The organism is Pseudanabaena sp. lw0831 (genome assembly GCF_016584665.1).
Lineage (GTDB): Bacteria > Cyanobacteriota > Cyanobacteriia > Pseudanabaenales > Pseudanabaenaceae > Pseudanabaena.
Genome location: NZ_BBJB01000002.1, coordinates 1 through 57,671 on the forward strand (window position 1 = coordinate 1; position 57,671 = coordinate 57,671).

Sequence of the window (57,671 nt, forward strand, 5' to 3'; positions counted from 1 at the left end):
CCCGCCGCAACATTTTTGGTTTTTATATCGTGGTGAAGTTGGATTAGATGAAGATTTGTATCGTATTCAATCAATTCACACAGAGCATCACACAACTACCTGTCATGTTAGGACTAAGGCTAATAGCTTTAGTCCTAACAAAAAAATCAATGGTTTAAAAATGAACGACAATCAACGGGATGAAAACAATCTTGAAAGACGGCAAGATCTAAGACAAGACGAAGAGACTTTTCGTCTTAGACAAGAGGAAGATCGTCTAGGAAAGGCGCAGCGCAGTGGTATTTATTATTGGATAGTTAATACTATTTATTGGCTGGGAGGAATAATAGAACTATTACTGATGTTAAGGTTTGTATTGCGTTTGTCTGGGGCTAATACTCAAAATGAATTTGCTAGATTCATTAATAACTTATCCGCACCATTTATTGCTCCATTTTCTACTTTATTTATTAGCCCTACTTCAGATGGTGGCGCGAACATATTTGATTTGAATATTATAATTGCAATTATCGCCTATGCAATTTTGAGCTATCTGCTGATTTCCTTAGTCAGATTTATTTTTTATAATAGAGTATAAGCACAACGTTTCGCGATTTACAGCAATTTACGATCAACCGAACCACAATAATTTTTTTAAAAGTGTTGCTTTACAACACTTTTAAAAAAATTATTGGTTCGGGTTTGAGCGCAAAGCGCTATAGGAAAATCCTAATAACTTTATTGAAAATATTGCTTAGCAATATTTTCAATAAAGTTATTAGGATTTGTTTAACAGAAAAATTTTGTGGAGGAGTGTGAATGCAAGATATAAAGATAGGGAGGCTAAATTGCTAGATCACTCATTTTGGTTTTATGGTGTTGCTTTTTTTGGAATTATTCTCGGCAGATATTTTCTGGTGGCGGGGGGAACGTATTTGTGCTTTTATTGGCTCTTGCGTCAGTCTTTAGAGGAACAAAAGCTACAACAGAATCCTTCTTGGCAATCGATTAAACGGGACATTGAACTTTCTGTACTTTCGGCAGCCGTGTTTGCGATCGCCTCAGCATTGATCGTATCGGGATATGGTTGGAACCTCACACTCATCTACAGCGATCCACAACAGTATGGACTTTGGTATCTAGGTATAAGTTATGGTCTAGTGTTGATTCTGCAAGATGCCTATTTCTATTTCACTCATCGCTTATTTCACCACCCATCACTTTTTCATTGGTTACATCAGGGGCATCACCGATCTCGCTATCCCACTCCTTGGACATCCTTTGCATTTGATCCTTTAGAGGCGATCATTAGCTCTCTTTTTTTAGTCGGTATTGTCTTGATCATTCCACTACATTTCATTACTCTAATTGCAGTGCTGACTACAATGACGATCTGGGCAGTGTTAAATCATCTAGGAATTGATCGATTTCCTCTATCATTTCCTCACCATTGGCTAGGTAAGTGGTTCATTGGTCCAGCCCATCATTCGATCCATCATCTCAAGTACACTTTCCATTATGGTCTTTATTTCACCTTCTGGGATAGGTTCTTAAATACTCAAGACGCTAGTTATGAGAGGAGATTTAATGAACAATCTTCTAAGAAATAATATGTAGCTAAGCAAAATTAAATCAAAAACCAAGACCAATAACTGTACCGCCCACTGCGCGGGCGGTACAGTTATTGGTCTTGGTTTTTGATTTTGCCAATGTACTTAAAGAGTGATGTGCATAACACATCACTCTTTATTTAGTGATTACGATTTGTATCGTATTCAATCAATTCATTCAGAAAATCAAACGGTCGGCTGTCACAGTGGTCTTAGAACTCCAGAGTTATTAATTTGACTCTGGCAAATAGTTCTCAAACCAAATTAAGGAGTCAATCATGAGTTTAGAAGATAGAGCTAAAGCAACAGCTAAAAATGTTGAAGGCAAAGTGCAAGAAGCAGTCGGGGATCTGACTGGTGACACTAAAAATCAGGTAGAAGGCAAGGCAAAGCAAGCTGAGGCAAAAGTTCGCCATGCTGCTGAAGATGTCAAAGACGAAGTCAAGAAAGTTATTGACTAGTAGTTTTTTGCTATAGCATCTTGCGGTTCAAGATTGTGTCCCCGACTTTGACGTGGACACAATCTTGAATATCTCGATCGCAATACTAATTCCCGAAAGTATGATTGTCTTTCAATAAATTAAAACCCTTGCTGGGCTTGGGTTTTAATTTATTGAAAATAGGATTGTCATTTTGAGAATTGGTATAAAACCATCCCATCATAATTATTTTTTATGACTAAACAGAAGTTGACGGACAAAGAAATTACCACAGCGATCGCAAAACTACCTGAGTGGAAAGTTGTTGATGGAAAGCTAAATAGAGCTTTCAAGTTTGATAGCTTTGTCGCTGCTTTTGCCTTTATGACCAAAGTGGCTTTTGCTGCCGACAAAATGGATCACCACCCCGAATTGTTTAATGTCTATAACCGTGTAGTAATTGATTTAGCTACCCATGATGTAGATGGCATCAGTAATCTAGATATTGATTTAGCTCAAAAAATCAATGATTTGTAGATGAGATGGGTGGCGCTTTGCGCCACCCATCTCATCTACAGGATATTAAATTTCTATCAATTCACTCTAACTAGTAAAGAGAAAATTATGTTAAATCTAATCTGGACTGGCGTTGGTGTACTTCTTATTCTCTGGGTTTTAGGATTCTCAATCAACATTGGTGGCGGCTTAATCCATATACTTTTGGTTTTAGCCGTGATTGGAGTTGTCTACAACTTATTGATAGGGCGAACAATCTAATCAGCGGGTATTCAACTAGAGGTTAGGATAGGCAGCGCAAAGCGCTGCCTATCCTAACCTCTAGTTGCTGCCATATTAAGTAATACTAGGAAATCATGAAGACTAATACACAAAAAGCATTTGAGTTGGATGGAAAAGTAGTTGGAAAGATACTTAGAGGATCTGAATTTCCTCAGTCTCCCGATCGTCCAGATCCAATTGGAACCCTATCCACCGATATTTCTTTTGAGGGAATAGTGATCGAAAAGGCTGAGAAAGTAGTTTTTAGAATTACTGAGGTCAATGATCATGGAAATAAGCAGATTGATCAGGTTCGAGAGCGAGGAACACAAGCTATTAACATTGGTCAAATCTTTTCTGTAGATGAGTTGACTGGATGGGATATTCGAGCTGTTTAATATAAATAAATCAAAACCAAAAAAATAATGGCGGCGCTTCGCGCCGCCATTATTTTTTTGGTTTTATATCCTAGACAAAATTTGCATTGATATAACAAACCCAGTAAGTTTTTTGAAAATTGGTAATATTTATTATTTCTCGCGAACGAATAGTAAAGGAATAACAGCTACTAAACGCAGAATTGCGGAGAGAAAAAATACACCAAAGATTCCTTCATAATGAGCGTTCTGCGCTAAGATTCCACCTACTGTCGTTCCTAGAGCACTACCTATACCTGCGATCGCAGAGGCGATCGCAAAGAACGTTGCATGATGTTGAATCGGGGCGATCGCAATCTGGATGTTATTACTTCCTAAATCAATTGCCGCCCAAGCTCCACCCAAAAAGAGATGAAATATTAGTAAATAGATCCATAACTGTGATTGGACTTGGGGTATTCCTGTGAACAACCAAAATAACGGCGTAATCGCGATCGCTAGCCCAGCAAATATTAATAAAGGTCGATTGCCAACGCGATCGCTTAGTCTTCCCCATACTAATAACATCAGCATATTTGCACCACTGCCTAGACTGCTAAACAGAGTTACCCAAGTTATATCAACACCAAGATTTTCTAACATATAGAGATTAAAAAATGGTGTGCTGAGGTTAACCGCAAATCCCCAGAATGCGAAATAGATTAGAAAAACAATCAGATTGCGATCTTTAAATGGAGAGATTAAATTATTAATCAAACCATTGAATAGATCTGCTAGATAATTCGTTTGATCACTTTCAGGCTCGTATTCTACTTGACAGGGAGTTTGATATTTTTGAGGATTAATATCGATCATAAATTGCTGACAGGCTAAACTCGCTAAACCTGCGAGGATGCTAATACTTAAGACAATTCCATAACCTGCGATCGCACCACCTTGCCAATAGGAAACAACAAAACTCGCGATCGGTAGACAAAGCAAACTCACGATATTACTGACAACATTACGAATGCTGTAATATCGCCCACGCAGTTTTGACGGAACTAATGCCGCCAGCCAACTCATCCAAGAAGCGCTACCTAGCGCTGCAAAAATGCTGGAAGCAACAACCAAAGTTAAGGTCAAATACACAAGTTGTTCGGAGACCCCGGCATTTGCACCTTTAAAGATAAGACATACAAGTAGAACTAGCCAAAGTAGTCGAGATGGTAAAAATGTCCAAATTCCATAATCATGACGACTATAAGAGCGATTAGATAATAATGCTCCTAGCGGCTGTAAGAGATTTGCTAGCATTGGCAGAGACGAGACCATCCCAATTTCAAATGGACTCGCGCCCAAATCCAGCAAAAAGCTACTCAGTAAGACACCCCCAGTAATATTACTAAAAATTGTTGATAAACCACCATCAATAGTCGATGCTCTGAGGCTAGTGCGAACTGATACTTTATGGTCTTTGTCTACTTCTTTAGTGTGCGTTTCAATTGTCAAAACAAACCTACAATTGCTCTTATCTAGTTTAGGACTTACGCAAAAATGGCTTAAAATCAGCATTTCATCGTAGGGGCAATTCATGAATTGCCCCTACATTTCGTTCTTTTGCGTAAGTCCTATAGTTGCTTCGACAGAATCAATTCTAATTCTAATTTTTGGATTATTGATAAAGATTTACAACATTCTCATACAAATCAAGCAGTTCCATCGTTCTTAAACATCTGGATATACATTATGTCAAACATCTATCTGTAACGATACGTTTGAGTACGTAAATTTTATGTGTCATTATTTAGGAGATCTTAATATATGAACAGTAGGCAACTACCTTCAACATCACGGCGTTCCCTAATCAAATGGGGGATTTATGGACTTGGTGCTCTAACGATCGCGGTTATGCCTAGAGCAATTAATGCCCAAACAAGCAGCCGTGGCAAGACTCTTACATTTAATGCTAATGACATTGGTATTCTCAACTTTGCCTTGTTATTGGAAGAACTAGAAGCTGCTTTTTATGCAGCCGTTGTCAGTTCGGGCAAAATTACCAGCAGCAAAGAAATGGAGTATATGCGATATTTGGGTGGTCAAGAAGCCGCTCATGTCACATTTTTACGCAGCGTTCTAGCTGACCAAGTTCTATTTACTACTCAAGATTTAAGTTTTAACCAATCCACCCTCAATAATCTTCTGGCTAGCCGCGATAGTATTTTAAATACTGCCGTTACATTAGAAGATGTTGGTGTTCATGCTTATAACGGTGCAGGGCCAAGCCTAACCAACCCCGTATTTCTTCTCGCTGCTGGTTCGATCGTTTCTGTAGAAGCCCGACACGCGGCTGGTGTGCGCGCTTTACTCAGTAAACCAACCACAGAACCTGATAGCGATCGCCTTGTTAAGGATGCAGACTTAAATTCTACACTCAATCCATTTAAAGGACGAGCTTATGACGAACTATATACGCCGAAACAAATTGTCGCCATTGTTGGTTCGCTAAATATACTCAACAATTCTATTGGTGGGTCTCTAGTTGCTTAACTAAAGCGCTAACCATGGGTTCACCCTCAAATTATTCACTTCCAAATACAGTTGCAAATATATTCATACAGAAGGTCGCAGACGATATGACATCTTACTACGTCACTTTGAGAATGAGCCTCAAGAACCTAGCTTGTAGAGCCATACGCCCTATCAAGTTCAGCTTGGCACTTATTCCTTTACTATTTTTGTTCTTGTTCTTCAGTCCACCTGCTCCAGCCTATGCTCAGGATGCAGTGCTAAGCCCTAAAGAAGTAGCAGAATATGCGCTCACCTTAGAAAAGCTTGAAGCAGACTTTTACCGCCGTGCTGCTGATGCGTCTGTAAATGGAGGTTTAGTCTCGGCACCTCAAATTGCCAAAGATGCGATCGCTTCTTATGGCGAAGATGAAGCTAAACATGTAACTGATCTTTCGGCTGCATTACGCTCTATTGGTGGTCAACCTGAAGCAATTAAAATTCCTGCAAATCCCAACTATAGTGCGATCTTAGGTCGCGATCCTTTTGCTAATCCTACCGATTTTCTATTGGCAGGTCAATATGTGGAAGATCTTGGCGTGGCGGCTTATAAAGGACAGGTTCAGAATTTGCTTGCCGCAGGTGATGCAGGTAAACCGATTTTAGCGGCTGCCTTGGAAATCCATAGCGTAGAAGCTCGTCATGCTGCTGGCATCAGATTTTTACGCCAGATGCTGTTAGGAGCAGATGTACGTCCTTGGATTGCGACTAATGCAAGTCCTAGTGAAGTGATCTATAACGAGAATCGCTCTGGTTCTCCAATTCCATTTAATCTGGATGCTTTTGATGGTTATGCGACTAGAGATGAGGTACTTGCTTTAGTCGGCCCCATTTTAAATGTCGCTACTAATCAACCAAGTGAAGTACCCACCACTCCAACTACAAATGAACCTCCAGCACCAGTTCGGGGTTTATGGTAAGCAATAGCCGTAGGTGCTATTCATGAATAGCACCTACGGCAAAACTCTTATATAACATGGGAAACATTAACTATGCCTAATCCAGTTAAAGAAAAGATTACAACCAATCTCACCAAGGCAAAGGGAGAAGGTAAGATTCGGGCTGAACACATTCGCGAAATTGTCAAAGATGCGGTCGGACAGACAGTAGCTGAGCTAAGAGAAGGCAGTGGTGAGATCGGTTTGATTGTCAAAGATGCTATTTCTACGATAATTGCTGACTTGAAAGGAAGTGGAAAGGACACCACCGAGAAAATCACGGCTTCTATTGAAGGAGCCATCGAAGGAAGCACTTATCATCGACAGCAAGCACTCAATCAACGCCGAGCGAAACTGTTAGAGATTCAAACTCAATTGGATTGGCAGCAGGAACAATTGGATCGCGAAAGTAGTGAAATCCTGATTGATATCAAAGATTCAGAATCGAATAATCTGATTGATGACGATTCAGCAGCGATTAATCTTGCAGTCGATACTGTCCAAGAACATCAAGAGTCGGGAATTTTGCAAGAGCAATATCTCAAGCTCAAAGCTCAACTTGCCAATTTAGATATAAAACTTGCCATTCGTTATGGCGATCGCTACAACGAGATTAAGCAACAATGGGAAAACGCTAAAACTTGGTATGGCAAGCAAAAGACCGAAGCAGAAGCAAGCGATACAACGCCTTTGCAGCAAAAAGTTACCGATATTGAAACTAATATCGGTGAGCTTGGTACAGCCGCAGCCCGTAAAGAGCAAGAAGTTAAACAGCATTTACAAGACCTTTGGGAAAGTAAGGGTGTTGGCATTAAGCATTGATTTAGTAGGGGTAATTCATGAATTACCCCTACTAAATCAATTAGCCGACAACTAATATTTTTGTTAAAAGTACGGCTTCGCAGTACTTTTAACAAAAATATTAGTTCTGCTTTTAGCGCAAAGCATTGTAATCGATCAATCAGATTAATTCCATTTCATTGCAAAGAGTACTCAACTATGAAACTAATCCAAATTGTTTTCGCAATTCTACTTCCACCCCTTGGGGTTTTCCTAACTTACGGCTTCAGTACTACTTTTTTAATCAATATTGGGCTAACTCTATTGGGTTGGGTTCCAGGCATTATTCACGCTATTTGGGCAATTACTAAACAGCAAGACCAATAGATCGTGCAGCATGAAGCGCAGCATGATCTTCACCTTACCAACAAACATCGGGAGAAAAAATATGGTTGGATACTTTGTAACGATACTGGCAACGGCTCTAGGACTTCTAGTTGTCGATATGGTTGTGCCAGGTGTAGATATTGCGAATTTCCCAGCGGCTTTAATCGCAGCGGTCGTGATTGGATTTGTCAATGCTTTTATTGGACCAGTTGTTAAACTTCTGTCTCTACCAATCACCTTTATTACTTTAGGATTATTTTCGTTTATTGTAAATGGAATATTACTCTGGTTGGCTTCGATTATCGTTCCTGGGTTTACGATGAATGGACTATTAGCCTTGATTTTAGCTCCAATTGTTCTATCTTTTGTTAGTACTTTCTTGAACAAGTACTTTGTTGAGAAAGGAGTCGGCTAGTATGAACATTTTTTATTATGTTCGGAAAACATTATTAGTCTTAGCTTTAATGCTGATTTTGACCTTCACAAGTGCTTGTGGATCTTCTCAAACTAAAACTTCTAATCCAGTAATGACGAATCAGAATTCGGAGTATAGTCAATTAGAGCGCGGCAATTCTGCCGCAGGTCAGGATTTTGGCGATTGGGTGATTAAGACTGGTCAAGGCTTGATTAAGGATGCTTATGTGCGCGATCGCAACAAGCTAGGAGTCGTGATTTCGCCTAAAGTTTTACCAACTGAAGTAAAAGCTTTAACCAAATCATTAGTCCAAGGTTTCCGACACAATTCCCCTAATCAAGACCTAACTATTTTAATCTATGCTCCTGATAAGAAGCTAATTTTAACTGCTCGATATGATACTCAGTCCCAGCAAATTGATTATCAGCAAGCAAGTTAAGAGTAAGTAATGTGAGGCGCAAAGCGCCTCACATTACTCAATTTTGATTGATATTTTACTTGAGATAAATTATGGATAATCAAAACACAACTTCCATTAATCCCAATGATTCCTATGATGCTTATTGGCGAGAGAATCATGGTACTCGTCCTTACATTGACAAAAAGACTCCCTATGCAGACTATCAACCTGCTTATCAAACTGGGCATGAAGGCTACGATCGCTATCTTGGCAAGAGCTTTGATGAAGCTGAAGCAGAACTCAAACTAGACTATGAAGCAATTTTAGCCCAAAAAGCTGAGACGGGATTAGCTTGGGTCAAGGTTATAGATGCAGTTCGAGATGCTTGGGACAAAGCAGGAACTACTTAAGAAAGCATTTGAGAATTACTTTCTGGCGCTAAAAACTCTAAGAGATCCCCCTCAAACCCCCTTAAAAAGGGGGATTGAGGGGGATCTAGACAATTCTTAAATGGTCTCTAAAGACCCAGCAAGGTTTTTGAATCCTCAAAATGGCAACGCCATTTTGAGGATTGGTATTAGCTCTTTTGAATCATTTATTAACATAATAACTATGCCAAACACTAGCGATGAATATAAAAACCAAGTCATGAAAGATTTGGCAGAGGGAAACAAAGAAATTCTCCCTGAAGAGTCAGAAAATTATCAAAACTTTGATGATTTTGCCCAAAGATCTTCCCGCGAAGAACGCCGCAATCTATTTAGCGATCTCTTTCAGAAAGATCGTATTACTCCAGCAGAAATGGAGCCAGAATTACAAAAGGCGGTCGCAGGGATTCACCCCAACCAACGAGATGACGTAGCCAGAGAATTCTTCAAACATCTAAAAAAGCGTGGTCTGAATGAGCGTGCTATTGAACAGCAATTAGGATTGTCTAGCCATAATCCTAGCCGCATGACATCAGATGATGTTGCTAAGTTGGCTAGTTTTACTTACCACTCGCATCCTGATATTTTCCAAGAAGTTTTGGCAATTCAACCTGCACTTGTAAAATTCCTGAGTAATCCTCTTGTGGGAGCTGCGTTAGGTGCGATCGCGGCTAAATGGTTTGGTCGGAAATAACCCCAATCTTCAAAATGGCAACTCCATTTTGAGAATCCAAAAACCTTACTGAATTTGATTTTTGATCCTCGAAACTGTGGCCACACCTTCGAGGATTGGTATAACCACTAGTGACAGAAAATGCGTTTTCCCTCATTCAATTTTGTCAATCTATTCAGAGGCTCAAGGAATACAATTCCTTCGGAAAATGGAAGTGCTGACATTAGCAATCACCGTATTGATGCTTTAGTCGATGCTTTTTTCGCGATCGCATTAACTCTGCTAGTACTAGATATCAAAACATTTCATGTAAATTCAGATGCCGAATTGACTCAGGAGCTGATTGCACTTATCCCGAAGTTTTTCACTTACTTTCTTAGTTTTATGATCTTGGGGCTACTGTGGTTTGAGCATCAAATGGTATCGCACTATATTTCACGATCTGATCGTGCTCATATTTGGCTCAACCTATTATTTTTGATGTCAATTTCATTAATTCCTTTTTCAGCATCATTGTTAGGAGAAAACCTTTCTCATCGTTCAGCAACTACTTTTTATGGCATAAATCTCTTCGTTACTGGAGTAATTCAATATTTAGATTGGGAATATGTAACTCGAAAAAATCGTTTGATTGATGAAGGTCTAAATCGAAGGCTAGTCCGCTCTGTCCAAAAAACATTTTTATTGGTTCCACTCAGCTATGCGATCGGGATTGAAGCTTCATTCTTTAGTATTTCAGTGAGTATAGCCCTTTACGGTTTAGCCACACTTGCAGGAGCATTAAGAATGAATGCAATTTTTCATCAATCCCACAAGTTCGATCAACAAAACCAAAAAGAATGAAAGTGCGGCTTTGCGGCACTTTCATTCTTTTTGGTTTTGAGCACCTAAGCTTCGATGATTACGCGGACATTGCCGCGTTTTTTGCTGACTCGACATGCCGTAGTATCTCCAGAACGCTCAAACTCTAGATCTAGCAAGGTCTGTCCAATCCGTAAATTGTGAATCGATAGATGGCTAATAGAACTTAGCAAACAGGGATCGATAATGTGAAGTTTATTATTGGGAGCATCAGGTGCAAAATTGACCATGATCGAAATCAATTGAAATATTGTTCCCGTTGCCCAAGCTTGGGGTGAACAAGCGACAGGATACTGCACTGGCAAACTAAAACCATCATGCTCATAGCCACATAATAGCTCAGGGGGACGGTTATAGGGTTGGGCAATCGTCATATCAATTAAGCCTTGCGTAATCCGCAGTGATTGCTTCACCAAATTATGCGATCGCATACCAAGGGCAATCAGACTATTATCATGGGGCCAGACAGAACCAATATGATACCCCATCGGATTATAGGCAGGAGAGAGACTACTAAGAGTACGAATTCCCCAACCATTAAACATATCAGGCGCATTTAAACGCGCCGCTACAGAGATCGCTTTTTCGTGATCGAAGATGCCTAAATTTAAGCAATGTCCGGGGTTAGAAGTAATACTATCAACTGGTTTACCTCGTCCATCAAGAGCCAGAGCGCAATAATCTTGATCGAGCATCCAAAAATCTTGATTGAACCGCAATTTTAAATCTCTTGCTTGCGATCGCCAGAGTTCAGCTAAATCAAATAATTGCCTTTTCTCGGCCACCTCACTCATGCGGATCTTTGCCGCATAAACATAGCCCTGCACCTCACAAAGGGCGATCGCCCCTTCAGCAAGTTCTCCCTTGCTATTGACAATACAATTCTCAGAATCTTTCCAGCCTTGATTGAGTAAACCTTTTTTAGAGGCGCGATGGTAAATGAGATAGCCCGTTTCTTGACAGTTGCGATCGATCCACGCCATCGCTGAAAGCGCATTTGGCCATAGCCGATCTAACGTTGTCTGGTCAGTAGTCCAAGCAAAATATTCGGCATAGAGCATTAACCAAAGAGGAGTAGCATCAACAGTACCATAGTAAGGAGTATGGGGGATTTCGTGACAACGAGCCATCTCTCCAAGCCTGATTTCATGGAGTATTTTCCCTTTCTGTTCATCGCGCCATTCATTATCAACTTTGCCTTGGAAGTGAGCTAAAATCGAGAGTGTATCACGGGCGATCGTGGGGTCTAAAATTAAGGTTTGAGATGCCGAAATGATCGAATCTCTTCCAAATAAAGTCGAGAACCAAGGAACTCCCGCCGAGAGAAAATTATTCTTTTCTGATGTTTGTCTTAGCAAATAAATATCCTGTACAGCGCGATCAATCACTTGATTCAGAGATTTATTATCAGTTTGAATTTTGGTGATTTGCTCCGTCCAGAGTTTCTCTTCTAATAACTCCTCCGTTTTTGCCTGTGCAAATGTTTCAGGGATATTGACAATTGAAGTCGGGCGATTATTAGTAAATAAATGAATCCGATATCCCAAAGTTCTAGATTCATGAGCCGCCAAATCTAAATGCCAGATAGCCGTATAGCTTTGAATTTCTTGAGGCTGAAAAGAACTAAATTGAATCCGCGATTCCATCAAAGAACCATCTAATCCTTCATAGGCGAGAACTATTTCTTTAGGTAATGCTTCAGAAGATTTCTGATCTAGATTTGGCAAATAGTGTAGGAAACTGCCCCTTTTCTCACGCTTAGATCCTCGCACTTCAAATAAATCTAAGAAATCAGCATCAAAGCTTAGACTAAGGGTAAAACTAACTGGATGTGTATTGTAGTTAGTTATTGTGGTCTCCTCAAAAAAACCACCTTTGATCACAATTTCTCGATGGATGTCTATGGTTTCTGCTTTAATTTGACCATCTTTTTTATTGTCAATCTCCGGATTTGAGCACAAAACTGTCATCGCAAAGCCTTTGCGAGCCGTGCTGCTAAAAGCAATAGGCGATCGCCCATCAATTTGTAGTTCTAAACGACTAAGAAACCTTGTATCGCGACAAAATAAGCCCATGCTGTCTTCAAGCCCACCGATGCGACAGCTAAGGTCAGAAATATTTCCCAATGTATCAGTAATCAAGAATAAATCATCATCTTTCAAGGTCAGCGTAGAAATAGGATGTTCACCAATTACACAAATCCATGGTGTAATTAGCGTTTTATCGATAGGAATATATTTTCTCCCATCAACTTCAATTGTAGCGATTTCAATGGTTTCAGGCATTATGTTGTGGGGATATTAATTTCTTGATTTTAGAACTCATATAAGAATTGTCTAGATCCCCCCAGCCCCCTTAAAAAGGGGGGAGAATTTAATTCTTCCCCCTTTTTAAGGGGGATTGAGGGAGATCTCTTAGGGCTTTTGACCACAGAAAGTAATTCTTAAATGGTTTCTTAAGAATTAAGATTGTCGGCGCAAAGCGCCGCCAATCCAGTTCAGGCTGACTTATTCATGATTGGCATTTTGTAACTCCAAGCCTGCTCATGCATAATCGATCGCGCCAAAACATGACGATAAAGTTCACTCAACTGAATGGTTACTCCAGTCCAACTAAATCGCTGATTGACATTTGCTGATGCTTGCTTCCGCATTTTTCTGACCCATAACTCATCAAAAAGAATCCGATGAATACCGTTAGCAAAAGCTTCGACATCTTTCGGCTCAACTAAAAGCCCAGTTTCTTCAGGAATGATCGTGAATTTCAAACCACCCACATTTGAAGCGACCACAGGTACACCGCAAGCCATTGCCTCGATCGCCACTAGCCCAAAGGGTTCATAGTGGCTAGGAATCACACAAACATCAGCGGCAGTATAGTAAAGCGGCAAAATATCATGCCCAATCCTACCTGTAAAAATCGTGGAATCCGTCAATCCTAATTCATCTACAATATTTTCAATCCTTTTTCTCTCATCACCATCAGGCATATCTATGGAACTTCCACCGACAATGATCAGCTTGAGATTTTGGATATCCTGTTCTTTTAATAGCGCAAAAGCTCTCACCAAAGTCTCAATACCTTTCCGTTCATCAAATCTACCAACATAGAGAACTACTTTCTCAAGGCTCCCTAATTTCAATTTTGCCCGTGCATGAGTTTTAGATGTCAACCGAAAGTTATCAGTATCAGTTCCGCAAGGAATAATCTCAATTTGACCAAGGGTCGAAACAAGCGATCGCAAAGTTTCTTGCTCTTGAGGACTAGTTGCCACAACACAATTAGCCCGTTCTAGAATCTCGCGCTCAATCCTCAAACGAATACTCGCAACTTGCGGGATTTTAACCTGAGATTGATATTTCACGGCTCCTAAAGAATGATAAGTATGTACCAACTGGATACCACTAGTTTTTTGCAACTCCATTCCAGCCCAAGCAGACAGCCAGTAATTAGTATGAACCAATGGATAATTTAAACCTTGAGTCCTTTGAAATGATTGAAATGAACTCACAAACTCTGGCATATGTTCAAACAATTTATCTCTAGGAATATATGCTTCGGCTCCAGCTTTGAGTCGGATCGTTCGGCAATAAGGCGAATGCTGAACAATATCTTGATCGTCAGCACAGACTTTGCGAGTAAACATATCCACCTGCCAACCCAGTGCGGCAAGAGTCTCGCCAATATGGCGCACATATACATTTTGTCCGCCCGCTTCTTCCCGACCAACATCTGCCGCAGGGTCAGCATGATCGGAAATGAGTGCGATCGCCTGTCTATTTAAACTAAGCATAATATTTCTCTCCTTTTTTTATTTAGAGACTGGTCAGCGCAACGTGCCGACCAGTCTCTAATGAGTTCCTATTGCATTACTAGATCTCGCTTTTGACCGTTTCGAGAGTATTTTGCTCCCAAAATCTTCTGATAGACAGCTTCATATCCATCTGTCATCCGTTTTACGGTGAAATTAATCAGGACATGTTCTCGACAGTTATAGCGATCTAACTTGGCTACCTTCGCGATCGCATCTATACACTCAACAACGGTATGGCAAAGAAATCCACTCACTCCATCGGCAATCACTTCAGGTGCTGAACCCAAACTCATCGCAATTACAGGTGTCCCAGTGACCATCGACTCAATCATCACTAGTCCAAATGGCTCTTTCCATGTAATCGGAAAGAGCGTTGCTACGGCTCCACCCATGAGAACGTTTTTTTGCTGATGATTAGCCTCGCCTAGAAATTCGATCTGTTTTCCATCAATATGGGGTCGAATTTTTTGTTCAAAATATTCTAAATCTATGGGGTTAGGATCGATTTTTCCAGCCATCTTCAGATGCCATCCAGATCGTTTCGCAATTTCAATTGCTAAATGCGCTCCCTTTTCAGGTGACATTCTACCCAAAAAAGCCAGATACGGTGGATGCTCTGGCTGGGGATAAAAGCTAAAAGTGTTCGTGTCAATACCGTTATAAATGGTAGATACATAGTTTAGCCCTAAACTCATATCCCTCTGTGAATTAGAAATACTGATGAAGGGTTGTTTACGCACATGAGTAAATAGCTTCTCATTATCGGCAGTAAAGATACCATGCAGCGTATGAACTGTAGGCGTTTTTACTAGATTTGAGTAGGGAAGCGCTACGCAACCGACATGGGAATGAATAATGTCAAATTGATCGGCATTCTCATAGACCCGCGCCATATTGAGCATGTCGTAGATAGTTGGATCTTTAACACTAGTATCTAAACGCAAAGCTCTGGGATGAACTGATTCTAATTTTGCTGAGGTCGTAGAGTCACCTGACGCAAATAAAGTGACCTCATGTCCACGCTTGACTAGCTCTTCTGTAAGCAAACTTACTACGAGTTCAGTGCCTCCATAAGCTGGGGGAGGAACCTGCTCCCATAGTGGTGAAACTTGGGCAATTCTCATTATGAATCTCCTGTTTATAACTTTTATCACAGGCGATTACGGCTGCTTCTAAAGGTTGTTGTCTTACTTAAGGAAACTATATCTGAGCAATGTTTTAGATAATGTATATCTAAAACATTGGATTATATGAGTTGTATATGAATGTATTAAAACTTTATAGAGAAGGAAATCTTAAAGCCCAAAAAAGCAAAACGCCCGCTAAGCGGGCGCTTTGCTTTTTTGGGTTTTAGTCTTGTATTACGCCAAGGTACGCAACTCAGATTTGCTTTTCAGCCGTCACAACTCCAAAAATACCATTGGGTTCCATTTGCACCTGAAAGTTTTGAAAACCAGCCGCTTCAGCCCATTGGCGAATGAGTTCCCAAGAGCGCACCCGCATTACCCAAGGAAGTCCAGTATGAGCTGGCAAAGTGCGAGCAATCATTTCTAGCTGAGGATGTTGCGGCTGAATCGTGAAAATCAGCGTTCCTGATGGATCGAGAATTCGATAGAGTTGCCGAAAGTGATTTTTAATCAGTGCGTCATTTGGCAAAATCTCATGTAGTCCTGAAACAATTACCAAGTTTGGTCTTGGCAACACCCGATCAAGATCTTCGTCATTGAACGCATCAGCCTGTTCGATCTGAGCGGTAACTCCGAATTGCGTCGCTAACTGACGAGCCTTGGTAACATTCTCTAATTTGTAATCACGCAAGGTGGCAACGATCGCATAATTTTCAAATTCTTGCAACACCTCTAGATCGTAGCGACCACCACCACAAGCAACATCCAACAAATGACAAGGAATATTTTGTTGTTGATAGGACTGTAAAACATTGCGAAGTGTGGTTTTCATCAACTGCGATCGCGATCTAATGCCGCGCCATCCCTGAGAGTTGAGATAGAACCAGTCAATGAGAGTTCCTAGAGGTGTAAGGCCCTTGGGCTGATTTTTATAAACATACTCCAGCATCACACCAGAATCAAAGCCATACTGAAAGCCGATCTGAATGCCTTGCGATAGTTTGCCAATGGTTTTGAGAGAGAGATTCATCAATCCGTAGTACCAAGCTTTAGGATTCCAGATCGGTAGGGGAAGCAAGAGTTGTTCGTAGGTGGGGAATGATTTTTGTAGCATGAAAACCTCTGGGGGGTGAAAAAGGAAAAAGGAAAAAGGAAAAAGTAGATTGAATAAGGCTTAGTAGTAGCCCTGCACTCAAGTGCGGGCTAAAAGCTAAAACCCGTTGAAACGGGTTGAATTTCTTCAGTCGGTTTCAAACGACTTTAGCTTTTAGCCAAGAACTTGAGTTCTTGGTTTATCTTTCTGCTGATAGCGCCTGTACACGCTCTGTTAGTTGCTGGAGAAAGGTTTGTTTTTGTCCATTCCAGTACATAGCTTCACCAATGCAGATCGAGCAGAGTAATGGGACGATGAGGAAGTCGCCTTTGGGGAGAGCTTTGCCGAGACCATGAAGAAAAATGGGAACAATCGGTACATGAGGATGTTGCTTGGCTAGATGGGAGATGCCACTTCTAAACTCACCGATGCTTTCAGGAGTGCCTCTAGTGCCTTCAGGATAGAGAATAAGAATCTGATTTTCGGCGATCGCATCGGCACAGTTTTTAAAGAAATTGCGATGGTTGCAGCTATTGTCTCGGCAGTTACCCGATTCAGTTGAAACGGGAATAATATGTAGAATGTGACGTGCAAACCATGCTAAGCAAGGATTTTGTTGTAGAAAATATTCTTCATTGGCGACGGGACGAAGATACTGCACCTTTGACAAGGGGAATAGCGACAAGAGAACAAGGGTATCCAGATGGCTATTGTGATTAGCGACTAGAATTGCGGGGCCAGTTGTGGGCAATCTCTCCCGATGTTGGATGCGCAATCCTAGTAAGACTAAGACGATGATTTTTGTGGTCAGAAAGAAGATGACGCTAATAATTTGTTTCATAGCAATTGTCCGTGGAAGTAAAAGTAAACTGTGAAGTGGAAAAACAGAGGAGCGGTGTAAGTGAGGCTATCAATGCGATCCAAGATGCCGCCATGTCCTGGGAGCAGATTGCCACTATCTTTAATGCCCAAATCTCTTTTTAGCGCAGAGATATTCACATCACCGATGAATCCTGTCAGGCTGAGCAGTAGTCCTAGAAAACCAGCATGGATTAAATCAAAGGGAGTTAACCAAGGTGCTAATGCGATCGCTAATCCTGTGGTTGTCAAAATCCCTCCTAGCAATCCTTCTACAGTTTTATTGGGACTGACTTTGGGAATGATTTTATGGCGGCCAAATAGCTTGCCGAAGATATATTGAGAAATATCGTTGATTTCAGTCAGCAGTAATAAATACACTAATAAGCCTGTACCACCGGCGATCGGATTGCCGCTCAGTGGCAGCATGATTAGGTAAGAGAGATGGCTAATCGTATATACATTCAGCATGAGTCCCCAATGAATTGTCCCGATCGCATTCAGAAACCCTTCAGTCTCGCCGTTGAGCAACATGCGCATCGGTAGGAACAGAAACATATAGATGGGAATGAAGATTAAAAACATTCCGTACCAGCCAATGTAAATCCAAAAATATTGGAGGACTATGGCAAGGTAGGCCCAGAGTAAAACTCGGCGATCGCTAAAGCGCGTGGGAATTACAGAGAAATATTCTCGGAGAGCGATAAAACTGAGAAACATAAAAAAGATGATGGAAACGGGATGTTTCAGCAATATGGCGAGGCTAAAAATAGTCACCATCACCCACCAAGATTTGATACGAGCATTTAGTTCGCTATAGTCTGTATCCCAATGACTTAAAGCTAAACCGAGGACGGTAAGGGTGGCGATCGTAAGTAATCCAAAAATTCCAGCGAGAGTATATAACACTGGTGCAGCTAAATTTATTTCCATGATTCAACCTCCTGTAACATTCCTTGAGTGCGATTAATAATTGTCCAAATTTGCAGAAAAATCACTCCAATTAAAAGGATGTTGAGCCATTGAGAAGGAGCAACCCCTAAGCCAAGGAGCAAACCAATTAAGCCAAATACAAAGGCGCGATCGCTTTTGCCCATTGGGCCTTCGTAATGGCGTTTATGGTCAATCTCATAGCCCAAGACCCCGACCATTTCCGAAGCGATCGCTAATATTACAATTCCAACAATCAAGGGAGCAGAAATACCAGCAATTAGAGCAAATGGTAGATAGAGAAAAACATCAGATATGACATCTCCCATCTCATTAAGAATGCAGCCCAATGCTGATTTCTGATTATGTTCGCGAGCCAGCATTCCATCGATCGCATTCAGCCCCATGCGTACTAATAAGGCGATCGGCAGAGAGCAGAGAACCAGTTGCGTCGTGGGCAAAAAAGGATTCGCGAGTTGTGTACTTTGCACAAGTACTAGTCCCGTAACCCCTGACAAAAAAATCGCCGCTCCCGTAACTTGGTTAGGAGAAATTTGCCATGTTGCCAATTGGGTTACTAATGGACGGAGCAGATTTTGAAAGGCTGATTTGGCTTGGTAGATTGAAATCATTAGCTTCTCCGAAAACTCATGAGCTAATCATGCAACCTGTCCCCCTGTAATGAGAATGACTTGATCGAGCAGACTGCGATCGCCTCGAAGTAGATCGAAGTAGGGCGAAGTTTTTTAAATATGTTTATAGACTAGGCGATCACAATTTTTGTGAATAGATCAGCGCCCTCGGTACAAATATATACAAAAGCTGAAAATGGCTACGCCATTTTCAGCTTTTGAAAACCCTTACTGAGTTTGTTTTTTAATTCTCGAAAGTGTCCCCACACCTTCAAAAATTGGTATTACTTGTTTTTTTTGCTAAAATAGCAATCATCATTAACCTTATCTTTTTTTCCTTTTTCCCTTTTCCTTAAAACGTTATGCTAAAACCTATCTCTAATTATTTCACCATCGAAACTGAACAAGAAGACGATACTCGTTGGATTGCTGAAATCTTAGAAATTTCAGGGGTTCTTGTGTATGGCAACTCTCAACAACAGGCAATAACTAAAGCTCAAGCTCTAGCTTTGAGAGTCATAGCTGATAAATTAGAACATGGAGAAATGGCTTTTGGTTTGACGAGTTTTGAATTTGTTGCAGCATAGAGAATTTATCAAATGAGTCACTGGTCATCAGTAAAAGCCAGAAAAGTATTATCTGGGCTAGAAAAAATTGGATGGAAAGTCAAACGACAGTCAGGATCTCACAAAATTTTAGAGAGAGAAGGTTGGGAAGATTATGTTTTTGCTTTTAGAGACAGCGATGAAATTGGGACAAAAATGCTTGCTCGTATAGCGAAGAAAACGGGACTGAAACCAGCAAACCTATAAGTAAATATGCCAATCTCGCCAGCAATTCGTCCCGAAGCCCTTGAACAGTGGCTTCCAGAAATGATCCAACAACATTATGTAGTGTTGCTACTACGGCGTATCGGGATGACGCGGCGCAGAGCCGATTGCTTTGTGCGACTAGCGCTCTACTTATTTTTAAAAGATTGCCAAGCGCGAAAGGTGCTTCCGAAACCACCACTTACAGAGTTATCGTTTCCACAAGGATGGGTTGAATGTAGTTGTCTCGAAGCCGCAGATGTGTTTTACAGCGACAAAGATCGCGGAGGCGATCGCTCGGCGGGGATGATGCTTAATAAGTTGGTTGATCTGGGGCTAATTCAAAAACAGTTTGACGGCAACTGCACCCAAGTAAAAATTCAACCACTGCCAGATCTGCTTAAAAGTGAAACTCTCAACTTAAATATAAGCTTTGAGATCGAGCCATTTGACCCTCGCAGCGATGCAATTCCGATCGCAAATTTGTTAGCTAGTAACTACAACTGGCTCAATCGCAATAACGATGCAGTCACCTATCGCATTGCCAATATTCTCCGCGATTGGGCTAGTCAATATGCGACAGGCTTACGAGTATTGCGTCGTGGTGACAATCAAAACCCTGTTGGGTTTTATGCTTTCTATCCGACTAAACGGGAATCAGAAATAAAGTTTTTTGAGCCTCCTAGTCGCGGACTGCATTTGAGTCAAGTTTCTGATATCGATCCTTTTCAGATGGCTTTGGCAGGAGATGAAACCTGTCAGTCTATTTTTGTGAGGAGTTGGGTGATTGATAGTGAATATCGACAGGCATCTCAGCCTAGCCTTTTGCTAGATTCTCAACAAACTCTCCAGAGAATGCAGCAAGATTTCCCGAATCTATGGGATATGTACACTTTAATCATTCACCCCAATTATGCCGCGTTAGCTGGAGCTTTAGGATTTCAGAAGACTAGTTCCGATCCGAAGATGCCTCTCTATTGGATGTATCAAGCAGTAGATCGCTTTCTCAAACTTGATATGCAAAAATTATAGCCGTAAACCCAAAAGAGAGTGGCGGCGCAAAGCACCGCCACTCTCTTTTGGGTTTTATGTTTTGACTTCAACCATATATTGAATACGCTTTGAATTAAGATCCCACTCTGTCGCCTTAGCCATCAAATCTTGACCAGTGAGAGCAGAAAACCACCCTCCTAAAAAACCTGCCTCCACACTAAAAGATTTAACCTCAGCGTTAGTATTGATTTTCAATATTCCTGAATTCTCGATTGTCACTAGCAAAAGTCCATCTTGAGCATGAGTGAAATCAACAATGATTTTGCCTAGCCCATGTACTCCCCAAAGCTGCTGTAAGATCGCGAAAAACTCTGGAGCATTCATATTTGCGATCGCAGTTCCATAATAACCTTCAATTTCCTTAGAAACTCTAGAGTAAAAAGACTTGCCCCAACTATATCCAAAGGTGTAAAAAGCCATCGAAGCAGCTTCCCCAGCCTCAGCCAATAACGTTTCATGAATGCAATTGAGCAAGACTTCTGGAATTGCGATCAAACGTTTTCCATCTCGATTGGCTAAAAGCCCAGAGGCTGAGTCAGACTGTACATATGCTCTGGGTGAAAAGTAGTTGGAGGGTAATGACGCAGGACGTACTTTGGTTGAATTCATGATTATTTTCCTTAGAGATTTACAACAAAAAAGAACTATTTTTTTGTGGCGCGGCAGAGATGCGCCACAAAAAATAATTATTCTTACTTACCACTCATCATTTCATGAGCCATTTGCACATAGGGAGTCATCAATTCTACTTGATTTTCGGGCAGTCGCGCCTTAATTGCCTCCCCTAGAAACTTGTAGCCTTGATAGTTTAGCTGCATAGCCAGAAAGATATTCTGCTGCCAGTAAAGCACCCGATCTTTAAGCATTTCTGCATCTTCAAAGAGCATGGCAAGAGCAAGGCAGCGCAATCCCAAGGTCATATCACGTTGGCATCGATCTACACCCAGTGTATCCATCGGTCTAGCTTCAAAGCGATCTCCATTTCTCATAGCTGTCACGGCATGGCTAATGATTTCTGACTCCTTGCGCTCTATGGCGCTGTAGGCTAGTTTACGAGCCTGCCAAGTGGACAAAGTCTTGTCTAAAAGCTGAAAATCTTTAGCGTCAACGTAGTTTCCATCAGCATTCTTCAGTACGTTTTCTAGTAATGTAATCATTTTTATTACCTCTGTTTAGTTAATTCTTAAAACTTGAAATAGACTTGAAATCAAACTTCTTCATACAATCTTAAAAACCTATGTCACCTTCTGCGCCATCGGTGCAGGTTTTGGATTTGGCTTTTAATGGTGTCAAGACACTTAAAATCATTTAATCCCAACTAATCTTATCCTTGACGTAAGATATAGTCGATGAATTAGAAGTTTGGGTAGTGGATTGCCACTTCACTGTTGCAAATAGCTTCTCAACGGTCAGAGATTCAACATTATGTGAATTGCGAACGCCAACTAGTGGGGAAACATGCAGAACAACCCTCTTTTGCTGACTTGCTCTTGTACGGATATCAACAACAGTACTTGGGCGTTTACCAGTACTAGGGTTGAGCGATCGCTTAATCCAACGATTAAATCCACTCCAAATCCCCTTTAACCACCGCCACAACAAGCCCGATACATCTGTCTTCAAAATATTGACGGAACTGGGACTATTTTTCTTTTTCATGATTTATCCTGCCCAACTTAGGCTTTAACTAAAAGGTCAACTTCAAGGGGGATTTCTTCAGCACTGAAGCGTTGTTCGATCTCCGAAACAGTTGCGCCTGAAGACATCCAGAACTCGGCGGCGCGAATACGTTTCGCGGAGCCAACTAAAAAACGACAATAATCATTACCCATGGAATAGCATTGAACCTCTGTACTACTAAGATCTTTCTCGAAGATTACACTGAAGAATCCTGCTAATAGACCAGCATAAAGATGACATACTGGCTTACCAATTTGCCCCAAAGTCTTTGCCACAGCAGAGTCAAAGAGATCGACAAAAATAAAACCTTCTTTTAAAGAACTCATGTCTAAGCTCCATGTCCCCCAACCTTGAGCCGTTAGCGGCCACCACCAAGTTTCCATTGCAAAGGCAAGATTAGAGGTGGCTAAGGTCAGGTTGTAGTATTCCTTGAACCAGCTTGCGAACGCGATCGCATCTTGCTTACCCCAGTTTTGACCGATCATATAGAGTAGCCAACCAGCAGAGTCGCCCACTTCATGCTCTAAACCCTTCAGTAAGGAAACGATAAAATCTTCACCTACCAAGAGATTGCGTTGCTTGTGATAGTCTTTAATCTCTCCTTCCTTCATATTAAAATCAAAAAAGGTATAGCGGCTGTAATGACATACTTGCCATACTGATGGCATAGGCGTGGCTGGAGTCCGAAAGCTTGTAATCTCAGGCATGATCTAAATTTTCCTATTTAAAATTAGTTTTCAATTAAGTCCCTCAGCATAGTTAAGGAGTAAAACCAGAGCCTGTACTGCGCGGGTGGCAAAGGCTTCTAGGTTTTGCTTAGCTACTTATTTGATGGCACTGCGGGTTAGTAAAGTTCCCATCTCCCTCTCAAATTCCCGATCAACCTCTTGCATCCTCTGTAAAGCGGAGCGTAGAATTAACTTGCCCTCATATACGAGAGTCTCCCCAGTAATCGGGTGAATCAGAGATTGTTGCGCCTTTTTACCGACCAATGACTCTAGCTCAGCTTCAGAACCAACATATTTGCCTTTGGGGATTTCAACCACCAATCCAGCTTCAAGGATTTTACATTGACAGGCAAGACGAGCATTAGATTTCTCAATCCGCATTAGATTTAAGGTAATCAGTTCTTGCTCAGTTGGTGGAGTGAGACATTCCATCCCTTCTTGAACAAAAACATGGCAGGTAGCGCAACGACCTTGCCCCCCACAAGCTTTTAAGATCTTGGCATGGTTGCTGAGCAAAGCACTGAGCAGGCGAGTACCTTTAGCAGATTTGGTGGATTTCCCATCGATTGTGAGTGCGATCGCATCACCTTTAAGACTAGGAGCAGAAGATGATAAAGATAAAGCTTGCTTCTGGGCACGAATTACACTCGTCACATTTTGAATTACCTTTACAAATTGATTATGGTTGGCGGGGTCACTGCTGACTACATCATTAAACCCTTTCTTTTCCATAATCCAGTTACGGTAGAAGTCAGGGATCACAGCATCATGAGACACCATAATCACTGGCAAATCTTTCCACTCTTGGTGACAGATACGATAGATTTCAAAACAGCTACTCTGATCGACGTTACCAAGCAACAATAGATCGGTGGAACCAAAAGACATGGTTTCAATTAGTTCTGTGTATTCACCACAGATATAGATATTCCACTTGCCAATGTCTTGCACAGTCTGCAGCAACCGTTGCAGCACAATTGGATTGGATTCAGCAATCACGATCCTCAAGGTAGGATTATAAGGGCGATCACTCATTGAATTGTTGGAACTTTGCCCCGAACTTGACTGGTTTTTACTTTCGATATGGTTAACTTGGTTCATAATATTTGCCTTTTTTTAGATGGTTTCGCGATAATCTTGCACTATATTTAATCAACTTATTAACTAAATCAAGGCGATTGCTTGCAGTTGAGAAGACAGTTTACTCCGCTGACCTTGGGCGTTCAGGATCATCGCCAAGACGTAATCGGTGGGAATGGGAGGACAAAATAAGTACCCTTGGTAAGTATCACAACCCAAATAAGTTACTTGTTCGAGCTGCTGAAGTGTTTCCACACCTTCAGCAACCACTTCTACTCCTAACTTTATTGCCATATCAACAATTGCCTCTAATATAATGGAAACTGATTTTTGGTATCGAGAGTCTTGATGCACAAGCCCTTGAATGAATCGCCGATCAATTTTGATAATGCTAGTGGGCAATTCAGATATGTATTCTAAAGAGCAATAACTAGTACAAAAATCATCTAAGGCAATCTTAATCCCAAGTTCGCGCAGCCCCTGAAGCACAAATTTAATATCAGCCATATTCGTGATTGCGGAACTCTCCGTAACTTCAATGCCAATGCATGACGGTGGCAGATTATATTCTTGGAGTAAGGTTGCGATCACGGTCAAGCATTCCTTTTCTTGTAAATAACGGGTGGAAAAATTTAGGAATACGGGAACTGAAACGCCAAGCTCTTGCCAAGTCACAATTTGAGTAAGTGCTTTGCGAAGTAGCCATTTGTGAAACTTGGCAACTAAACTAGTTTCACTAACCTCTAAAGCTCCAATAAATTGTGCCGTATCGACATTGCCAAGAGCAGAGGATTGCCATCGAGTTAGGGCTTCCATACTAACGATTTTATTGCTGCTGACACTACTTTGAAGCTGATAATGTAGAAGCAATTCATTGTTGTTTATTGCTTCTTCGATTAATTGGGCGCTAATCTCATTTGTGTCTTTCATTTTGGGAATAACTGTTAGATGAATGATTGGATTGATTTGGGTGGGTAAAGATGGGTTCTCAGTGCCAAGTTAAGGCTTGTAGTTAGCCAAGAGAAATAATTTGATCGACTTGAATGGATAAATTACTACTCAGCACGATCGCAACATAACCACCAATGATGCGATCGCATTCCTTGAGAAATCCTCTAACCCAGAGCTTTAAACTTTGATACTGCTCATCAGTAAGTTGCTCGTCGGGAATATCTTCGCTGAAGTAAGAAATGCCCCCCGTATATTCAACTGACCAGCATCCGATCCAAGGATGCTCTAGTACAGTAGCAGTAAGAGCTTTTTTCCAATAGTTACCCAGCACCATTTCACCGAAGTATTTCTTGCTAAAATCAGTGAGTTGGTTAAGTGCAGATATTGCTTGCTGATAGGTTAAACCTTGAAGAGATGCTTGTGGAAGAATCGCAGTAGCTACTTCTACAAATTCGTTAACGTTCTCTTTGCCAAGCAACATTTGTTGCAGTTTTGCTTTTATCAAATGTATATTCTGAGGAGAACTGCTTAAAACTTCATAGACCCCCTTAGAGATTACCCAGTCTCGAAAAAATTGGTTGACGCTAATTCCATCAGTCAACAAAATTATCGGCACATTTTGAAATTGATTGGCATATCTACGATACGCTTCTAAAATACTGATTTCTGGCAAATTACCGAGAATGAATAAATCAGGAGTTTGTAAACCTATGGCTTGATCGATCTCCTCACAATTGCCACAACCCATAACCAGATGATGATCTTTTGTTAACGCATCAACCATTGAACGGCGAATTGACACATTTGATTCGGCAAGAACAACTACAAGCGATCGCTGATTAGTTGCACTTATAGTTACATTTTGGCTTTTTTTGCTTAGTAGTTGCATTTTCCTGTATTCCTTCCTTAGCTCGACTGAAAGAATCATAGGGTAGCAACTGGATAAAGCTTTAACTCGTTTTTTACAAATTAGTCGATTTTTGACATAAGTTTTCAACCAACAAAAAAGAGTTGCGGCGCGAAGCGCCGCAACTCTTTTTTGTTGGTTGAAAACTTACTTGGCTATAACTATACTTTGAAATTCTTTAGGAGTAACGCCCACCAACTTTAAGAAATGGCGGTTAAATTGGCTGTGAGTCGTAAACCCACATTCCAGAGCCACATCGTTAATTAGTTGATCCCGCTGTTTTAATAGGAGTTTTGCTTTTTCGATACGTTGCTGAATAATATACTGGTATGGTGAGCAACCAATTTCTTGACGAAAGAATCGACAGAAGTAAGCAGAATTCATGCCAATAGCTCCAGATAGCACATCCAAATTAATTTCATGGTGAAGATGATCTTCAATATAGACAAGCGTAGATTTTAGACGATAGCTAGCAGAAGCTTTTTCAGCTAAGGATTGATCTTTTTCGAGTTCAGATTTATTCTTTTGAGCCGCATGAGTCGATAGAGCTACTGCTATTGAGGAAAGAAGTTGTTCACGGCGAAAAGGCTTGAGTACATACCCCATAGGGCTGGTGAGTTGCGCCCGTTCAACCGTTTCGCGATCGCTAAAAGCTGTGAGGTAAAGGAAGGGAATATTGTATAAAGATTGAATATGGGCGGCAGTTTCGATCCCATCAATTTCTCCCTTAATCCGAATATCTAGCAAGATCAGATCGGGCTGTAATTCGATGGTTTTTCTAATTGCGGTTTGACCATCAGATGCGATCGCACAAACACAATATCCCTCATCCTGTAAAAGTTGAGAAATATGCTGAGCCACCAATCTTTCATCTTCGACAATCAATGTTTGAATGGGCATATTCATTCATAAACAACTTTTTTGAAATTACCGCACATCGCAATTATATCACTTAGATAGCATTGAAAGTTCTACATGTTTTGGCGCAGCAATAACCAATTTTGGGATTTGCTGCGCTAGCGGTGCGGTGATTTTCCTTTATATTACGCAAGATTTGGGAAAGAGATCCGAATCATTAAGCCATTTTTGCCATCATAGATCAAATTCCCTTCTAATTGTTCGGTTAAGCTTTGAATTAGTTGTATTCCCAAACCTTCCGAATTTTCTAGCTCGAAACCCTCTGGTAGTCCCACCCCATTATCAGATACAGTCAGAATTATTTGGTGGGTTTCTTGAATGAGACTAATCTTGATCTGACCATGCTTTTCAGAGAAAGCATACTTCAAGGCATTGGAAACTAGCTCATTAATAATTAAGCCCAATGGGATCGATTGATCTAGAGATAGAAAAATATCTCCAACCTCTATCTCTAGATGGATCAGTTCTACGCTAATTCCGTAGCATTCAAACAGGTTGGCAGTTAAGTTGCTAATGTAGTTATGGAAATCAATATGTGCAAGATCATCACTCCGATAAAGTTGTTCGTGAATCAGTGACATAGCGAGAATACGATTTTGATATTCTTCGGTAAGGATCTTAATCTCAGATGGAGCATTACGGAACTGTAAGTATAGAATACTAGACATGACTTGCAGGTTGTTTTTGACTCTATGGTGAATCTCCTTGAGTAAAACTTTTTTCTGGTTCAATTCATTCATCAGTTGCCGTTCAAATTGCTGACGATTATGCAATTCGATCTGGACTTGTTCATAGAGACTAGCTTGTTGAATCGCGATCGCTAATTGATTGGCAATTTGTTTTAATAAATCTACTTCCTCTTGTTGCCAGTGACGATATTGAGCGCAGGAATGAACTATTAATAGTCCCCATAACTGATCGTTTTTTTTACAATCAGCACGATTGATTTCTTGAGGCTTTCCCGAATCAGTATATTGGATTATTGGAATAACAATTTGAGATTTAATGCTAGCTAGTTTAACAAACTTTTGGGAGTATTCATTTGAAGTTACATCTGAACCATCTAGTACAACATCGCGGCTGAAATTAAGGTGGTAATTAATGGACTTAACGGCTATGTCAGAAGAATAAAGGGCAAGATCGTGGTTAAGATTAAGGTGATAATTAATTGCCTCAATCGTAAAATAATTATCTGCGATATCCATATCAATAATTGATAGATATTCGGGGTTGACCATTTCTTTCACAACTTTGGTAAAACCATCTATGAATTGAAAGATAACAACGCGATCGCCATTTAACAATCTTTTGATTTCATTAACAGCGGTGGTCAGGATCTCGTTTATATTGAGGGATTGGTGAATTTGTTGGGTAATATGTGTCATGAAGTGTTGACGCTCCATTTGCTGCTTTAATGTCGCCGCTGTCTGGCTCAGAGCTTCTCGGCTTTGGGTTATTTCGATTTCGATTTGTTTGCGCTGGGTGACATCTTGAGCAAGGGACAACATAGAAATCAGGTTTCCATTCTCATCCATAAGTACTGAGTTGTACCATTCGCAATGGATGACTGTGCCATCTTTTTGGTAGTTGCGATTTTGGCAGGTTTGAGGAATGCCTTTCATCAATAGTTCTGCAATCTTTTTTACATGTGGTATATCATCCTCAAAGATGAGTTGGCACTCATAAATCCCTTTGCCTAAGACTTCCTCGGCTTTCCAACCAAATATTTTTTCAGCTTGCTGTGACCAGTATTCCACCCGAAATTCTCGATCCCAACGAATAGTTGCTAAAGGAGAGTTCTCAATATGATAGTTCAATTCTTTTTGCGATCTTGCTAACTTAAACTCAGCCATTTTGCGATCGCTAATATCTCTTTGCGCGCCAAAGTGTCCAGTTATTCTACCTTCTTGATCGTATAAGCAGATATAGTCTCCTTCTACCCACATTTGAGAACCATCAAGTCGCCTTTCGGTTGTATCTACATACAATCTTCCTAGGTCAAAAAGACTTCTCCAAGCAGCTTTACCTTGCTCTATATCATGAGAAAAGAAATCTATAGGAGTAGCACCTAAAAGCTCCTCTTCCTTTGCCTTATACTGATCGAGCATGGCTTGGTTGGCTCTAGTTATCCTGTGGTGTGAAAAAATATAATCAAGCGCCGCTTCTTTATCAATGCTGTTATCCCAAGTAATTGGCTGATCTAACATCATAAAGAAAAAGCCTTCTAAGGAATTATTGAAAAACAAATCAAGCAACTGTTTGCTCTCAGCAAGAGATCTCTCAGCTTGTTTGCGATCGCTGATATCAGTCAATGTGCCAATGTAGCCAGTTACAGTACCACTAGCATCAACTTCCTTTGCTACTTGAACGTAGTACCAATTAATGCTGCCATCTGGACGTAAATACCGTCCCTCACTTTGATTAATAATCGCACTGGAAGAAGCAAATCCTTCAGACCAATGGGCAATCATATATTCTCGGTCTTCTGGTGGTAAGGCTTCCATCCATCCAAAGCCTAATGCAGATTCTTTCGATCTACCTGTCATCTCAGACCAGCGATCATTGACATAGATGCAGTTCAAAGGTTTATCAAAACGAAAGATCCCCACAGGACTAAACTCAGAGAGTACTCGATAGCGAGTTTCACTTTCTTGGAGAGCAATTGTGCGTTGCTCCACCCGCATCTCTAGTTCTTGATTTAATAAATGTAACTCTTGAGTTGCGCGATCGCGCTCTAAAGCAATTCCTGCAATATTTGCAGCTAGTGACACAATTTCTAGTTCTTGGGCTTTGGGAGTATAAATTTCGCGGTGATACACTCCAAAAGCACCTAAGATAAGACCTTCACTGGTTATGATGGGAAATGACCAACAAGCACGTAATCCATGCTCTAGAGCCAATTCCCTATAGTCCTTCCATAGGAAATCGGTGGCAATATCGGAAACAATTACAGGCTCTTTGCGAAAGACTGTCGTACCACAGGAACCCACACCCTCGCCAATAGATATGCCATCGATTGCTTTCATATAGGATTCTGATAACTGAGGAGCCGAACCGTGGTGTAGTTTTCCATGGCGATCGCAAACTAAAATCGAACATAGAGCATTACCTAGCTGCGACTCGATCGCGAGAACCAACATATCTAGAATTTTAGAAAGCTTTTCACCTTTAGCAATCTTTTCTAAAATCGCATTCTGAATTTTCAACAAATTCTCATTAGCTTGGCGATCGCGTAGTTCTTTATGCAACTGCCTCGATAACAAGTTATGGATAGACAGTAGAAAATCACTGCTGTGCTGAGGTTTCTCTACTCCTCCAATTTCATGTTTTTGTAATTTGAGTTCTGTTTCAGCTAATTTTTGTTTTAGTGCAGCCTTTGCGATCGCCTGACCAATGGCAAAAGATATTAGTTCGGGAGTCAGTGTTTCTTTAGCAAGACAATCTTCAGTATTTTGGCTAACGATATCCGCATTCTTGGCTTCACATAAGATCACCACAGGCACAAAAGCTATGTTGATTTGCAGGAGTATCTCTCTATCAATCGGGTTGGATAATTCCCAATCTAGGACAATACATGCAGATGGATCTTGTTGGTAGGTGGCTAAGGCTGCGGCGGCTGACTCGCATCGCTGGATTTGATCGGAATATTGGCGATCGCTACTCCATAGATGACTGTAATCAAGGTTACTTGTAACAATCAAAATCCTAAAATTATTGTCAGCACCTAAACTAATCATCGCAGAAGCCCACCGTAAAAATAATATTGTACTAACTACCGCAGTTAGTGGTACAAAGCCAAAACCCAAAAGATAGTTGCGGCGCTTTGCGCCGCAACTATCTTTTGGGTTTTACCGCTGAAATTGCGATAAAAACTCTAACATCAACTCCTCTTCTGTCATTTGCTGCTGCATCAAATCAGTGGGACCTCTCAAAAACTCTTGAATCGTGATGCGGCGATCGCGAAAATCAAGCACAAATTTATGTAGTTGTTCAACGACTTCGACATGAGCCTCAACCTCAAATAAAGCCTCACCAATAGGATCGCCGCCATATTTAGTAATCTTCTTAAAAACAGCAGTCATTTCACCCTGTTGAGTTTTCTTTGTGAGTTTAAGTTGCTGCTTGAGAGTAGTAAGCTGCTCCTTAAGAAAAGAATTTTCTGACTCCACTTTTGCGCAATGTCGGGTCAGATCATCGGAACTATCGCGATCGATCAGTGCTTCCAGTTCTTGCTGCTTCTCAATCTCCAAAAGTCTCGCCAAGTCGCCATTTTGATAAGCTAGATTAATTTCCTTCATCACCTCAGTCCGAAAAGCTTTTTCCACTTCATCAGTAACTTTGTCAGGATGAAAGCGATCGGCAAGACGCAAAAAAAGCTGGCGAATTTTTTTTAGATCGTCGCGATCGGGTCTTGCAATATCTTCCATGACTTCCTGATGAGATCTCCCCTCATAGCCTCTCCATTCCGTCTCTTCCTCAGAATCATCAACTTCCACATCAGCACTAGAGGGTAACTGCTGAGGACTGATCAGCCCATCTGCTTGGAGATGGTAGTAAACTGACTCAATATCTTTTCGAGATTTCTTCCCCAACTTTCTAACAGCAAAGATTTCCTTAAATACATCATGGATTTGGCGATCGAGTTCCAATATTTTTTGACGAAAAGGGGCGATGCGCTGAGCAATCTGAATCCCAACGTCCTTAATGCTATCGTTGAGATTGTTTAACTTAGTACGGTTTGACTCAATTTGTTTGAGTAATTTCTCATTTTCTTTTTCCAGAAAATTGAGCCGATTCCGCAAGTCAGAAAGACCAAGGCTACCTTGAGAAGGTATAGCTGGAGAAGGATTAGAGGTTTTAGATTGTCGCGCCATAGAGTTTAAATGAGGAAGAGCTAAGTGTCAAAACTGTCATCCAGTAAAATCGTACCATCTGTATCTACGATCGCATTTTAATTTGCGATCGCGATCCACCTTTCCACGCTTCTTTTATCTAACTTCTTTGTTCTTTACCAAAAAAGTAGTATGACAAGAATTGGACTGGAGCAAATGGCACTGGTCGGTTAAGACGTGAGGGAAGTAAAGCCTCGCAATGATAGCAACTCCAGCATAGAAATCGGTCGATGATATAGTCCGATCCCCATAGCTGGAGTCTTGTTTTTCGGAAGGCTATGGTCAGAAATGAGTCAGCGCGTAATTCTTGATACTGGTGTTTCATCTAAAAAGATCGCTGATCGCCTGTCTAAAAACCTTGTAAAATATTGTGAATCTGATCGATTAGGGTGAATTATGATTACGTTTGAAAGTGCGCTTGATGCGGTTAGTCAGTTGTCAATCGATCAGCAGGAAATGTTAATTGATATTCTCAAAAAACGTAATGCTGAGGTGAGAAGGCGGCAAATTCTGGAGGAATGTCGTGAGGGATTGGCTGAGTATCGCTCTGGTGGATTAAAGGCTCAGACTGCGGAGGAAGCGATCGCCGATCTGCGTAGTTATGTACAATCTTGATAGTGATTTAGTGAGGTCTTGCGAATGAAATATCTAGCGCGAATTACATTGGATTCTCAAGTGATGGGTGGTAAGCCTTGCATTCGGGGAATGCGGGTGACTGTGGGTACATTGGTTGGACTATTGGCAGTTGGACATTCGGTTGAAGAAATTTTAAATGCTTATCCTTATTTAGAGAAGGAGGATATTATGGCGGCGTTGTCCTATGCGGCTTGGCGGTCTGAGGAGGTTGAGGTTGCTTTGGTGTCGGCATGAAGATCTTGATTGATATGAATTTGTCGCCTGATTGGGTAAATTATTTTGCAGCATCTGGAATAGAAGCTATACACTGGTCAAGAGTGGGTAGCGCATCGGCAAAGGATCGAGAAATTATGGAATATGCTCCAGCCAATGGTTTTATTGTGTTTACGCATGATCTTGATTTTGGGGCAATTCTGGCGGCGACTCAGGCTGATGCGCCTAGTGTGTTACAAATTCGTACTCAGGAAACTTTTGCTGGTGTAATTGGAGATGTGGTAATGGCTGGTATCGCACAGTTTCGTGAAGAGCTTGAAACTGGTGCGTTAGTTTCTATTGATATGCAGCGATCGAAGGTAAGAATTTTACCAATTCGCAAAAATTAGCCTTATCCTAAAAACAAACTTTTTCCTTTTTCCTTTTTCCTTTTTCCTTTTTCCTTATGAATGATGCAGAGCTATTGGCAATAATCGCACAAGCAGAACGTGAGGGCTGGACAGAACTCGATCTATCGGGAAACGATCTGTCCGAGTTACCTATGGAAATTGGAAAGTTAACACAACTTGAGACTTTGATTTTGGGAAAGAGGCTTGAAGATTCTGAAAAAGTAAGAAATCGCTATCTTCAAAAGATTTCGGGCAATAATTTAAAAATGCTTCCACTGGAACTATTGAATTTGCCTAACTTACGTAAGTTGGATCTAAGTGGCAACCCTTTGGAGAGCATTCCGATTGTGATAACTCAAATGTTGCAATTAGAAGAACTCTCTTTACTTCGGGTAGCGCTAAATAAAATACCAGATGAGATATCCAACTTAGTCAATCTCAGACAGCTTGACCTCCGTTACAACAAAATCACTCAGATACCAGATGCATTAGCAAATTTAGCTAATCTCACACAGCTTGACCTCCGTTCCAACCAAATTACCCAGATACCAGATGCAATCACCAACTTAGCCAATCTTACACAGCTTTACCTCAGTTCCAACCAAATTACTCAGATACCAGATGCAATTGCCAACTTAGCCAATCTTACACAGCTTTACCTCAGTTCCAACCAAATTACTCAGATACCAGATGCAATTGCCAGCTTAACCAAGCTTACACAGCTTTACCTCAGCTCTAACCAAATTACTCAGATACCAGATACGATCATCAACTTAGCCAATCTTACTAGCCTTGACCTTTCTTATAATCAAATTAAGGAAATTACAAAGCAAGTTTTATTATTACCAAATTTACAGAAATTTTATTTGGAAGGAAGTCAGCTTCTCGAACTAACAAAACTATATGCACAAAAAAATAATCTTACTATAGCGCCAGAAATTCTTTCGTCAAGTAATGATAATGGACAAAGTGCATTTGATTATGTCAGTCAACTAATACTAGTAAGTAATCGACCACTACATGAAGCCAAACTCTTACTGATCGGACAAGGAAGTGTCGGCAAAACATCTCTAATGGAAAGGTTGATTCGCGATCAATATGACAAAAATCAAGTTCAAACTGATGGACTCAATGTCGAAACTTGGAACGTCGAGGTCAATAGCAAAGACATTCGCCTCAATGTTTGGGACTTTGGCGGACAGGAAATCTATCATGCCACCCATCAATTTTTCCTAACCAAGCGTAGCCTCTATCTGCTAGTTTGCAACTGTCGCACCAGCGAAGAAGAGAACCGCATCGAATATTGGTTAAAACTGATCGAAAGCTTTGGCGGTAAATCACCTGTGATTATTGTCGGCAACAAAAAAGACGAACAACCCCTCGACATCAACCGCAAGGCTCTCCGCGAAAAATATCCCAATATCAAAGCAATTATCGAAACATCTTGCTCAAAGAATGAAGGAATTGATGAACTTCGCGCCGCTATTTTGAAGCAAGTTGGCGACCTCAAAGAAGTCTATGATCTGCTTCCCTTGACATGGTTTGAAGTCAAACAACAACTCGAATCCATGCCCGAAGACTTCATTACCTACAATCGCTACCTCAACATTTGCCACGAAAATAAAATCCCCGAAGAACAAAACCAAGAACAACTAATTGACCTGCTCCATCGTCTCGGCTTAGTTCTCAACTTCCGCGATCACCCCATCCTCAAGGATACCAACGTTCTTAAACCCAACTGGGTGTCAGAAGGCATTTATGCCCTGCTCAGCGATGAAGAACTCAAAACCAAAACCAAAGGCATTTTCACCCCCGCAGACCTCACCCGCATCCTCGATCCAGAACGCTATCCCACCAAGCGCCACACCTACTTAATCGAATTAATGAAAGAATTCGAGCTTGGTTTTGCATTAGCCTGTCACCCACCTCAATTCCTAATCGCGGGACTATTGCCAAAAGATCAACCAGACAAAACCGAACTCCAAGGCGAAACCCTCGAATTTCAATACCATTACAAAGTTCTCCCTGAAAGCATCATCTCTCGCTTCATCGTCAATGAACACGATCGCATTCACAACCATACCTACTGGCGCAGTGGCGTAATGCTGCAATACCAAGAAAACAACGAAACCTACAACATCGCCCGTATTAAAGCCGATCCTGAAGACAAAAAAATCTTCATCGCCATTAGCGGACGCAAAGAAACCCGCCGACTATTTTTAGGTGTTCTCCGCGACACCTTCAAAAGAATCCACAACACCCTCCCTAACCTCGAAATCACCGAATGGGTTCCCGTCCCCAATCATCCCAAACACGATCCGCTCAAATACACTGAACTCCTTGGACTTGAAGCAATGGGTGAAACTAACAAAATAATTGGTGAACTCAAACTAAAACTCGATTTACGTCAATTACTAGACGGCTATGAATCCTTAGAATCTCGTCAAAAAGTGATCAGAGGTGATGACATTAGTAGTATTGAAGATAGGCGATCGCGCAATGAAAAAGCTGAAAATCGAGGCGACACCTATCACTTCTACGCAGAAACAGGACAGGTAATTACGGGCAGTGTAAAACCCGCAGGAAACAATATTGGAACTCAGAACAATAACCTCAGTCAAAACCCTGTACCCGAAGTATCACAACCAAATAAAACCAACAGCGCAACTAAACCCATGAAAACAATCCTCATGCTAGCGGCAAATCCTAAAAATTCAGTCTCTCTACGACTACAAGAAGAAGAACGCGACATCAAAGAACGTCTACGCCTCGCAGGTTATGGCACAGAACCCATCAAAACTGCTGTGGCTGTTCGTCCTAGAGATATCCAGCAAGCCATGCTAGACTTCAAACCGCAAATCATTCATTTCTCAGGGCATGGAGCCGATGAAGATGGATTAGTATTTGAAGATATTAATGGACAGTCTAAATTAATTGGTGGAGAAGACTTAGCCGATCTCTTTGACTTATTTAGCGATCGCATTGAATGCGTTGTCCTCAATGCTTGCTATAGCGAAACCCAAGCCGAAGCAATCCGCCAAAACATCAAATATGTAATTGGCATGAATCAAACTATCGACGATCTCGCCGCCATTGAGTTTGCCGTTGGTTTTTATGCAGCGATCGGTGCAGGAGAAACTTACGAGTTTGCCTTCAAACTAGGCTGTAGCGCTATCCGCCTAGCAGGAATTAAGGAATATACAACTCCTCAGCTTTTGAAGAAATAAATGTAGGATGGGTTAGCGATCGCGTAACCCATCAACCTCACAACGCAGCTCCAATTTATCGATGAAACCAAAATATCCCTTTGAAAAAAATATATATGAGTGAAACCAGTCCCAAACTGATTAATGAAAACATTTCCATTACTGTAACCCTTGAGGATAACGGTTACTATCTTTGCCACTTATCAAACCCATCACCAGATCCATCCCAAAACACCATTAATTCCTACGGTCAAACCCAAGAACACGCGATCGCGATCGCCCTCGAACAATTAGCCGATAAATATCGCCAAATTGCCGAAGACCAGCAAAATATAGATATACTCACGGTAGAGCGCTCGCTTGATGGCGAAGCAATTAGCAAGCTCTACCATGTAACACTTCATTTTGAATGCACTATTGACGCAGAATCGAAATTTGAAGCAATGCACGACACAATAATGGGCAATACTGTAGTAGAAAATGGCAAAATCACTGTCATAGAAGTTGCTGAAGATCTGCCATTTGCAGATATTTTAGAACTTGGTGCGTAGTTAGAACAAAAAAAAGAAAAGCGCGATTGCACCTTTCTTTTTTATGATGGTAGTCATGCCAAGATTTCAAAGCCGACTTTTTAATTGGATTGATACCTCCTTACCCGCCCAAATCGGACGCAGCGTAAGGCGATCGCTCGATCAAAAAATTCGCCAACTCGCAGGACTACCGATCCAAGAGTTGCCACGCTTGCTAGCCTATCAAGCAGCCAAAGCAGCGCTATATCCCATATATCTGCTCACCTCGACCACCAAACGCATTTTCCCAGCCCTCGATCGCAGCAAAATTGATCCCAAAGAAAAACTGCGATCGCAACCAGAAGCAACAGGGCTACTACCAAAATCTGCAAGCCAAGAACTAGATCAAACAACAGATCAAAAAGTAGAGCCAACTAATGACCTACCCAAGCCAGAAATCCCATTATTTTTTCGTCCATTAGCTAAATTTTTAGACTGGATCGATCGCACCAAAGCGCAATTAGATCGCAAAATATTTGCGATCGTGAAACGACAGCCAGAAAACCTCTCAACCACCAAAGCCTCAGAACTAGAACCAAAACTAATCGCCAATCGTCTCTTTGCTGAAATCTGGCGGCAACAGATAGACCAAGCCCAAGCAGAACAAAACTCATTAAAAGAAAATAACGGACTATCTGAAAATGTCGCTCTAGGCAAAAACAAAAGACTAGAGCAATTACGACGCTTGATAGAAGCTGCGATCGCCTACTTCTTTGGCAATCAAGAACAGACTCAAGATCAAAGCATAGAAAGTAATCAAGTAGACGCAGAAATATTCGGGACAGAATCCCCAGAAGTGTTGTCAGATAGCCCCAAGCTCAGACGGCGACGAGTCACTGCGGCAAAATCTGGAAAGCTCAAAGAAAATGCACCTCTAGCCGAAATCAACAATCTCGATCGGTTGCGAGATCTTATAGCTGCCGCAATTGATTATTTTATTGGCAAGCGATCGCTAGATGGCGATCTTGATGGCAATCCAGCTGCCAATGCTGATGGCATCAGTGGAACACAGTCCGACCTGCTGACAGAAAAAATAATTGATAAGATTCAGTCCAGAGTTAGCAGTTATCCCAATCGCGCTCCAAATCCTGAGTTAGAATTTGATGACGCTCTCAAACTCGACAATCAACTCGAACGTCTCCAAAAGTTAATCGAAGATGCGATCGCCTATTTTTTTGGTAAGCAGCGATCTCAACCAACCCTAGATGAAACCTCGGACATTACTCCCAGCGCTGAGGCTTGGTTAACGATGGAGGATCTATTTGGCGATGATAATGGACCCTGGCCGCTCCCATTGGAATATGAATCCATCGCATTTAGCAAATCACCAGATCGGACAGCCATCCATTCATCGAGTGAGTTACAGAATTTTGAAACCACGACCACCCAAATCTCCCAAGATCAACTTGAAGGTAGTCTAGTTTTTGAGGAAGAATTATTGATGTATCAATCGCAAAGCTCCGACAGCGATAGCGATCGACCTCTACGAGCATGGATTGAAACGAAGGCAAATCTTTGGGGCTACGCCAACAATCCTGTAATGAGATTACTCATTTGGATTGATGCGATCGTTGTCAAGATCGAAAACTTGATTATTAAATTATGGAAAGGATTAATCAATTTTCCGAAACGCCTAATTAATTTCATCCGTTATGGAAAATTTAGATAGAAGCCCTGCACTCAAGTGCAGGCTAAAAGCTCAAACCCGTTGAAACGAGTTAATTAGCCTACATTCAGTAGGGAATCGGGACTAAAGAATGAGATTTGTAGGGGCGGGTTTTGCCGATATACCCTGCTTGCAGTAAAGAATTATCAACTAAACCCGCCCCTACAGCACTACTTATAAGATGTTCTTTCTAAAGCACAGCGGCGCATAATTTTTGCCAATGCTTCCAAATGATCACCATTGCCATGGTGTCAAGGCGGCAATATTGATAGAGTAATTCTTTCCATTGCGATCGCATTGCTTGATTGTGAAGCCCCAGATCGCGATTTTCGCCAAACATCAAGTCTTGATAGGCAAGCATCGCGCCAGCGCCCTCATTCACAACTTGAATGAGATCGCCTATTTGCAATTGTGCTAATACATCATAGGGATTGAGAATCTCGCCATCAACTTCTCGATAGTATTCCTGAAAATAAGGGATTTCATGCAAATAGGGATTGGTTTTCCAGATCGCAGGCAACACACATTTTAGAGAAGTGCGACCTTTCATTAATGGATGGAAGTAATGCTTAAGGGTGATAGCATTCATATCGACTAAATTGGATTTGCCCTTAGTTCCTAGTTTGGCAGTATTGGCAAGCCATGTTTGTAACTGAGGATTGTGATATCCATAGGTTTGCATTTGATAGTAGATATCACGCAACACACTATTCTCATGGGTTGCCCATGTCAGAATAGTACCGCGATCGCCAAGGGCTTCCATCAACGATTCAGCGAACTGGAAATTTGGAAAAGTATTTTCTAAATCAAGCCATTCAGTTTGAACAGGGAGCGCATCTGGCTCTGCGATCGTGTGACAACTCCACTGAAAGGCAACCTGCTCATAGGTTTGCATCCCTGCGCGATAGGGGATGACCATGCGTGAAGTTTCAAAATCAATAAAATGAATCGGATATTCAACCTGTTTGATAATTGTCGGGAGTTGCTCAGAAATCCATTCCTTATTCTTTTGGGTATATTCAATCTGAATCAATTGGCGATAGCTATAAGTATAATCATCGAGTGCTTCTAAGGGAACGTCAAACATACTTGCTTTCCCTTGCAAAATTAACTCATTGACCAGAGGAGCCTCATGGCTACCAATTCTCCCCATTTGATAGAGTTCTAGTACATGATGTTCTACATCAGCAAGATCGCCCCAACATTGCTTAAATCCATCGCGCTCATCGCGATCGTTAGCACGATATTCGCAGCTTTTACAGCCCTTACTAATCGGTGCAAAGATTTCAGGAGATCGCTCGATTAGGTAGTCTAGATATTTTTGAGCAGCGGTAATCGTTGGCTCGATTAATTCAGCAACTTCAGTTTCGATGCTAACCTTGGTAAGAAATTGATCTTTTTCTAGTTCCTGAATATCCCCAGTAAAATTAACAGCAACACCATTGAGTTTGGAAAAGGAATTTCGATGGCTGGATAGACGCTGAATCTGAAAATAGGAGGCAAAATTGTCAATTGCGGTGGTTTTTGTGCGATCGGGAACCAGCAAGTAAGGCGAAATCTCAACCTTGAGATCTGGTAAATGCTGAGCTAGCATTTCTTGCAAAATCCCGACTTGGTAAGCGACATCTTCAATGATGTATCTCCATTCACCGCCGACTTTACCAGTACGTTTATTACGAAAGAGCGAAAGATTGCGATATTTGACTAAGTCTTCGTGGGTATTACTATCAAATCCCTTAGATCTAATTTCAATAATTTCAATGCGATCGCCTTGCTTCACCAGAATATCCGCACGGGCAAGCTTATGATTGTGATAAAGAACAGGCTCAAAGAGAACTACATTCTCTTGTTGTAAATAAGCGATCGTTTCTTGGGCAGCATTGACTAAGCTTTCCTCAGTTTTGAGGTTTGCAGAAATATAGATCCCATCTGGATAAAGCAGGTGGGCAATCTTACTAACAATAAAATTTCCGTCAGCTAATATTCTGGTATACCCATCAACGCGATCGACAGTAGGATAGCCCAACTTCTTGTAATAAAGTTTGGTTGTACAACTGCGGGCAGTCTTAAGATCGGATTTCGTTAGATAAATAGGGTGAGACATACTGCCAAAAAAACTTCGCAGTATAAATTTAGCACGAGAGAGCTTAAACCCCAAAAAAGAAAAGCGCCCGCTTTTCTTTTTTGGGGTTTTGAGATTGCATCACGAAATCGTGATTTTAGGGCTGTTGTACCAATTGTAAGTTGGACTGTCAGGATCGTCATCCACACCCAACTTACTCTCCGCACCATCAATTCGCATCCGCACCAAATACTCACCCGCCTTGACATTCGTAATTAGGATCTCAATTGTGGAGCTAGTATCAGGTAGAGGTGGACGATCGAATAGATAGACAGAAGGACTATCAGCCGTCCATTCATTCAGGGCTAAAACTACTTTCTGCTTCTCCCGCACTAGCACATCTAACTGCACCACCACCACCGCCGATCGCAAGTCTTCTTCGATCGCTTCTAGTTGAGTCACAGTCACACTCACAATCGTCGGACATAGTACAAATGGCATCACATTCGAGGCGATCGCATTGGTAATCAATGGCGAAGTGCTACTAATGCGATGGATGACTTGCAAACTCTGTACTCCCGCTTGGATTTGTGGTAGAACCATATCCGCAAGCGAAAAAGTGATTTCGCGATCCTGCACCGAAGTTGGCGTAATTACCAAATCCCCAACATGGATTTCTACAGTCTGGCTCTGGAGAGATCGCCCACGAACGATCATTACACTACCGATCACAATCGGCTCAAATCGACTGCCCTGAGCCACAACTTGCTCAATATAGGGCGAAGCAGGAAACGGAACCAGCCCCGCGGGTGAAGCATCGCGAATTGGCAAGGCTCTCTGAAAGTTTTCCCGACCTTCGACAATCACTAGACAAGCTCGATAGGCGATCGATAACACATAGGGAACTTGATAAAATACTGACCAAGCTTTAGATAAATCTTCAAGCGAAATATCTATTGGCACAATATTGATCTGTTGAATCTGATCGGCAAGATCGGAATCCAACAGAAATGGAAATGTCGAATCATTGCAAGTCGAACGAATCATTTCAGTGGTAAGAATTCGTTTGTCCGCAAGGGTGCTTACTACGCTTCCTAATACTCTTTGTGGCTGTAGTTCTGCATCATTGCCATAGCAACTCATCATGTAACAAAGATCGACAGCCACTTGACGATTGAGAGGATTGCCCTTGGTGCGATTGGGCGTAGAGTCATAGTTGGCTAGTGAAGGATTGCTGGTTACTTGGTATAGAAAGATATTTACTCCCACCTCAGGCGCACCTGTGGAAATCCCCCCTGGAGGTAAAGTAGTAGCTCGCGCACCTTCAATATCCTGTTGAATGACTGACTGCAATACCCGTTGCAATGTAGCCGTTACCGTCGCGATCGCTAAATAATTACTCATCTCCACTCACCAAACCTAATTTCAACGCCCTGACGATCGCCTGTGTGCGGCTAGCCACACCTAACTTCTCAAATACACTAGTGAGATGCGCTTTGACTGTGGCGATCGTCACATGTAGATAGCGAGAAATATCTTCGTTTGATGCTCCTTTAATGAGCCAGTTCAATACCTCCTGTTCGCGATCGGTAAGATGGATTGTGGAATGCCCCTGTAGCGATCGCCCTGCATAAAAATGAAAAATCCGAAAGAAGCTCGTTGCAATATCGGGTGGCAAAAAGATTTCATCATTCATAACCGTCGAGATTGCCTCATAAAGTTGACTGCCAATGCGATCTTTCGCCACATACCCTCTTGCTCCCAATTGCATTGCTCTAAATACTAATTCATCTTCACGATTCGCAGACAAAATTAAAACTTTGCCATGATAATCTAACTTTTTGAGATCCATCAGCACTTTTAGCCCACTATCTTCGGGTGATTTTAAATCCAGTTTTACATCTAAAAGAATTAATGCAGGCTTCTGCTCGACTACCAGTTTGATTGCTTGGTCGCAAGAGGTAGCTTCCCCAACAATTTTAAACTGGAGATAACAATCATCACTATAAAAACTTAGCAGTGTGTGTAACCCGCGACGGAAATTGGAGTCATTTTCTACCAATAAAACCGATACTATCTGAGCCGTTGTTGTCATAGATCATTTGCTATAGATCTTTATCTAGAAGTAAGTAGCTAAGCATAATTAAATATAAAATCCCAAAATCTGTACCGCTCGCGTAGCGGGCGGTACAGATTTTAGTTTTGGTTTTTTAATTATGCTGAGTTACTTATTTAGAAGTATAGACTAAAGTCTAATAACCCTTAATTTTGATCATCCCTACTGTATACGTCTATAGACATAGTTATTACGGGTGGCATATGGCACTAGACTACTTCGCCCCGGGCGTATACGTCGAAGAGGTTGATAAAGGCAGTCGTCCCATTGAAGGCATCAGCCTCAGTGTGGCAGGTTTTATCGGGTTTACCGAAGACGTACGCGGAGATGCTGAGCTTTTTAAACCAATGATGGTCACATCATGGGATCAATACCGTGAATACTTCGCAGCCCCTGGTTCCGATGGATACACTGACTTTGATGCTTACTTGCCCTTCGCCGTTAATGGTTGGTTCGTTAATGGTGGTGGACGTTGCTGGGTGTCTAGCATCGGCACAAAACTTCCCGGATCTGAGCCTCCAGCCCCTGAGGCAACTGCACTTCGGATTGGCACATCGAACAACAAGCCCACCTTGATGTTTAACATCAAGCCAGCCCCAGCCTCTGAAAGCCAGTTAGCGCTTCCTTCGACCAGCGATCGCATCAAAGTCATCATTCAAGAAAGCACTCCCAAACCCTTGCCTGAAGATGCTCCTGCCGATACCGAGCCACCCCTAAATACTGGTGAATTTTTCAACGTAATCGTTGTCCAAGGTGGACAAGAACTGGAAAAATACGAGCATGTCTCGATGAATCCACAGGTAGCTACAGCTGTCGCTGACTATGTTGTAACCGCGATCGCTGATTCAGAATATGTCACCATCGCCGATATCTCCACCAGTGGACAACCTCTCTCTCGTCGCCCCGCCAATGGTGCTTATGAAATTGCACCACCGCCTTATATTTCCTCGATCGATCGCTTTGCTCGCGACTTGCTAGGACAAAGAGACGATCGCACTGGCATTCAAGGCATGTTTGAAATCGATGAAACGGCGATGATTGCCTGCCCAGATCTAATGCGCGTCTATGAAGCAGGTTTGATCGACATCGATCAAGTACATGGTGTCATGGAAATGATGCTCAGCATGTGCGAAAACTCCTTCCCAGGTCCCGCCTTCCGCATGGCAGTAATCGATCCTCCTCCGATCAAGCCATCCAAAGGCATGGAAGCTGTATCTCCCGATCGCCAAAAGCCTCAAGACGTAGCCCAATGGTTGAGCATGTTCAACCGCCGTTCCATGTTTGGCGCACTCTACTACCCTTGGATCAAAGTCGCCAACCCTCGCAAAGGCGGCAAACCATCCTACGTTCCACCCTGTGGACATGTTATGGGGCTTTGGTGTCGCACTGACCAATCACGCGGTATCTTCAAAGCTCCTGCTAACGACACCCCTAGAGGCGTTCTTGGCTTAGCCTACGAAACCAATATGCGTGAGCAAGAAATGCTCAACCCCATCGGCATCAATTGCATCCGTAACTTTGCCAGCTACAATCGTGGCTTCAAGGTATGGGGCGCACGCACCTTGGTCGAGCCAGACAACATTCAATGGCGCTACATCAGTGTCCGCCGCTTGATTAGCTATATTGAGAAATCGATTGAAATTGGTACTCAATGGGTTGTCTTTGAACCCAACGACACCGACTTGTGGGCAAGAGTAACCCGTACCGTCAGTAACTTCCTCGAAGGACTTTGGCGGAATGGAGCATTATTTGGCGGCGCATCATCAGAAGCGTTTTATGTCAAATGTGATGCCACTCTCAATACCCACGAAACCATGATGATGGGTCGTTTATATATTGAAGTCGGTATTTGTCCTGTCCGTCCTGCTGAATTTGTGATCTTCCGCGTCAGTCAGTGGTCACCTAACAGTTAACGATTTATTAAGAAGAACACCCATAGGGTGTTCTTCTTATATAAACCCCTAAAATTTGTGTTAGTCATGCAATGTAATTGTGTTGTGAGCGCCTCGCTCCCGCAACACAATTACTAAAAAAACTACTTTGCAACACTACCAAATTTATTTATCGCTTTTTTAAGATTTATGCTGCAATTCTTACCGATTGATAGCTTTAGATTTTAAAATAGTTATTTATCAGCACAAACCTGTAAATCAGATTTCAAGGAGGAAGAATGGCAGAACTTAAACCAATTCCTACTAGTCGATACTATGTAGAATTTGCTGGGTTGGAAGAAAAACTAATTAAAAGTGTATCTGAAGTTAGTTTTACAGGGCAAACCGCAGGGCATGAAAAGCCACTAGCATCCACTAAGGGCGGCAAAACCCTTTGGCAAAGTACATCGGCAGGTTTTGAAGAAAACCCCAATGTTACGATTGAAGTCTATGTTACCGAAGGGGATATGTCCTTCTACAATTGGTTCCTAGCCACCATGCCTAAAAGTGAAGGAGGCAAAGGAGAGTGGTCAAAGAACCGTAAGAATGGTTCAATCACTGCTTACGACAGCGAAGATGCAGAGGTAATTCGTTGGGATCTAATCAACTGTTGGGCTAAATCTTACAAAGTAAGTGATTTTAGCTCTGAAAGTAAAGATTTAGCGGTCGAAACCTACGAAATTATCGCTGAACAAATCAACCGAGTGAAGTAGATTCGCTTACATTTCGTCTATGGCATTATTAAAATTTTGAGGGCATAAAAATATGGCAAAAGGTGAAATTTTAGCCTCTTCTAAATATTACTTTAGCTTAACGGGGCTGGAGGACTTGGTTGTGAAAAAGGTGAGTGGTATTGGCTCCACTCTCCAAACGGCAGGAGACAGTAAGTCCTATGGAGTATCGAAAGGCGCTAAATCAGTAATTCAAGCTACTGTTACAGGTTCAACTAATAGCAAGCTCACTGTTGAGTTTGTCTGTACTGTCGGTGACGATCGCCTGATCAAATGGTACAGTAACTCGCATTCTGAATCATTTGCAGGTGGTGGAACTCAAACCAAGGGCGAGCGCAAAACTGGTACAATTACTCTTTACAATCAGGGCGGTGAGGCTGCTGCGACTTGGGAAGTGACTGGAGTCATGCCTGCCAGCTACAAGTCAATTAAGCTAGAAGCTGGTTCTGAAGGACTAGCCACCGAGACGATTGAATTTGTATATGAGACTTTGCACCGCAAAACTTAAAAAACAGGGATGAGTGGTGCTGAGCATCACTCATCCTAAAATTTGCAAGAAGGTAATTTCATGGCAGACGAACCGCAAATAGAATTTTTAGCTAATTCTAAATTTTATGTAGAAATTACTTTGCAGGGTAGTCTCGAAAAAATTGACGGCTACTTTATGGAATGTAGTGGGTTTTCGCGCAGTCAGGAAGCAATTGAAATTGTTGAAGTCACTCCGCAAGTATGGGGCAAGAGCAGTTCGACGAAAGGACGCGTTGTCCGTACAAAGCTACCTGGAAATGTCAAAAGCGAGAATATTACGCTCAAACAAGGGCTGAATATTTCCATGACCATGTGGAATTGGTTAAAAGCCGTTGAAAATGGTAACTGGGCGCAACAACTCCGAGATGGTGATATCACTATTTACGATCAATCTTCTACAGAAAAAGCAAGATTTCGATTTAATGGCGCTTGGCCGATGCGTTACAAAGTGTCAGACTTTAAAGCTGATGGTAGCGAATTTGCGATTACTGAGGTAGAGTTATGCGTCAGGGACTTTTTACGCATTAGTTAATAGATTAATTAAACGCTTATGGTTAAAATATGGTTCAAATATGATTCAAACAGAGTTTGAATTTACGTTACCCAAGGGTTATGTGGATGGTGATGGCAATCTGCATCGTAAAGGTGTAATGCGTTTGTCTAGAGCGATCGATGAGATTGTACCAATGCGTGATCCGCGTGTAAGGAGTAATCCTGCTTATGCAACTGTAATTATTTTAGCTAGAGTAATTATTAAATTAGGGGGATTAGAAGAAATTAGTTCGATGGTAATCGAAAATTTATTCGCTAGCGATCTCAGTTATTTACAAAAGTTTTATCGACAGATTAATGAGCTAGAAGATGCAGAATGGAGTGGGTTACCTGAAGAGACAGAACATCCTGCTAGCTGAGATATCTACAAAAGATAAGATATAGCACTTTGTCCAGATCTTATCTTGCAGTACTTTCCGATCAAATGAATCACAATAAATTTTTAAAAGTGTGGCAAAGCCACACTTTTAAAAATTTTATTGGTTTGGATTTGAGATCAAAGTGTTATCAGAAACTTTAGCGATTTCTTGTAATATCTGGTCAAACACTTTCCTTAAGATTAGCTTTTCCGTGGAAAACACATGGGGAACTTCATCGACATCATCCAAAGAATTACTATCTAAAACTAGACAGCTTTCGCAATCAGCCATCAGCCATTCTAGTTGGAGTAACGCCTCGCGATCACCTAATTCGCTGCTATAGCCCTCTCGAAATTCAAGCTCTATATCTGAGTCGTAACCATCAACGGGAATAAAAGCAGTTAATTTTGCATGATAACGAAGATTAAACTCTACAGCATATCCCAGCTTGATTAAGATCTTTTCTAACAATGTATAAGTAAGCATATTAAGGTTGATCCTAAACTGGTGGGGCTCCATCGATCGCATCTTCAGCTTTACTATTATATCGTGGCGATCCCCTTTATAAAAAATCCTCAATTGCGCCTAAAGCTTTGAGTGTAGATTTTTGAGCCTCAGTCAATCCCTTTACCTTAGCAATATTTGTATCTTCATAGGGTCTAGGAATTTTCAGCAATTTTAAACTCTTTCCAGTTTGAATATTCCAAAGCCGATTAGTCCCATCTTCGCCGCCACTAGCTAAAATTTGTCCTCCAGCACTAAAAATCACATCACCCATATAACCAATCCCAAAATCTTCTTCCAAATTGGTTAAGTATTGATGAGTCTGTAAACACCAGAGCTTTATCCGTAAGGTATATCCACTGAATGCGAGGATCGGAGAAGTTGGACTTAGAGAAAGCGTCCAGATCGGAAACTGGCTTTGTATTGTCTTAGTACAAATTCCTGTTGCTAGATCCCAGAACTTGATTGAGCGATCTACACTGCCACTAATTAACATTCCCTCTTGACTAAAAGCTAAGCTTTCGATGCGATCGCTATGTCCCGCTAAAGTCATCAGACATTCAGGCGATCGCAGATCCCAAATTTTAATCGTGCCATCCCAACTGCCACTAGCAAGGATTTCACCATTGGCATGAATCACTAAGGCTTGGATCGGACTGATATGACCGCACAAAGTATTTAAACATTCTCCCGTTTGCAGATGCCAAAGCTTAATTGTGCGATCGCCACTTCCTGAAATCAACATCTCGCCATTAGGAGAGAAAATCACAAATCTCACCCAAGTAGAATGTCCTTGGAGGATTTGGGCGCAGGTTCCATTTTTACTGTCAAAAATCTTGACCGTATGGTCATAGTTACCACAGGCAAAGGTTTGCTGGTCGGGGCTAAAGGCAACTTGCATCACTCCCGATGTACCCAGATCGAAATTTCTCAAACATTTTGCATTCTGCACATCCCAAACCCTGATGCTCTGTTCTTCATAACTAAATGAGAAGAGAAGATCGCCATCAGGACTAAAAACAACAGGTTTAGTAGCTCTATGATACCCCTGAATGGTTCTAATACATTGACCAGTTCCCACATCCCATAACTTCACAATCCGATCGTCGCTTCCACTAACTAACACCTTCGTATCGGGACTAAAGGCAACCGACCAAATGCGATTTTTGTGACCATACAGAGTTCTAATTACTTCACCCGTACTCACTGACCAAAGCTTCACCGTTTCATCATCACCCGCACTCGCTAGCATTTGACCATCGGCACTGAAAGCGATCGCCCAAATCTGTTTCTGATGCCCAGCGATCTCGCTCACAATTTGCCCCGTATTAACATCCCAAATCTTGATCAGACCATCTTCACCAGCACTAGCAAGCTGTCCTTCTAAACTATGAGCTTCGATTTGTGGCGCAAAGGCTAGGGAATAGACCGCATTAAAATCTACAATTGTCCGCCGACATTCTCCAGTTTGCACGCTCCATAGTTTAATGGTTCGATCTAAGCTGCAACTGGCAAGCATTTGACCATCAGGACTAAAGGCAACCGATCTCACGATCTGCTCGTGTCCCTCTAAGGTCATCAAGCATTTGCCTGTCTTGACTTTGGTAAGTTTGACTGTGCGATCGCCACCACAACTAGCAATCAGTCGATCGTCAGGACTAAAGGCAATGCTAGCAACCCCAAGCGCATGGGCTTCCATCGAAAGGAGACATTCTCCTGTTTTGACTTTCCACAGCTTAATTGTGCGATCAAGGCTACCGCTCGCAAGCGTTTTGCCATCATGACTGAAGGCAAGCGCAAATATAAATTCGCTATGGGCTTGGGTTTTGAAGAGTTGACTGCCATCAGTTACAAGCCATAGATAAATCCAACCCCTAACATCGCTAGTGGCTAAAATCTTGCCATCTGGACTAAAGGCAGTCGCCATCACACTACTAAAGGTCACGCGAAAAGCAGATTTAGACAGATCGCAGTTAGAGAAGTTCACTCGATGAAGTTCCACTTCTCTAAGGTCAGCTTGCCAAATCGATAAATTAGAGAAATCGTAACCCGTCAGATCTATATGCAGATAGCAGAGGAGATTCAGCAAATTGCCACCTGCATAGCCTTGCTTTGGTGGAATTTCTGTTTTAAGCCTCGTTAATGCTGCTGCGATCGCTTGATAGTCCACCTTATCCGCAACAGACTGGAGGATAAAGCGAGTTTGAGCGTCGCGAATGTAATCTTTGGCAGTGGCTTCGATGAGAGCGTGACTATGGAGCAAATTCAGTTTCTGTTCAGCGCAGTTAATCTCCTGACAAATCTTTTCGATGAATTGATAATTGACATATTCCATCACTACAGGCTGGAGCGTAAATCCAGTAGCCGTAACTTCGAGCAGCGATCGCTTTTTCAATAATTCCAGAGTCGTGATTAGTCTTTGCTTGGATTCTCGCGATAGTAAGCTCTCCTTGAGACTGAGAATCGAAATTGGTTCGCGGGCGATCGCTAGCCAATACATCACCTCCTGCTCCGCTTCCGATAGTCTCAAAAATTGCCGATGGAGCAAATCCTGAATATCACCAAAGGTCAGTCCACCTTCCCGCATTAAAGCTAGCATTTGGGCAACATCACCGCCCAGTAAATCACGAATCCCTGCGGCGACAATTTTCAGAGCTAGGGGATTGCCCGCATAATGCGTGATAATTTCCTGCCATTCTGCATCATTCGCCGCAATAGATTCTCGCTCGAATATCTGCAATCCATCCTGTTGCGATAAGCCTGATAAATTTAGCGATCGCACTTTGTCACCGATCAATCGCGATAGTTCGGGTGGTGTTTCGCGACTGGTCATCACCAAACAGCTTTGATGGCTACGTTCGCCGATATATCTCAGCAAATCGCCATAACCTTCATAACCAGATCGATAGTAATAGCGATCGCTCAGAATCGATTCCCAATTATCAATTACCAGCAAACATCGCCGCGCATCTAAATAGCGCATCAGTAGGTCAAGCTGTGCAGGTAAAGTATCGGGAAGTTCAAGCGGTTGTGGATGAGAGAGAAATTGCAAAATATCGGTGAGGATGCTCTCGAAGGATGGGGCATTGCGGAGCGATCGCCAGATCGTAAATTCAAATTCTTCTTTTAATTGATGGGCTAGTTGCGACGCTAACGAAGTTTTGCCCATGCCACCCATGCCCAAAATGGTGACAATTTGATAGCGATCGCCCATTATCCATTGCTCTAGCTGTTGTAGTTCGGCAGTACGTCCATAGAAATTACGAACTTGCTGCGCCCCTTTCAAATCGATTTGTGGAGTCCTTGCGATCGCCTCTTGCAAATCCACACCCAAAAATTCACAGATCTGCGTGAATGTATCTTGGCGAATATCATCCCCCTGAAAAAAACGCTTAGCCACACCAATCGATCCAGCCCTTTCTAAGACTTGGCTAGCGGTTTGGGACAGTCCAAGCTGACGCAATTTGTCCTTGAGTATTTGCTGTCCTCGTTTAGACGCTTTTGCCATATTTTCTCGCCATAGTTTTGAAGGGCTAGCACTCTTTGCTAGCCCTATTTTACAGATCGCGGCAATAGCGATCGCTTAAAAACTGATCCTCTAACTGATCCAAACCGTGAGTCTTCAGAACAAATTAACTCAGGCATCCTATTAGTCAAGCGTTATACATAGCTAATCGGAGTTAGACATGAACAAGAATTTTTGGCTCAAAGGTTTTCAAGTTAAAGCAATCATCATCTCGCTGTCGTTAGCCTTACCAGTCGTCGTCATGGCACAAACCTTTAGCGATCGCAAAGCCACTGCTACTCCTGACGTACCTGCATATTCCTACTCAATCGCCGACCTAGCCAATGCAATGCGCTGGCATTGGTAAATACGGTTCCAGAAAAAATACTATTCCAATTTGATAAAGCCTAAATTAATAATGTGTTTAAAAAGTATCTTGTCAAGATTACGATTGGCATCTCCGCATCTCTATTGACAGCATACATAGGAATCTCTGTGATTGCCGCAAATCTCCTCTCAACTCCTACCAGAATTTTTGATGCCAAAGCAGTATCAGTCTTTAGTAAATCTCCAGAAGACATTAATTTCCTAGCTGCTGATGGAGTGGAAATAGCAGGATGGTTTCTTCCTTCAAAACTTAATAAGAAGGCGATCATCCTTGTACACGGAATGAATTCCAGTCGTACAGCAGAAATGGGTGGGCGTTTCCCAGGATTTGCTGCGGGATTGAATCGTGAGGGCTTTACAATTTTAATGATTGACTTGCGTGGTCATGGACAAAGTGGAAATGCGAGATTTACATTTGGGATAACCGAAAGACGAGATGTGATTGCGGCAGTGAATTGGTTAAAACGTAGAGGCTATCAGCCCAAAGCAATTGGCGTGCTTGGCGTATCTATGGGAGCATCAACCGCGATCGGTGCAACAGCAGAAGATTCTGATATTGGAGCCTTAGTTACGGATAGCGCCTATGCTGAAGTCTACCCAGTGATGCAACAGAATTGGAGCAATGTTTCAGGACTTCCCAATATTTTTTTGCCATCAACAATGATGTTGGGAAGTTGTCTGACTGGTTACGATCTCACCATGTCTAAGCCCGTTAACGAAATTGGAAAGATTGCTCCTCGTCCTGTGTTGATTATTCATAGCAGATCTGACCCCTTCACTCCCGTAAATCAAGCCTATGTTTTGAAATCGGCAAATCCTCTATCAGTTTATTGGGAGACATCGGCGACTAAACATGCTGAAAGCTACAATACAAATCCTCAAACTTACATTAGAAAAGTTTCTGATTTCTTTAGCCAGAACCTAAACTAAGTAGGTCATCAAAAGGAACCTGTAAATGAACAGATCCCCGACTTTTTCTATGCAAGTAAAGACAATTTGCGAATTCACAAAAAAAGTCGGGGATCTTAATCTATGCTTTTTAGAATAACTCCGCAAATTTCCTTTGGTAGACTACTAGATTAGCAATCAAGTTTTGATGAAGGTATGATTCATGTGTATGTTCTCTAGCGAAATCCAAGAAGTTAAAGATACGAAAATCTTTGCACGCTTGTCTGGCAGAGAGACTCAGTACTTAGTTTACAGTATGTCTTTAGCTGCCGACCAAGAACTCGCGATGATTCTGCCCTTACCTGTAGCCATGACATCTCACAAGTCGCTGATACGTTTCATTTCTTTAGAGAATTATCCTGATTTCTTCTCACACATAATTCAAGTGTTTGATACAGGTGATGATATGAGGTCGCCAGATATGGTAAGGTCGAGATCGATTCTAGAAGTTCATCAAGTAGGTAGTTATGAAGCCAGTTTTGTACCAAGCTTGGTAGATTTTGTGCGTTTAGATCCGCGATTTCAATTGCCTGAATCGATCTGGAATTCATTGCCCCAATATAGCGACTATGGTTTTGCCGTTTTTCATTTGCGGGTCAACAAAGAAGGAAAAAGCGAACCTTTCCATCCAATGGCTTTTGAGTTTGCAACCCGATCTCCAGATCGCCTCTTCTTCCCAACAATTCACGTACATGATGGAATGATTCATAACCAAGCATACTTCGATCATCATCTATTGTACCAAAGTAATTTCGACCCAGTAGAGCAGATTGAGTCTGTGCTGCTGATGGATGCAATGAATGGTGATCGCTCAAGTATCGACTATACACGCTTTACATATTTACCTGCTAGAAAATTTTTCCATATTGAAAAAACGTTAGGAATTGTTGATGGTTCTCAACCATGTCGAGCAGTCCGCATACATGGAGAATTTCCCAATCAAGATATCGTGCTTGCAGCTTAGGTAATTAGGTCATCAAAAGAAACCTGTAAATGCACAGATCCCCGACTTTTTCTAAGCGAGTAAAGACCATTTGCGAATTCAAAAAAAAAGTCGGGGATCTCAACCTGTGCTTTTTAGGCTTGTTTATACCTACCGACTTAGCTTTAGCTTCTACAAAAACTTATTATTTTTACTTATAATGGATTTATAAATATGCTAATAAAGAAATGGCAAGTAATTTCTAGTCTAGCAATTCTACTGCTAACATCGGCTGGATTTTGCTGGTGGAAATTCTATCTTTATCCGAAACAGACCTTATTTCAGTCAGGTAAAATAGCGGAGAACTTCCGTTCAATGGAAAGTATCTTTCCTAGCAGACCGATCGCAAAATCTACTCAACCCTACAAACTGCAAGAAAATATTCGTGAATTAAATATTTCCTACAAATTCGGCGGCAAAAACTACGCAATGCCCGATCTGCTCGATCGCACTTTCACTACTGGTATTATAGTTGTTAAAAATGATGCGATCGTCTACGAGCAGTATTTTCGAGGCAACTCGGCGAGCGCTCGGAATACATCTTGGTCGATGGCAAAATCATTTATATCGGCACTCGTTGGTATTGCGATCGCTGAAGGCAAAATCAATAGCATCAACGATCCGATCACGAAATATGTCCCCGAACTGATTAATTCTGGCTATAACAATGTTCTCATCAAGCATATTCTCCAAATGTCTTCAGGCGTTCGCTTTGATGAAGGATACTCCAATCCGAAGTCTGATATTAATGAACTTTTGCCTAAGTTGTTTCTCTATGCTCGTCCGATGGATCGAGCTATATTTGATTTTCCATCAGAAAAAGTCTCTGGCAAAGAATTTCACTATATGAGTTTGGATTCCCACGTATTGGGATTATTACTCAGACGTGCCACAGGAAGAAATATTGCCGATTACTTTCAAGAAAAACTATGGCAGCCTCTCGGAGCCGAATCTGATGCATCTTGGTTGACCGATCTGTACGGCACTGAAGTTACTTTTTGCGGTCTTAATGCGACTCTACGGGACTATGCAAAATTTGGACTACTCTATCTCCATGAAGGCAAACTTAATGGCAAGCAAATCATTCCGCAAAGTTGGGTCAAAGAATCTACTATTCCAGATCGCCCAGATATGCAAGCGGGGGCTACAGATTTTAACGAATATGCTGGCTTTGGCTATCAATATCAATGGTGGATTCCACCTGATACCGATGGAGATTTCGTCGCATTAGGTCATCGTGGACAGTTTCTTTATATTAATCCCAAGCATCAAGTGGTAATAGTTAAAACTAGCGCCGCAGAGAAACCCTTAAATAGTGAAATTAGGTTAGAAACAATGGCACTGTTACGGGCGATCGCTAGTTCTTTCTAAATAACTATAGTGACTGACACGAGAGCAGTTTAGCTTGTGGGTAGCTAGTTTGTAATTGCTTTTGCCTTTCTTGATTCGATCGCCCATAGGTATTGAGCGATCGCACCGTATCAGGTGTAGGCAATCCAGAAAGCACTTCTTGTCCAAGATCTCCAAAAATGACTACCTCTTTAATTTGCACATCGCGGTTTTGGTGTTGCTGATAAAGATCGTTATAGGTGGAGGCGCTTGCCATTTGGCTTAGGGATAAATAGCTTGAAACTCACTCTTTATCTGCCTATGTTAACCCGATTCAGTTTCGGGGGGACGAAACTGGGAAATGGCACACAACTAGACATCCATGATTTGGTTGTCCCAGAAGTAGAGAGTCGTGAGTTTATTTGAATTAGAGATCGCATCTGGTATCTGTGTGATTTGGTTAGACCTGAAGTCAAGCATAAACAGCTTGGTTAAATTAGCGATCGCATCTGGTATCTGTGCGATTTGGTTGGAATCGAGAAAAAGACTTGTCAGATTGGTTAAATTAGCAATCGCATCAGGTATCTGCGTGATTTGATTGGAACTGAGATCAGTGACCTTGAGAACTGAGGTCAAGAGCCTTGAGATTAATTAAATTAGCAATCGCTTCGGGTATATCTGTGATTAGGTTTCTACGGAGGTTAAGAGCCTTGAGATTAGTTAAATTAGCGATCTCATCGGGTATAACTTTGATGTGGTTCCATTCGAGGTCAAGCGTAGTCAGATTTGCTAGGTTGGCAAGTGCGTCTGGTATCGTCGTAACTCTGTTCCTGTCAAGGTAAAGCATAGTCAAATTTGTTAAGTTGGCGATTGCATCGGGTATCGTCGTGATTTGGTTGCTAGAGAGGGAAAGCTTATCCAGATTTACCAAGTTGGCGATCGCGTCTGGTATGGCTGTAATTTGATTGTTATCGAGGAAAAGCATAGTTAGATTTGTTAAGTTAGCGATCGCATCTGGGATCTGCGTGATTTGGTTGTATGTGAGGTCAAGCGTTGTCAGATTTGCTAAGTTAGCAATCGCATCTGGGATCTGCGTGATTTGGTTGTATGTGAGGTCAAGCGTTGTCAGATTTGCTAAGTTAGCAATCGCATCTGGGATCTGCGTGATTTGGTTGTATGTGAGGTCAAGCGTTGTCAGATTTGCTAAGTTAGCAATCGCATCTGGGATCTGCGTGATTTGGTTGTATGTGAGGTCAAGCGTAGTTAGATTTCCTAAGCTGGTGATCACCTCAGGAATCGCTGTGATTTGGTTGAAAGAGAGGTCAAGCGTAGTCAGATTTGCTAAGTTGGTGATCACCTGAGGAATCATCGCAATTTGATTATATGAAATGGATAGTTCTTTGAGATTGGTTAATTGAAAAATCTCTTGGGGAATAGCAGTTAAACGATTTCCTTTTATCTTCCTTTCGCCAGCCTCCAACTTACCTAAAATCAACTTTTCCAGACTTTGCAACCGTCCAATTCCGCTTGGCAATCCTTCCAGATCGTTTCCCGACAGATCGAGTTCTGTCCATCCCTCACGCTCAGCCTGTGCGATTATTGCCAATAAATCTGTTTCGTTCATAAATTTATAAATTTAAAGAAAAATTAGAAATGAGAGAGAATTGCCGTAACTATTTGTTTGGTGTGGGATTGCCAGTGGGAGCACTGATGTTGATAAAGGGTAAAACTCCATTGCTAGACATCACCACTGGAAATTTACCATCCCATTTCTCGATCGCCTGTTTCTGTAAAATTTCTGGACTCAAAGAAGTTTGTAACAACTTTTGTGATTCTGCTTGTCCTCGAGCAATTGCGATCGCAGTTTCTGCATCCTTTGCAGCTTTTTTAGATTCGTAGTCAGCCTTTTGCAGTGCCTGTTCTGCAACAATCTTGTCAGAAATCGCCTTTTGTTCGGCAATTTGTTTGTCTTCTGTCGCCCTAGTGAATTCATCAGACGCAGTGACATTTAGAACTGATAGATCGGTTATCACAAGCCCGTAGGACTCTAATCGCTGTTTCGCCTTTGTTTCTAATTCGCGTTTCAGTTCCGTGCGTTCGATCAAATTCTTTTCGAGACTCCTTGCTGGAATGCTCGCCTTCACAATTTCCTCTAGAACAGGAGCGATGATTCGCGATACCAACTCTTCGTTATTCCCAAATTGTTGATAGACTTGTTGGATTTTGTCTGGTGGAATTTGCCAATTGAGAGTGACTTTTGTAGTAATTCGTTGTAAATCCTTGGTTCGAGCGGTTCCTTCAATGTCGGTTCTTTGAATGCGAATATTCACAATTCTTACGGAAGATATAAAAGGAACAATCGGATGAGTGCCTTCATTCAGGACAACCTCTTGAGACTTGTTAAAACTAACAAGAATGCCGCGCTCACCTGCATTAACAACTGCAAAGGATTTGGGAAGAACTACAGTCAAAGCTAAAAAAATTATACCTCCAAACCAATAGTGCTTTTTATTCAACGACCAAAGGAATTCGCTTAATTTAATACTAAACACGATCGCCTCCGAGCTTTCTAAGTAGATATTTTTTCTAATGACTTCTCAATCTAAATAACGAGAAATACGCATCTAGTTACATAAGTTTACAAACCATCGCTAATTTCCTCTAAGGCACTATTGCGATTGACAAGAGAGCAGTTTGGCTAGTGGGTAAGTAGATTGCAGTTGTTTCAGACGCTCTTGATTCGATCTCCCATAGGTATTGAGCGATCGCACAGTATCGGGCAAAGGCACTCCAGAAAGTATCTCCTGTCCTAGATCGCCAAAAACAATGACCTCTTTAATTTGGAGATCGCGGTTTTGGTGTTGCTGATAAAGATCGTTGTAGGTGGAGGCGATCGCTTGCCATTGATCTTGAGGACAAAAACTGCGATCGATGAGAACGGTAATTTGAGTTGGGGGAAAAACAAAGGCGATCGCACCGCCAACAATGCCAAAAA

General features: G+C 41.7%; 61 protein-coding genes (1 of these 61 running past the window's edge). 33 read left to right on the forward strand and 28 right to left on the reverse strand.

Features of this window, described 5'->3' with window-relative positions; translation table 11 throughout:
• The 6 genes from APA_RS00240 to APA_RS00265 form a co-directional block, all read left to right on the forward strand.
• A partial coding sequence (locus tag APA_RS00240; protein ID WP_236579339.1) for a YggT family protein occupies positions 1-577 on the forward strand: 577 nt, incomplete at its 5' end.
• A 250-nt stretch (positions 578-827) separates the two neighbouring features.
• Positions 828-1,589 carry a sterol desaturase family protein gene (locus APA_RS00245; protein WP_201320389.1) on the forward strand — a complete coding sequence of 254 codons (762 nt, stop codon included), beginning with the start codon at positions 828-830 and terminating at the stop codon, positions 1,587-1,589.
• A gap of 278 nt (positions 1,590-1,867) precedes the next feature.
• Positions 1,868-2,050, forward strand: a complete 183-nt coding sequence (locus tag APA_RS00250) for a CsbD family protein (RefSeq protein WP_201320319.1) — start codon at positions 1,868-1,870, stop codon at positions 2,048-2,050.
• A 213-nt stretch (positions 2,051-2,263) separates the two neighbouring features.
• Positions 2,264-2,545: a 4a-hydroxytetrahydrobiopterin dehydratase gene (locus tag APA_RS00255; protein WP_201320320.1), complete on the forward strand. Its 282-nt coding sequence runs from the start codon at positions 2,264-2,266 to the stop codon at positions 2,543-2,545.
• Positions 2,546-2,632: 87 nt separating this feature from the next.
• Positions 2,633-2,785 (forward strand): lmo0937 family membrane protein, encoded by a 153-nt coding sequence (locus APA_RS00260; protein WP_201320321.1) that lies wholly within the window; start codon positions 2,633-2,635, stop codon positions 2,783-2,785.
• Positions 2,786-2,880: 95 nt separating this feature from the next.
• The gene (locus APA_RS00265) at positions 2,881-3,183 is read left to right on the forward strand and encodes a hypothetical protein (RefSeq protein ID WP_201320322.1); all 303 of its coding nucleotides are present in this window, start codon (positions 2,881-2,883) and stop codon (positions 3,181-3,183) included.
• A 132-nt stretch (positions 3,184-3,315) separates the two neighbouring features.
• On the opposite strand, the gene APA_RS00270 is transcribed toward APA_RS00265, so the two are convergent.
• Positions 3,316-4,653 carry an MFS transporter gene (locus tag APA_RS00270; RefSeq protein WP_236579341.1) on the reverse strand — a complete coding sequence of 446 codons (1,338 nt, stop codon included), beginning with the start codon at positions 4,651-4,653 and terminating at the stop codon, positions 3,316-3,318.
• Positions 4,654-4,965: 312 nt separating this feature from the next.
• On the opposite strand from APA_RS00270, the gene APA_RS00275 reads away from it, so the two are divergent.
• From APA_RS00275 to APA_RS00315, 9 genes are all read left to right on the forward strand, one after another.
• Complete coding sequence (locus APA_RS00275; protein WP_201320323.1) at positions 4,966-5,691, forward strand: ferritin-like domain-containing protein; 726 nt, start codon at positions 4,966-4,968, stop codon at positions 5,689-5,691.
• 86 nt (positions 5,692-5,777) lie between these two features.
• Complete coding sequence (locus APA_RS00280; protein ID WP_201320324.1) at positions 5,778-6,629, forward strand: ferritin-like domain-containing protein; 852 nt, start codon at positions 5,778-5,780, stop codon at positions 6,627-6,629.
• Between the two features lie 72 nt (positions 6,630-6,701).
• The gene (locus APA_RS00285) at positions 6,702-7,469 is read left to right on the forward strand and encodes a hypothetical protein (protein WP_201320325.1); all 768 of its coding nucleotides are present in this window, start codon (positions 6,702-6,704) and stop codon (positions 7,467-7,469) included.
• A 177-nt stretch (positions 7,470-7,646) separates the two neighbouring features.
• Positions 7,647-7,814 carry a YqaE/Pmp3 family membrane protein gene (locus APA_RS00290; RefSeq protein ID WP_201320326.1) on the forward strand — a complete coding sequence of 56 codons (168 nt, stop codon included), beginning with the start codon at positions 7,647-7,649 and terminating at the stop codon, positions 7,812-7,814.
• Between the two features lie 61 nt (positions 7,815-7,875).
• Complete coding sequence (locus APA_RS00295; RefSeq protein WP_201320327.1) at positions 7,876-8,229, forward strand: phage holin family protein; 354 nt, start codon at positions 7,876-7,878, stop codon at positions 8,227-8,229.
• Between the two features lies 1 nt (position 8,230).
• Complete coding sequence (locus APA_RS00300; RefSeq protein WP_201320328.1) at positions 8,231-8,668, forward strand: hypothetical protein; 438 nt, start codon at positions 8,231-8,233, stop codon at positions 8,666-8,668.
• Between the two features lie 71 nt (positions 8,669-8,739).
• Positions 8,740-9,039, forward strand: coding sequence for a hypothetical protein (locus APA_RS00305; RefSeq protein WP_201320329.1), 300 nt, complete (start codon positions 8,740-8,742; stop codon positions 9,037-9,039).
• Positions 9,040-9,241: 202 nt separating this feature from the next.
• Positions 9,242-9,751: a hypothetical protein gene (locus tag APA_RS00310; protein WP_201320330.1), complete on the forward strand. Its 510-nt coding sequence runs from the start codon at positions 9,242-9,244 to the stop codon at positions 9,749-9,751.
• A 120-nt stretch (positions 9,752-9,871) separates the two neighbouring features.
• Positions 9,872-10,573: a TMEM175 family protein gene (locus tag APA_RS00315; protein ID WP_201320331.1), complete on the forward strand. Its 702-nt coding sequence runs from the start codon at positions 9,872-9,874 to the stop codon at positions 10,571-10,573.
• A gap of 44 nt (positions 10,574-10,617) precedes the next feature.
• On the opposite strand, the gene APA_RS00320 is transcribed toward APA_RS00315, so the two are convergent.
• The 7 genes from APA_RS00320 to APA_RS00350 form a co-directional block, all read right to left on the reverse strand.
• A complete protein-coding gene (locus APA_RS00320; RefSeq protein WP_201320332.1) occupies positions 10,618-12,876 on the reverse strand; it encodes an amylo-alpha-1,6-glucosidase in 2,259 nt (752 codons plus the stop codon).
• Between the two features lie 212 nt (positions 12,877-13,088).
• Positions 13,089-14,384, reverse strand: a complete 1,296-nt coding sequence (locus tag APA_RS00325) for a glycosyltransferase family 1 protein (protein ID WP_201320333.1) — start codon at positions 14,382-14,384, stop codon at positions 13,089-13,091.
• A gap of 68 nt (positions 14,385-14,452) precedes the next feature.
• Positions 14,453-15,529: a glycosyltransferase family 4 protein gene (locus APA_RS00330; RefSeq protein ID WP_201320334.1), complete on the reverse strand. Its 1,077-nt coding sequence runs from the start codon at positions 15,527-15,529 to the stop codon at positions 14,453-14,455.
• Positions 15,530-15,785: 256 nt separating this feature from the next.
• Entirely contained in the window at positions 15,786-16,646 is an 861-nt protein-coding gene (locus APA_RS00335; RefSeq protein ID WP_201320335.1) for a class I SAM-dependent methyltransferase family protein, read from the reverse strand.
• A gap of 178 nt (positions 16,647-16,824) precedes the next feature.
• Entirely contained in the window at positions 16,825-17,466 is a 642-nt protein-coding gene (locus APA_RS00340; RefSeq protein WP_201320336.1) for a lysophospholipid acyltransferase family protein, read from the reverse strand.
• Entirely contained in the window at positions 17,463-18,416 is a 954-nt protein-coding gene (locus APA_RS00345) for a phosphatidate cytidylyltransferase (RefSeq protein WP_201320337.1), read from the reverse strand. Before APA_RS00345 ends, APA_RS00340 begins: the two co-directional genes overlap by 4 nt.
• Positions 18,407-19,045, reverse strand: coding sequence for a CDP-alcohol phosphatidyltransferase family protein (locus APA_RS00350; RefSeq protein WP_201320338.1), 639 nt, complete (start codon positions 19,043-19,045; stop codon positions 18,407-18,409). The genes APA_RS00345 and APA_RS00350 overlap by 10 nt, the downstream gene beginning before the upstream one ends.
• A gap of 362 nt (positions 19,046-19,407) precedes the next feature.
• Between APA_RS00350 and APA_RS00355 the strand changes: the two genes are divergently transcribed.
• From APA_RS00355 to APA_RS00365, 3 genes are read left to right on the forward strand one after another with little or no spacing between them, the layout of a single operon-like run.
• The gene (locus tag APA_RS00355; RefSeq protein WP_201320339.1) at positions 19,408-19,632 is read left to right on the forward strand and encodes a type II toxin-antitoxin system HicB family antitoxin; all 225 of its coding nucleotides are present in this window, start codon (positions 19,408-19,410) and stop codon (positions 19,630-19,632) included.
• Positions 19,633-19,644: 12 nt separating this feature from the next.
• Entirely contained in the window at positions 19,645-19,857 is a 213-nt protein-coding gene (locus APA_RS00360) for a type II toxin-antitoxin system HicA family toxin (protein ID WP_201320340.1), read from the forward strand.
• A 6-nt stretch (positions 19,858-19,863) separates the two neighbouring features.
• Positions 19,864-20,886, forward strand: coding sequence for a hypothetical protein (locus tag APA_RS00365; protein ID WP_236579342.1), 1,023 nt, complete (start codon positions 19,864-19,866; stop codon positions 20,884-20,886).
• A gap of 54 nt (positions 20,887-20,940) precedes the next feature.
• On the opposite strand, the gene APA_RS00370 is transcribed toward APA_RS00365, so the two are convergent.
• From APA_RS00370 to APA_RS00415, 10 genes are all read right to left on the reverse strand, one after another.
• Positions 20,941-21,516: a hypothetical protein gene (locus tag APA_RS00370; protein WP_201320341.1), complete on the reverse strand. Its 576-nt coding sequence runs from the start codon at positions 21,514-21,516 to the stop codon at positions 20,941-20,943.
• Positions 21,517-21,599: 83 nt separating this feature from the next.
• On the reverse strand, positions 21,600-22,064 hold the full coding sequence (locus APA_RS00375; RefSeq protein ID WP_201320342.1) for a phycobilisome protein: 465 nt from the start codon (positions 22,062-22,064) through the stop codon (positions 21,600-21,602).
• Positions 22,065-22,215: 151 nt separating this feature from the next.
• Positions 22,216-22,566, reverse strand: a complete 351-nt coding sequence (locus tag APA_RS00380) for a hypothetical protein (protein WP_201320343.1) — start codon at positions 22,564-22,566, stop codon at positions 22,216-22,218.
• A gap of 17 nt (positions 22,567-22,583) precedes the next feature.
• Positions 22,584-23,294 carry a V4R domain-containing protein gene (locus APA_RS00385; RefSeq protein WP_201320344.1) on the reverse strand — a complete coding sequence of 237 codons (711 nt, stop codon included), beginning with the start codon at positions 23,292-23,294 and terminating at the stop codon, positions 22,584-22,586.
• Between the two features lie 117 nt (positions 23,295-23,411).
• On the reverse strand, positions 23,412-24,416 hold the full coding sequence (locus APA_RS00390; RefSeq protein ID WP_236579343.1) for a 2Fe-2S iron-sulfur cluster-binding protein: 1,005 nt from the start codon (positions 24,414-24,416) through the stop codon (positions 23,412-23,414).
• Positions 24,417-24,479: 63 nt separating this feature from the next.
• Positions 24,480-25,325, reverse strand: a complete 846-nt coding sequence (locus APA_RS00395) for an EAL domain-containing protein (RefSeq protein ID WP_201320345.1) — start codon at positions 25,323-25,325, stop codon at positions 24,480-24,482.
• An 82-nt stretch (positions 25,326-25,407) separates the two neighbouring features.
• A complete protein-coding gene (locus APA_RS00400) occupies positions 25,408-26,235 on the reverse strand; it encodes a response regulator (RefSeq protein WP_201320346.1) in 828 nt (275 codons plus the stop codon).
• A 165-nt stretch (positions 26,236-26,400) separates the two neighbouring features.
• Positions 26,401-27,153, reverse strand: a complete 753-nt coding sequence (locus tag APA_RS00405) for a response regulator transcription factor (RefSeq protein WP_201320347.1) — start codon at positions 27,151-27,153, stop codon at positions 26,401-26,403.
• Between the two features lie 143 nt (positions 27,154-27,296).
• The gene (locus APA_RS00410) at positions 27,297-30,908 is read right to left on the reverse strand and encodes a PAS domain S-box protein (protein WP_201320348.1); all 3,612 of its coding nucleotides are present in this window, start codon (positions 30,906-30,908) and stop codon (positions 27,297-27,299) included.
• A gap of 111 nt (positions 30,909-31,019) precedes the next feature.
• Entirely contained in the window at positions 31,020-32,045 is a 1,026-nt protein-coding gene (locus APA_RS00415) for a J domain-containing protein (RefSeq protein ID WP_201320349.1), read from the reverse strand.
• 414 nt (positions 32,046-32,459) lie between these two features.
• Between APA_RS00415 and APA_RS00420 the strand changes: the two genes are divergently transcribed.
• The 6 genes from APA_RS00420 to APA_RS00445 all read left to right on the forward strand — a co-directional run bounded on the left by APA_RS00420 (position 32,460) and on the right by APA_RS00445 (position 38,745).
• On the forward strand, positions 32,460-32,678 hold the full coding sequence (locus tag APA_RS00420) for a hypothetical protein (RefSeq protein WP_201320350.1): 219 nt from the start codon (positions 32,460-32,462) through the stop codon (positions 32,676-32,678).
• Between the two features lie 24 nt (positions 32,679-32,702).
• Positions 32,703-32,933: a DUF433 domain-containing protein gene (locus APA_RS00425; protein WP_103669454.1), complete on the forward strand. Its 231-nt coding sequence runs from the start codon at positions 32,703-32,705 to the stop codon at positions 32,931-32,933.
• On the forward strand, positions 32,930-33,301 hold the full coding sequence (locus tag APA_RS00430) for a DUF5615 family PIN-like protein (protein ID WP_201320351.1): 372 nt from the start codon (positions 32,930-32,932) through the stop codon (positions 33,299-33,301). Before APA_RS00425 ends, APA_RS00430 begins: the two co-directional genes overlap by 4 nt.
• A gap of 56 nt (positions 33,302-33,357) precedes the next feature.
• A complete protein-coding gene (locus APA_RS00435) occupies positions 33,358-36,528 on the forward strand; it encodes a leucine-rich repeat protein (RefSeq protein ID WP_201320352.1) in 3,171 nt (1,056 codons plus the stop codon).
• A 95-nt stretch (positions 36,529-36,623) separates the two neighbouring features.
• Entirely contained in the window at positions 36,624-37,058 is a 435-nt protein-coding gene (locus APA_RS00440; protein WP_201320353.1) for a hypothetical protein, read from the forward strand.
• Positions 37,059-37,113: 55 nt separating this feature from the next.
• Positions 37,114-38,745, forward strand: coding sequence for a hypothetical protein (locus tag APA_RS00445; protein WP_201320354.1), 1,632 nt, complete (start codon positions 37,114-37,116; stop codon positions 38,743-38,745).
• Positions 38,746-38,932: 187 nt separating this feature from the next.
• Here APA_RS00445 and APA_RS00450 read toward each other — a convergent pair whose 3' ends face one another.
• The 3 genes from APA_RS00450 to APA_RS00460 form a co-directional block, all read right to left on the reverse strand.
• Positions 38,933-40,846 carry a DUF2779 domain-containing protein gene (locus APA_RS00450; RefSeq protein WP_201320355.1) on the reverse strand — a complete coding sequence of 638 codons (1,914 nt, stop codon included), beginning with the start codon at positions 40,844-40,846 and terminating at the stop codon, positions 38,933-38,935.
• A 99-nt stretch (positions 40,847-40,945) separates the two neighbouring features.
• A complete protein-coding gene (locus APA_RS00455) occupies positions 40,946-42,208 on the reverse strand; it encodes a DUF4255 domain-containing protein (RefSeq protein ID WP_201320356.1) in 1,263 nt (420 codons plus the stop codon).
• The gene (locus APA_RS00460; RefSeq protein ID WP_201320357.1) at positions 42,201-42,899 is read right to left on the reverse strand and encodes a response regulator transcription factor; all 699 of its coding nucleotides are present in this window, start codon (positions 42,897-42,899) and stop codon (positions 42,201-42,203) included. Before APA_RS00460 ends, APA_RS00455 begins: the two co-directional genes overlap by 8 nt.
• A gap of 224 nt (positions 42,900-43,123) precedes the next feature.
• Here APA_RS00460 and APA_RS00465 point away from each other — a divergent pair, with 224 nt between their 5' ends.
• From APA_RS00465 to APA_RS00485, 5 genes are all read left to right on the forward strand, one after another.
• Positions 43,124-44,833 (forward strand): phage tail sheath C-terminal domain-containing protein, encoded by a 1,710-nt coding sequence (locus tag APA_RS00465; RefSeq protein ID WP_201320358.1) that lies wholly within the window; start codon positions 43,124-43,126, stop codon positions 44,831-44,833.
• Between the two features lie 257 nt (positions 44,834-45,090).
• Positions 45,091-45,564 carry a phage tail protein gene (locus tag APA_RS00470; RefSeq protein WP_201320359.1) on the forward strand — a complete coding sequence of 158 codons (474 nt, stop codon included), beginning with the start codon at positions 45,091-45,093 and terminating at the stop codon, positions 45,562-45,564.
• Between the two features lie 52 nt (positions 45,565-45,616).
• Positions 45,617-46,090 (forward strand): phage tail protein, encoded by a 474-nt coding sequence (locus APA_RS00475; protein ID WP_201320360.1) that lies wholly within the window; start codon positions 45,617-45,619, stop codon positions 46,088-46,090.
• A 60-nt stretch (positions 46,091-46,150) separates the two neighbouring features.
• Entirely contained in the window at positions 46,151-46,642 is a 492-nt protein-coding gene (locus tag APA_RS00480; protein ID WP_201320361.1) for a phage tail protein, read from the forward strand.
• Between the two features lie 40 nt (positions 46,643-46,682).
• Entirely contained in the window at positions 46,683-47,021 is a 339-nt protein-coding gene (locus tag APA_RS00485; protein WP_201320362.1) for a hypothetical protein, read from the forward strand.
• Positions 47,022-47,138: 117 nt separating this feature from the next.
• Here APA_RS00485 and APA_RS00490 read toward each other — a convergent pair whose 3' ends face one another.
• Together APA_RS00490 and APA_RS00495 are read right to left on the reverse strand one after the other, a co-directional pair.
• Positions 47,139-47,507: a hypothetical protein gene (locus APA_RS00490; RefSeq protein WP_201320363.1), complete on the reverse strand. Its 369-nt coding sequence runs from the start codon at positions 47,505-47,507 to the stop codon at positions 47,139-47,141.
• 76 nt (positions 47,508-47,583) lie between these two features.
• Positions 47,584-51,033, reverse strand: a complete 3,450-nt coding sequence (locus APA_RS00495) for an NB-ARC domain-containing protein (protein ID WP_201320364.1) — start codon at positions 51,031-51,033, stop codon at positions 47,584-47,586.
• Positions 51,034-51,211: 178 nt separating this feature from the next.
• Between APA_RS00495 and APA_RS00500 the strand changes: the two genes are divergently transcribed.
• The 4 genes from APA_RS00500 to APA_RS00515 all read left to right on the forward strand — a co-directional run bounded on the left by APA_RS00500 (position 51,212) and on the right by APA_RS00515 (position 54,718).
• Positions 51,212-51,397: a hypothetical protein gene (locus APA_RS00500; RefSeq protein WP_201320365.1), complete on the forward strand. Its 186-nt coding sequence runs from the start codon at positions 51,212-51,214 to the stop codon at positions 51,395-51,397.
• A gap of 53 nt (positions 51,398-51,450) precedes the next feature.
• The gene (locus APA_RS00505; protein WP_201320366.1) at positions 51,451-52,347 is read left to right on the forward strand and encodes an alpha/beta hydrolase; all 897 of its coding nucleotides are present in this window, start codon (positions 51,451-51,453) and stop codon (positions 52,345-52,347) included.
• A gap of 187 nt (positions 52,348-52,534) precedes the next feature.
• Complete coding sequence (locus APA_RS00510; RefSeq protein ID WP_201320367.1) at positions 52,535-53,329, forward strand: hypothetical protein; 795 nt, start codon at positions 52,535-52,537, stop codon at positions 53,327-53,329.
• Between the two features lie 192 nt (positions 53,330-53,521).
• Complete coding sequence (locus APA_RS00515) at positions 53,522-54,718, forward strand: serine hydrolase (protein ID WP_201320368.1); 1,197 nt, start codon at positions 53,522-53,524, stop codon at positions 54,716-54,718.
• 4 nt (positions 54,719-54,722) lie between these two features.
• Here the strand turns inward: APA_RS00515 and APA_RS00520 are convergent, their stop codons facing one another.
• From APA_RS00520 to APA_RS00540, 5 genes are all read right to left on the reverse strand, one after another.
• The gene (locus tag APA_RS00520; protein WP_201320369.1) at positions 54,723-54,953 is read right to left on the reverse strand and encodes a hypothetical protein; all 231 of its coding nucleotides are present in this window, start codon (positions 54,951-54,953) and stop codon (positions 54,723-54,725) included.
• 95 nt (positions 54,954-55,048) lie between these two features.
• Complete coding sequence (locus APA_RS00525; RefSeq protein ID WP_201320370.1) at positions 55,049-55,312, reverse strand: leucine-rich repeat domain-containing protein; 264 nt, start codon at positions 55,310-55,312, stop codon at positions 55,049-55,051.
• On the reverse strand, positions 55,287-56,300 hold the full coding sequence (locus APA_RS00530; RefSeq protein WP_201320371.1) for a leucine-rich repeat domain-containing protein: 1,014 nt from the start codon (positions 56,298-56,300) through the stop codon (positions 55,287-55,289). Before APA_RS00530 ends, APA_RS00525 begins: the two co-directional genes overlap by 26 nt.
• A 49-nt stretch (positions 56,301-56,349) precedes the next feature.
• The gene (locus APA_RS00535; RefSeq protein ID WP_201320372.1) at positions 56,350-57,147 is read right to left on the reverse strand and encodes a prohibitin family protein; all 798 of its coding nucleotides are present in this window, start codon (positions 57,145-57,147) and stop codon (positions 56,350-56,352) included.
• A 198-nt stretch (positions 57,148-57,345) separates the two neighbouring features.
• A protein-coding gene (locus APA_RS00540) for a hypothetical protein (RefSeq protein WP_201320373.1) crosses the window boundary here: on the reverse strand, positions 57,346-57,671 show its 3' portion. The gene runs 52 nt beyond the window's last position; 326 of the gene's 378 nt are visible here — the last part of the coding sequence; its start codon lies off the right edge, out of view; the stop codon is at positions 57,346-57,348.

Bases quoted from the DNA above. Each gene is read 5' to 3' on its own strand.
- APA_RS00330 (WP_201320334.1), bottom strand. From the start codon at position 15,529: ATGAGAATTGCCCAAGTTTCACCACTATGGGAGCAGGTTCCTCCCCCA.
- APA_RS00530 (WP_201320371.1), bottom strand. From the start codon at position 56,300: ATGAACGAAACAGATTTATTGGCAATAATCGCACAGGCTGAGCGTGAG.
- APA_RS00475 (WP_201320360.1), top strand. From the start codon at position 45,617: ATGGCAAAAGGTGAAATTTTAGCCTCTTCTAAATATTACTTTAGCTTA.
- APA_RS00255 (WP_201320320.1), top strand. From the start codon at position 2,264: ATGACTAAACAGAAGTTGACGGACAAAGAAATTACCACAGCGATCGCA.
- APA_RS00340 (WP_201320336.1), bottom strand. From the start codon at position 17,466: ATGAAACAAATTATTAGCGTCATCTTCTTTCTGACCACAAAAATCATC.
- APA_RS00360 (WP_201320340.1), top strand. From the start codon at position 19,645: ATGAGTCACTGGTCATCAGTAAAAGCCAGAAAAGTATTATCTGGGCTA.
- APA_RS00260 (WP_201320321.1), top strand. From the start codon at position 2,633: ATGTTAAATCTAATCTGGACTGGCGTTGGTGTACTTCTTATTCTCTGG.
- APA_RS00350 (WP_201320338.1), bottom strand. From the start codon at position 19,045: ATGATTTCAATCTACCAAGCCAAATCAGCCTTTCAAAATCTGCTCCGT.
- APA_RS00325 (WP_201320333.1), bottom strand. From the start codon at position 14,384: ATGCTTAGTTTAAATAGACAGGCGATCGCACTCATTTCCGATCATGCT.
- APA_RS00365 (WP_236579342.1), top strand. From the start codon at position 19,864: ATGCCAATCTCGCCAGCAATTCGTCCCGAAGCCCTTGAACAGTGGCTT.
- APA_RS00415 (WP_201320349.1), bottom strand. From the start codon at position 32,045: ATGGCGCGACAATCTAAAACCTCTAATCCTTCTCCAGCTATACCTTCT.
- APA_RS00470 (WP_201320359.1), top strand. From the start codon at position 45,091: ATGGCAGAACTTAAACCAATTCCTACTAGTCGATACTATGTAGAATTT.
- APA_RS00455 (WP_201320356.1), bottom strand. From the start codon at position 42,208: ATGAGTAATTATTTAGCGATCGCGACGGTAACGGCTACATTGCAACGG.
- APA_RS00520 (WP_201320369.1), bottom strand. From the start codon at position 54,953: ATGGCAAGCGCCTCCACCTATAACGATCTTTATCAGCAACACCAAAAC.
- APA_RS00285 (WP_201320325.1), top strand. From the start codon at position 6,702: ATGCCTAATCCAGTTAAAGAAAAGATTACAACCAATCTCACCAAGGCA.
- APA_RS00290 (WP_201320326.1), top strand. From the start codon at position 7,647: ATGAAACTAATCCAAATTGTTTTCGCAATTCTACTTCCACCCCTTGGG.
- APA_RS00500 (WP_201320365.1), top strand. From the start codon at position 51,212: ATGAACAAGAATTTTTGGCTCAAAGGTTTTCAAGTTAAAGCAATCATC.
- APA_RS00295 (WP_201320327.1), top strand. From the start codon at position 7,876: ATGGTTGGATACTTTGTAACGATACTGGCAACGGCTCTAGGACTTCTA.
- APA_RS00485 (WP_201320362.1), top strand. From the start codon at position 46,683: ATGATTCAAACAGAGTTTGAATTTACGTTACCCAAGGGTTATGTGGAT.
- APA_RS00405 (WP_201320347.1), bottom strand. From the start codon at position 27,153: ATGCCCATTCAAACATTGATTGTCGAAGATGAAAGATTGGTGGCTCAG.
- APA_RS00265 (WP_201320322.1), top strand. From the start codon at position 2,881: ATGAAGACTAATACACAAAAAGCATTTGAGTTGGATGGAAAAGTAGTT.
- APA_RS00495 (WP_201320364.1), bottom strand. From the start codon at position 51,033: ATGGCAAAAGCGTCTAAACGAGGACAGCAAATACTCAAGGACAAATTG.
- APA_RS00335 (WP_201320335.1), bottom strand. From the start codon at position 16,646: ATGCTACAAAAATCATTCCCCACCTACGAACAACTCTTGCTTCCCCTA.
- APA_RS00375 (WP_201320342.1), bottom strand. From the start codon at position 22,064: ATGATTACATTACTAGAAAACGTACTGAAGAATGCTGATGGAAACTAC.
- APA_RS00440 (WP_201320353.1), top strand. From the start codon at position 36,624: ATGAGTGAAACCAGTCCCAAACTGATTAATGAAAACATTTCCATTACT.
- APA_RS00385 (WP_201320344.1), bottom strand. From the start codon at position 23,294: ATGCCTGAGATTACAAGCTTTCGGACTCCAGCCACGCCTATGCCATCA.
- APA_RS00355 (WP_201320339.1), top strand. From the start codon at position 19,408: ATGCTAAAACCTATCTCTAATTATTTCACCATCGAAACTGAACAAGAA.
- APA_RS00305 (WP_201320329.1), top strand. From the start codon at position 8,740: ATGGATAATCAAAACACAACTTCCATTAATCCCAATGATTCCTATGAT.
- APA_RS00320 (WP_201320332.1), bottom strand. From the start codon at position 12,876: ATGCCTGAAACCATTGAAATCGCTACAATTGAAGTTGATGGGAGAAAA.
- APA_RS00280 (WP_201320324.1), top strand. From the start codon at position 5,778: ATGACATCTTACTACGTCACTTTGAGAATGAGCCTCAAGAACCTAGCT.
- APA_RS00465 (WP_201320358.1), top strand. From the start codon at position 43,124: ATGGCACTAGACTACTTCGCCCCGGGCGTATACGTCGAAGAGGTTGAT.
- APA_RS00380 (WP_201320343.1), bottom strand. From the start codon at position 22,566: ATGAAAAAGAAAAATAGTCCCAGTTCCGTCAATATTTTGAAGACAGAT.
- APA_RS00445 (WP_201320354.1), top strand. From the start codon at position 37,114: ATGCCAAGATTTCAAAGCCGACTTTTTAATTGGATTGATACCTCCTTA.
- APA_RS00410 (WP_201320348.1), bottom strand. From the start codon at position 30,908: ATGATTAGTTTAGGTGCTGACAATAATTTTAGGATTTTGATTGTTACA.
- APA_RS00515 (WP_201320368.1), top strand. From the start codon at position 53,522: ATGCTAATAAAGAAATGGCAAGTAATTTCTAGTCTAGCAATTCTACTG.
- APA_RS00250 (WP_201320319.1), top strand. From the start codon at position 1,868: ATGAGTTTAGAAGATAGAGCTAAAGCAACAGCTAAAAATGTTGAAGGC.
- APA_RS00425 (WP_103669454.1), top strand. From the start codon at position 32,703: ATGAAATATCTAGCGCGAATTACATTGGATTCTCAAGTGATGGGTGGT.
- APA_RS00275 (WP_201320323.1), top strand. From the start codon at position 4,966: ATGAACAGTAGGCAACTACCTTCAACATCACGGCGTTCCCTAATCAAA.
- APA_RS00420 (WP_201320350.1), top strand. From the start codon at position 32,460: ATGATTACGTTTGAAAGTGCGCTTGATGCGGTTAGTCAGTTGTCAATC.
- APA_RS00490 (WP_201320363.1), bottom strand. From the start codon at position 47,507: ATGCTTACTTATACATTGTTAGAAAAGATCTTAATCAAGCTGGGATAT.
- APA_RS00370 (WP_201320341.1), bottom strand. From the start codon at position 21,516: ATGAATTCAACCAAAGTACGTCCTGCGTCATTACCCTCCAACTACTTT.
- APA_RS00310 (WP_201320330.1), top strand. From the start codon at position 9,242: ATGCCAAACACTAGCGATGAATATAAAAACCAAGTCATGAAAGATTTG.
- APA_RS00430 (WP_201320351.1), top strand. From the start codon at position 32,930: ATGAAGATCTTGATTGATATGAATTTGTCGCCTGATTGGGTAAATTAT.
- APA_RS00480 (WP_201320361.1), top strand. From the start codon at position 46,151: ATGGCAGACGAACCGCAAATAGAATTTTTAGCTAATTCTAAATTTTAT.
- APA_RS00460 (WP_201320357.1), bottom strand. From the start codon at position 42,899: ATGACAACAACGGCTCAGATAGTATCGGTTTTATTGGTAGAAAATGAC.
- APA_RS00300 (WP_201320328.1), top strand. From the start codon at position 8,231: ATGAACATTTTTTATTATGTTCGGAAAACATTATTAGTCTTAGCTTTA.
- APA_RS00345 (WP_201320337.1), bottom strand. From the start codon at position 18,416: ATGGAAATAAATTTAGCTGCACCAGTGTTATATACTCTCGCTGGAATT.
- APA_RS00435 (WP_201320352.1), top strand. From the start codon at position 33,358: ATGAATGATGCAGAGCTATTGGCAATAATCGCACAAGCAGAACGTGAG.
- APA_RS00400 (WP_201320346.1), bottom strand. From the start codon at position 26,235: ATGCAACTACTAAGCAAAAAAAGCCAAAATGTAACTATAAGTGCAACT.
- APA_RS00510 (WP_201320367.1), top strand. From the start codon at position 52,535: ATGTTCTCTAGCGAAATCCAAGAAGTTAAAGATACGAAAATCTTTGCA.
- APA_RS00450 (WP_201320355.1), bottom strand. From the start codon at position 40,846: ATGTCTCACCCTATTTATCTAACGAAATCCGATCTTAAGACTGCCCGC.
- APA_RS00390 (WP_236579343.1), bottom strand. From the start codon at position 24,416: ATGAACCAAGTTAACCATATCGAAAGTAAAAACCAGTCAAGTTCGGGG.
- APA_RS00395 (WP_201320345.1), bottom strand. From the start codon at position 25,325: ATGAAAGACACAAATGAGATTAGCGCCCAATTAATCGAAGAAGCAATA.
- APA_RS00315 (WP_201320331.1), top strand. From the start codon at position 9,872: ATGCGTTTTCCCTCATTCAATTTTGTCAATCTATTCAGAGGCTCAAGG.